This is a genomic window from Enterobacter sp. CP102, assembly GCF_025152625.1.
Classification (GTDB): domain Bacteria; phylum Pseudomonadota; class Gammaproteobacteria; order Enterobacterales; family Enterobacteriaceae; genus Enterobacter; species Enterobacter soli.
Map to the genome: position 1 here is coordinate 860,732 of NZ_CP104014.1, position 57,671 is coordinate 918,402.

The window sequence follows — 57,671 nt, forward strand, 5'->3', positions numbered from 1 at the left end:
TAACAAATCGGTTAAAGATGACATGCTCAAGCAAAACCTTGAAGCATCTGGTGTTCGTGTCGGTGAATCTCTGGACCGCACCACCCTTTCCGATATCGAGAAAGGTCTGGAAGATTTCTACTACAGCGTCGGTAAATACAGTGCCAGCGTGAAAGCGGTGGTGACTCCGCTGCCACGTAACCGTGTAGACCTGAAGCTGGTATTCCAGGAAGGTGTCTCTGCGAAGATCCAACAGATCAACATCGTAGGGAACCATGCTTTCAGTACCGACGAGCTGATCTCAACCTTCCAGCTGCGCGACGAAGTGCCGTGGTGGAACGTTGTTGGCGATCGTAAATACCAAAAACAGAAACTGGCGGGTGACCTTGAAACCCTGCGCAGCTACTACCTGGATCGCGGTTATGCCCGTTTCAACATTGACTCTACCCAGGTCAGTCTGACTCCGGACAAGAAAGGTATCTACATTACGATTAACATTACTGAAGGCGAGCAGTACAAGCTTTCAGGTGTTGAAGTGAGTGGAAACCTGGCGGGGCATTCTGCTGAAATTGAGTCTCTGACTAAAATTCAGCCGGGCGAGCTGTATAGCGGTGCGAAAGTGACCAAAATGGAAGACAGCATTAAGAAGCTGCTCGGCCGTTATGGTTATGCGTACCCGCGTGTACAAACTCAACCTGAAATCAACGACACGGATAAGACCGTTAAGCTGCGCGTAAATGTGGATGCGGGTAACCGTTTCTACGTGCGTAAGATCCGTTTCGAAGGTAACGATACCTCCAAAGATTCCGTCCTGCGCCGCGAAATGCGTCAGATGGAAGGTGCATGGCTGGGTAGCGACCTGGTAGACCAGGGTAAAGAGCGTCTGAACCGTCTGGGTTACTTTGAAACGGTAGATACCGATACCCAACGCGTACCGGGCAGCCCTGATCAGGTTGATGTCGTCTATAAAGTCAAAGAGCGTAACACCGGTAGCTTTAACTTCGGTGTAGGTTACGGTACTGAAAGCGGTGTGAGCTTCCAGGTTGGTGTTCAGCAGGATAACTGGCTGGGTACAGGTTACTCTGTTGGTATCAACGGCACCAAAAACGACTACCAGACCTATTCTGAATTCTCTGTTACCAACCCGTACTTCACCGTTGACGGTGTGAGCCTGGGTGGTCGTATCTTCTATAACGACTTTAAAGCAGATGATGCAGACCTGTCTTCCTATACCAACAAGAGTTACGGTGTAGACGGAACGCTTGGCTTCCCAATCAACGAATACAACACTCTGCGTGCAGGTTTAGGCTACGTGCATAACGACCTGTCCAACATGCAGCCGCAGGTGGCAATGTGGCGTTACCTGGACTCCATTGGGCAGTCAACCAGTAAGACCGGCGACAACAACGGTTTTGCGGCAGATGACTTCACCTTTAACTATGGCTGGACGTATAACCGTCTTGACCGTGGTTACTTCCCGACGGAAGGTTCTCGCGTCAATCTGAACGGTAAAGTTACCGTGCCGGGTTCCGATAACGAGTTCTACAAAGTCACGCTGGATACCGCGTCTTACTTCCCAATCGATGACGATCATAAGTGGGTCGTCCTGGGTCGTACACGTTGGGGTTATGGCGATGGTTTAGGTGGCAAAGAACTGCCATTCTATGAAAACTTCTATGCGGGTGGTTCCAGCACCGTACGTGGCTTCCAGTCCAACAACATTGGTCCGAAAGCGGTTTACTACGGCGGGAACGATACGGATAACTGTAATAAATCCTCGTCAAAAGACGTCTGTAGCTCCAACGATGCGGTGGGTGGTAACGCGATGGCGGTTGCCAGCCTGGAGTTCATCACTCCAACGCCGTTTATCAGTGACAAGTATGCAAACTCCGTACGTACATCCGTATTCTGGGATGCGGGTACAGTGTGGGATACCAACTGGGAAAATACCGCTCAGATGCGTGCAGAGGGCATTCCGGACTACAGCGATCCGAGCAATATTCGCATGTCTGCGGGTATCGCATTACAATGGATGTCACCGCTGGGGCCGTTGGTCTTCTCTTACGCCCAGCCGTTTAAGAAATATGATGGAGATAAGTCGGAGCAATTCCAGTTTAACATTGGTAAAACCTGGTAATAATCCGCAGCAACGGAATGCAATGGCAGTGTAGCGCTGACAACCGGCGATCGGTAAACGGTCGCCTTGCCACGCAAAGAACGGTACCTTTAGGTGCTAATGGGATGGTAAGGAGTTTATTGTGAAAAAGTGGTTATTAGCTGCAGGTCTCGGTTTAGCGATGGTAACTTCTGCTCAGGCAGCAGACAAAGTTGCAATCGTCAATATGGGTAGCTTGTTCCAGCAGGTTGCGCAGAAAACAGGTGTTTCCGCAACTCTGGAAAACGAGTTCAAAGGCCGTGCAAGCGAACTGCAAGGTATGGAAAACGATCTTCAGTCCAAGATGCAGCGTTTGCAGCGTGATGGTTCTACCATGAAAGCCGCCGATCGCAGCAAAATGGAAAAAGACGTCATGGCTCAGCGCCAGACTTTCTCCCAGAAAGCACAGGCTTTCGAGCAGGATCGTCAGCGTCGTTCTAACGAAGAACGCGGTAAACTGGTGACTCGCATTCAGACCGCTGTTAAAGCCGTTGCTGCCGATCAGGGTATCGATCTGGTTGTCGATGCGAATGCCGTTGCTTACAACAGCAGCGATGTTAAAGACATCACCGCTGATGTTCTGAAACAGGTTAAATAAGTAATGCCTTCAATTCGACTGGCTGATTTAGCTCAGCAGTTGGATGCAGAATTACACGGTGATGGCGATCTCGTCATCACCGCTGTTGCGTCCATGCAATCTGCTAAAACTGGCAACATTACCTTCATGGTAAGCCCTAAGTACCGTGAACATCTGGCTCAATGCCAGGCGTCTGCCGTTGTTCTGACGCAGGACGATCTTCCATTTGCCACAGGCGCTGCACTGGTAGTGAAAAATCCGTACCTGACGTATGCACGCATGGCTCAAATTCTTGATACCACGCCGCAGCCGGCACAGAACATTGCTGCCAGTGCAGCGATTGATCCAACGGCGCAGCTGGGTAACAACGTTTCAATTGGCGCAAACGCCGTTATCGAATCTGGGGTTGTGCTCGGCGATAACGTGGTGATTGGCCCGGGTTGTTTCGTTGGGAAAAATACGAAAATTGGCGCCGGTTCCCGTTTATGGGCCAATGTGTCCGTTTACCACGAAGTCGAGATCGGCGAAAATTGCCTCGTTCAGTCCAGTACTGTGATCGGTTCTGACGGATTTGGTTACGCCAACGATCGTGGTAACTGGGTTAAGATCCCGCAGCTTGGTCGCGTGATTATCGGCGATCGTGTTGAGATCGGTGCCTGTACCACCATCGACCGTGGTGCGCTTGACGACACCATTATTGGTAACGGTGTTATCATCGATAACCAGTGTCAGATTGCACATAACGTTGTGATTGGCGACAATACTGCCGTTGCTGGTGGTGTCATCATGGCGGGCAGCCTCAAAATTGGTCGCTACTGTATGATTGGCGGTGCCAGCGTGATCAACGGGCATATGGAAATATGCGACAAAGTCACGGTAACAGGAATGGGCATGGTGATGCGTCCTATCACTGAGCCAGGCGTCTATTCCTCTGGTATTCCGCTACAGCCTAATAAGGTGTGGCGTAAAACAGCAGCTCTGGTGATGAATATTGATGATATGAGCAAGCGACTCAAGGCTCTTGAGCGCAAGATCGATCAACAAGACTAAGCGTTCATCCAATAAACGCTAAATTTCCCGGCCTGTCGGCTTTCTTATAAACCGGCAGGCCGTGTTATTATTGCTATTCAGTACATTTTGACAGGAAGAGTATTTTGACTACTGACACTCATACTCTGCATATTGAAGAGATTTTAGAACTTCTGCCGCACCGCTACCCGTTCTTGCTGGTAGACCGTGTGCTGGATTTTGAAGAAGGTCGTTTTCTGCGCGCAGTGAAAAATGTCTCCGTTAACGAGCCATTCTTCCAGGGGCACTTCCCTGGTAAACCTATCTTCCCGGGTGTGTTGATCCTGGAAGCGATGGCACAGGCTACCGGTATTCTGGCGTTTAAAAGCGTTGGTAAGCTGGAGCCTGGTGAGCTGTATTACTTCGCGGGTATCGATGAAGCGCGCTTTAAGCGTCCAGTCGTGCCTGGTGATCAGATGATCATGGAAGTCACTTTTGAAAAAACGCGTCGCGGCCTGACTCGCTTCAAAGGCGTAGCTCTGGTTGACGGCAAAGTTGTTTGCGAAGCGACGATGATGTGTGCTCGTAGCCGGGAGTCCTGATACGTGATTGATAAATCTGCCTTTATTCATCCTACTGCTATTGTGGAAACCGGTGCCATCATCGGTGCTAACGTTCACATTGGCCCGTTTTGTATTGTTGGACCCCATGTCGAAATTGGTGAGGGTACAGTACTGAAATCTCACGTTGTGGTGAATGGTCATACGACTATTGGCTGCAATAACGAGATCTATCAGTTCGCCTCCGTCGGCGAAGTTAACCAGGATCTGAAATATGCTGGTGAAGCGACCCGTCTGGAAATCGGCGATCGTAACCGTATTCGCGAAAGCGTCACCATTCATCGTGGAACAGTACAGGGTGGTGGATTGACGAAGGTGGGCAGCGACAACCTGTTTATGGTTAATGCGCACATCGCGCATGACTGTACTGTGGGTGACCGCTGTATTCTTGCCAATAACGCAACGCTGGCAGGACACGTATCGGTTGATGATTTCGCAATCATTGGCGGCATGACCGCAGTTCATCAGTTCTGCATCATTGGTGCACACGTGATGGTCGGCGGTTGCTCCGGCGTGGCGCAAGACGTCCCGCCGTATGTGATTGCGCAGGGCAACCATGCAACGCCATTTGGCGTAAACATCGAAGGCCTCAAGCGTCGTGGCTTCAGCCGCGAAGCGATTACAGCCATCCGCAACGCGTACAAACTGCTGTACCGTAGCGGTAAAACGCTGGAAGAGGCGAAGCCGGAAATTGCCGAGCTGGCGAATAAGCACCCTGAAGTGAACGCGTTCATGGAATTCTTTGAGCGTTCAACGCGTGGTCTGATTCGTTAATGGTCGACAGTCGTCCGCTTACGATAGCCCTGGTCGCCGGAGAAACCTCCGGCGATATTCTTGGTGCAGGTCTTATCCGTGCACTCAAGGCGCGTGTACCTAATGCTCGCTTTGTTGGCGTAGCAGGCCCGCTGATGCAGGCCGAAGGCTGTGAAGCCTGGTATGAAATGGAAGAACTGGCGGTGATGGGCATTGTTGAAGTGCTCGGTCGTTTACGTCGTCTTCTGCATATCCGTGCCGATCTCACCCATCGTTTTACCGACCTCAAACCTGATGTGTTTGTCGGTATCGATGCGCCTGATTTCAACATTACCCTTGAAGGGAACCTGAAAAAACAGGGCATCAAAACCATTCACTATGTCAGTCCGTCTGTCTGGGCGTGGCGACAGAAACGTGTTTTCAAAATTGGTAGATCCACCAATCTGGTGCTGGCTTTTCTGCCTTTCGAAAAAGCGTTTTATGACAAATTTAATGTCCCGTGTCGTTTTATCGGTCATACCATGGCGGATGCGATGCCGCTTGAACCAGATAAAAATGCCGCGCGTGACGTTCTGGGCATTCCCCACGATGTGCACTGTCTGGCGTTACTGCCAGGAAGCCGTGGCGCTGAAGTGGAAATGCTCAGTGCCGATTTCCTGAAAACGGCGCAGATCCTTCGCCAGACATACCCCGACCTTGAAGTGGTTGTGCCGCTGGTTAATGCCAAACGCCGTGAGCAATTTGAGCGCATTAAAGCCGAAGTTGCACCCGATCTCCGCGTTCATATGCTTGACGGGAAGGGACGTGAAGCGATGGTTGCCAGCGATGCCGCACTGCTGGCATCTGGCACGGCAGCACTGGAGTGTATGCTGGCGAAATGCCCGATGGTGGTGGGCTATCGCATGAAGCCATTCACCTTCTGGCTGGCGAAACGCCTGGTGAAAACCGACTACGTTTCACTGCCAAACCTGCTTGCCGGGCGTGAGTTGGTGAAAGAGCTTTTGCAGGATGAGTGCCAGCCACAGGCGTTGGCCGATGCGCTATTGCCGCTTCTTGCAGACGGTAAAACCAGCCACCAGATGCATGACACATTCCGGGAATTGCATCAGCAGATCCGCTGTAATGCCGATGAGCAAGCGGCTGACGCGGTGCTGGAGCTAGCAAAATGATGGAATTTATTTACCCACATACGCATCTTGTTGCCGGTGTGGATGAAGTCGGGCGCGGTCCGTTGGTTGGCGCGGTGGTCACCGCAGCGGTGATCCTCGATCCTGCGCGTCCGATTATTGGCCTGAACGATTCGAAAAAACTGTCTGAAAAGCGCCGACTGGCGTTGTTCGACGAGATAAAAGAACATGCGCTGGCCTGGAGTCTGGGGCGCGCAGAGCCGCATGAGATCGATGAACTGAACATCCTGCACGCCACTATGCTGGCGATGCAGCGTGCGGTGGCAGGCCTGAAAATTGCTCCCGAATACGTTCTGATTGACGGTAACCGTTGCCCTGCATTGCCAGTGCCATCTATGGCGGTCGTCAAAGGCGATAGCCGGGTAGCAGAAATCAGTGCGGCATCTATCATTGCCAAAGTGACACGCGATGCCGAAATGGCCGCGCTGGACCTCACTTATCCCCAGTATGGTTTTGCCCAGCACAAGGGATATCCAACCGCTTTCCATCTGGAAAAGCTGGCTGAACATGGCGCAACTGAACATCATCGGCGCAGTTTTGGCCCGGTGAAACGTGCGCTGGGACTGGTGTCCTGAATCAAGACGCAAGCAATTAAGTAACGCGGAATCTGAAGATGGCTGAACCACGTTTCGTACACCTGCGGGTGCATAGCGACTACTCCATGATCGATGGGCTGGCAAAGACCGGGCCGCTGGTGAAAAAGGCGGCCGCTCTGGGTATGCCTGCGCTGGCGATCACCGATTTTACCAACCTGTGTGGCCTGGTGAAGTTCTACGGAACGGCGCATGGCGCTGGGTTAAAACCGATCGTCGGGGCAGATTTTCATGTGCAGAGCGAGCTGTCTGGCGATGAAATGACGCAGATAACCGTGCTGGCCATGAACAACACGGGTTATCAGAACCTCACTCTGCTTATCTCAAAAGCGTATCAGCGCGGATATGGCGCGCTGGGGCCGTGGATCGACCGCGACTGGCTGGCTGAGCTGAACGACGGTTTGCTGCTGATTTCAGGCGGCCGCATGGGGGATGTCGGCCAGAGTCTGCTGCGTGGCAATAGTGCGCTGGTTGATCAGTGCGTTGCATTCTATGAAAAGTATTTCCCGGATCGCTACTATCTGGAGCTGATCCGTACCGGGCGTGCGGACGAAGAGAACTATCTTCATGCGGCTGTTGCGCTTGCCGAAGAGCGTGGCTTGCCCGTTGTAGCGACGAACGATGTGCGTTTTCTTGAGCCGGGTGACTTTGACGCCCACGAAATTCGTGTCGCTATCCACGATGGTTTTACCCTCGACGACCCCAAACGCCCGCGTAGCTACTCGTCGCAGCAGTATATGCGTAACGAAGACGAGATGTGCGAGCTCTTCTCTGACATCCCGGAAGCGCTGGAAAACAGCGTAGAGATTGCCAAACGCTGTAACGTTACCGTGCGTCTGGGTGAGTATTTCCTGCCGCAGTTCCCGACGGGCGACATGACCACGGAAGATTTCCTGGTTGTGAAATCGAAAGAAGGTCTGGAAGAGCGTCTGGAATTCCTGTTCCCGGATGAGGCCGTCCGCAAAGAAAAACGCCCGCCGTATGATGAGCGTCTGGATGTCGAACTCCAGGTTATTAACCAGATGGGTTTCCCGGGTTACTTCCTGATCGTAATGGAGTTTATCCAGTGGTCGAAAGATAACGGCGTGCCGGTAGGCCCGGGACGTGGTTCCGGTGCGGGCTCGCTGGTTGCTTACGCGCTCAAGATTACCGACCTCGATCCGCTGGAATTTGACCTGCTGTTCGAACGTTTCCTTAACCCGGAACGTGTCTCCATGCCTGACTTCGACGTTGACTTCTGTATGGAGAAACGCGACCAGGTTATCGAACACGTAGCGGACATGTACGGCCGTGATGCGGTATCACAGATTATTACTTTCGGTACGATGGCGGCGAAAGCGGTTATCCGCGACGTGGGCCGTGTACTGGGCCATCCGTATGGCTTTGTTGATCGCATCTCGAAACTGGTTCCGCCCGATCCGGGCATGACGCTGGCGAAAGCGTTTGAAGCTGAACCGCAGCTGCCGGAAATCTACGAAGCTGACGAAGAAGTCAAAGCACTGATCGACATGGCGCGCAAGCTGGAAGGGGTTACGCGTAACGCCGGTAAACATGCGGGTGGTGTGGTAATCGCGCCCACCAAAATTACTGATTTTGCGCCACTCTATTGTGACGAAGCCGGCCAGCACCCGGTTACCCAGTTTGATAAGAACGACGTGGAATATGCCGGGCTGGTGAAGTTCGACTTCCTCGGCCTGCGTACGTTGACGATCATCGACTGGGCGCTGAAGATGATCAACCCGCGGCGCGAAAAGCAAGGTCTTGAGCCAATAGACATTGCCGCCATCCCGCTGGATGACAAGAAAAGTTTCGATATGCTGCAACGCTCGGAAACCACAGCGGTTTTCCAGCTTGAATCCCGCGGCATGAAAGATCTGATTAAGCGTCTGCAACCCGACTGCTTCGAAGATATGATCGCGCTGGTGGCCCTGTTCCGCCCGGGCCCACTGCAATCAGGGATGGTAGATAACTTTATCGACCGTAAGCACGGACGCGAAGAGATCTCCTACCCGGATGTCCAGTGGCAGCATGAAAGCCTGAAACCGGTACTGGAGCCAACCTATGGCATCATCCTGTACCAGGAACAGGTAATGCAGATTGCCCAGGTGCTCTCTGGTTATACCCTCGGCGGCGCGGATATGCTGCGTCGTGCAATGGGTAAGAAAAAGCCGGAAGAGATGGCCAAGCAGCGCGGCACCTTCGAGGAAGGGGCAAAAAATAACGGCGTTGACGGCGAACTGGCGATGAAAATCTTCGACCTGGTGGAGAAATTCGCCGGGTACGGATTTAACAAATCTCACTCTGCCGCCTATGCTTTGGTTTCGTACCAGACGCTATGGCTAAAAGCGCACTATCCGGCTGAATTTATGGCGGCAGTAATGACTGCCGATATGGACAACACCGAGAAAGTGGTTGGCCTGGTAGACGAATGCTGGCGCATGGGGCTTAAGATCCTGCCGCCGGACATTAACTCTGGTCTGTACCATTTCCACGTTAACGAACACGGGGAAATTGTGTATGGGATCGGCGCGATCAAAGGCGTGGGTGAAGGTCCGATCGAGGCGATCATCGAAGCGCGTAACAACGGTGGTTATTTCCGTGAGTTATTCGATCTTTGCGCCCGTACCGATACCAAAAAACTGAACCGCCGGGTGCTTGAAAAGCTGATCATGTCTGGGGCGTTCGACAGACTCGGGCCGCACCGCGCCGCGCTGATGAATTCGCTCGGCGATGCGCTGAAAGCTGCCGATCAGCACGCAAAAGCGGAAGCCATTGGCCAGGCAGATATGTTTGGCGTACTGGCAGAAGAGCCAGAGCAGGTTGAGCAGTCGTATTCCAACTGCCAGCCGTGGCCAGAACAAGTAGTACTGGATGGGGAACGTGAAACGTTAGGCTTGTACCTGACAGGTCACCCCATTAACCAGTACATCAAAGAAATTGAGCGCTATGTCGGAGGCAACAGGCTAAAAGACATGCATCCGACAGATCGTGGTAAAATCACCACGGCTGCGGGGCTCGTGATTGCTGCAAGGGTTATGGTCACCAAGCGCGGCAATCGAATCGGCATCTGTACGCTGGATGACCGTTCCGGGCGGCTGGAGGTGATGTTGTTCACCGACGCGCTGGATAAATACCAGCAATTGCTGGAAAAAGACCGCATACTTATCGTCAGCGGACAGGTCAGCTTTGATGACTTCAGCGGGGGGCTTAAAATGACCGCCCGCGAAGTGATGGACATTGACGAAGCCCGGGAAAAATATGCTCGCGGGCTTGCTATCTCGCTGACGGACAGGCAAATTGATGACCAGCTTTTAAACCGACTCCGTCAGTCTCTGGAACCCCACCGCTCGGGGACAATTCCAGTACATCTCTACTATCAGAGGGCGGATGCACGTGCGCGGTTGCGCTTTGGTGCAACGTGGCGTGTCTCTCCGAGCGATCGTTTACTAAACGATCTCCGTGGCCTCATTGGTTCGGAGCAGGTGGAACTGGAGTTTGACTAATACAGGAATACTATGAGTCTGAATTTCCTTGATTTCGAACAGCCGATTGCAGAGCTGGAAGCGAAAATCGATTCTCTGACCGCGGTTAGCCGTCAGGATGAAAAACTGGATATTAACATCGACGAAGAAGTGCATCGTCTGCGCGAAAAAAGCGTAGAACTGACGCGCAAAATCTTTGCCGATCTCGGCGCATGGCAGATTGCCCAGCTGGCGCGTCACCCACAGCGTCCGTACACCCTGGATTATGTCCGCCTGGCGTTTGATGAATTTGACGAACTGGCAGGCGATCGCGCTTATGCCGACGACAAAGCTATCGTTGGCGGTATCGCCCGTCTGGACGGACGCCCGGTGATGATCATTGGTCATCAGAAAGGTCGTGAAACCAAAGAAAAAATCCGTCGTAACTTCGGGATGCCTGCACCAGAAGGCTACCGTAAGGCCCTGCGTCTGATGGAGATGGCTGAGCGTTTTAACATGCCAATCATCACCTTCATCGACACCCCGGGTGCTTACCCAGGCGTTGGCGCGGAAGAGCGCGGTCAGTCTGAAGCCATTGCACGCAACCTGCGTGAAATGTCTCGTCTGAGCGTTCCGGTCATCTGTACCGTTATCGGTGAAGGTGGTTCCGGTGGCGCACTGGCCATTGGCGTGGGCGATAAAGTGAATATGCTGCAATACAGCACCTATTCTGTTATCTCTCCGGAAGGCTGTGCATCTATTCTGTGGAAGAGCGCGGACAAAGCGCCTCTGGCTGCCGAAGCGATGGGCATCATTGCTCCGCGTCTGAAAGAGCTGAAACTTATCGACTCCGTGATCCCAGAGCCTCTGGGTGGTGCGCACCGTAAGCCGGAAGTGATGGCCGCTTCCCTGAAAGCGCAGCTGCTGGCAGACCTGGCAGACCTCGACGTACTGAGTAAAGAAGATCTGCTGAACCGCCGTTATCAGCGTCTGATGACCTACGGTTACGCATAATCTTCACAATTATCTGAAAAGCCGCACAATGTTGCGGCTTTTTTTATACCTGCGGTTTACCCTGGCTATGCTTAGCTAATGTTTTTCAAGGAGGTAAACCATGAACATTATTGCCATCATGGGGCCACATGGCGTCTTTTATAAAGATGAGCCCATCAAGGAGCTGGAGCAGACACTACAGTCCCGTGGATACCAGCTTATCTGGCCGCATAACAGCGCCGATCTGCTGAAGTTCATCGAACATAACCCGCGTATCTGCGGTGTCATCTTTGACTGGGATGAGTACGACCTGGAGCTGTGCAGCGAAATTAACAAGCTGAACGAATATCTTCCGCTGTATGCGTTTATCAATACTCACTCCACGATGGACGTCAGCGCACATGATATGCGTATGGCGCTGTGGTTCTTTGAATACTCACTTGGCGTTGCACAAGATATTGCGACCCGCATTCAGCAATACACCCGTGAATACCTCGATAACATCACGCCGCCGTTCACCCGGGCGCTGTTCACTTATGTGAAGGAAGGCAAATATACGTTCTGTACGCCTGGCCACATGGCAGGAACGGCGTATCAGAAAAGCCCGGTGGGCTGCCTGTTCTATGATTTCTTTGGTGGTAACACGCTTAAGGCTGATGTGTCGATTTCGGTGACTGAACTGGGATCTCTGCTTGACCACACCGGCCCGCATCTTGAGGCCGAAGAGTATATCGCCCGCACTTTTGGGGCGGAGCAGAGCTACATGGTGACCAACGGCACCTCAACGTCGAATAAAATCGTCGGTATGTATGCAGCACCTGCCGGAAGTACGCTGCTGATTGACCGTAACTGCCATAAATCGCTGGCGCATTTGTTGATGATGAGCGATGTCGTCCCGCTCTGGCTGTCGCCCACGCGGAATGCTCTCGGTATTCTGGGCGGGATCCCGCGTCGTGAATTTAGCCATGCGGCCATTGAAAGTAAAGTGTCCTCGGTCACTGGTGCCAACTGGCCCGTCCATGCGGTGATAACCAACTCGACTTACGACGGTCTGCTATACAACACCAACTGGATCAAGCAAACGCTGGATGTGCCCTCGATTCACTTTGATTCCGCCTGGGTGCCTTATACCAACTTCCACCCGATTTACGCGGGCAAAAGCGGAATGAGCGGTGAGCGCGTACCGGGTAAAGTGTTCTTCGAAACGCAGTCGACTCACAAAATGCTGGCAGCGTTTTCCCAGGCTTCGCTTATCCACATCAAGGGTGAGTATGATGAAGAGACATTTAATGAAGCCTTTATGATGCACACCACCACGTCGCCGAGCTATCCGCTGGTCGCTTCTATTGAAACGGCGGCGGCGATGCTGCGTGGCAATCCGGGCAAGCGTTTGATCAATCGTTCGGTGGAACGAGCGCTGCATTTCCGCAAAGAGGTTCAGCGCCTGAAAGAAGAAGCCGACGGCTGGTTCTTTGACATCTGGCAGCCGGAAGAGATTGATGAGGCAGAGTGCTGGCCTGTTTCGCCAGGTGAAAGCTGGCACGGTTTCCGTGATGCCGATGCAGACCACATGTTCCTCGATCCGGTAAAAGTGACGATCCTGACCCCGGGTATGGATGAACAAGGCAATATGAGCGATGAAGGGATCCCCGCTGCGCTGGTGGCGAAATTCCTTGATGAACGCGGCGTTGTGGTAGAGAAAACCGGGCCGTATAACCTGCTGTTCCTGTTCAGTATTGGGATCGACAAAACCCGGGCGATGGGGCTGTTGCGGGGGCTGATGGAGTTTAAACGCGCTTACGATCTGAACCTACGGGTCAAAAACATACTGCCGGATCTCTATGCGGAAGATCCTGATTTTTATCGCAATATGCGTATTCAGGATCTGGCCCAGGGGATCCACAAGCTGATCCTTCAGCACGATCTGCCGCGTCTGATGTTGCAGGCCTTTGACGTTCTGCCGGAAATGAAGCTGACGCCGCATAAGGCCTGGCAGCGTCAGGTCAAAGGCGAGGTGCAAACTGTCGAACTGGAAAACCTGGTCGGGCGAGTATCGGCCAATATGATCCTGCCTTATCCGCCGGGCGTTCCGCTGCTGATGCCGGGTGAGATGATCACCGAAGAGAGCCGGGCGGTACTCGACTTTCTGCTGATGCTCTGTTCGGTTGGGCGGCACTATCCGGGCTTTGAAACGGATATCCATGGCGCGAAGCGTGATGAACAGGGCGTATACTGGGTCAGAGTCCTAAAATAAGTGGGACGACTTGCGTGGTCCGGGTTTTCGGTTGTAACGTTCTGGCTTCAAAAAAAGGAGAAGCTATGCTGGGTTTAAAACAGGTTCATCATATAGCGATCATTGCGACCGATTACGAGAAGAGTAAGTCTTTCTACTGCGATATTCTTGGCTTTACGCTGTTGAGCGAAGTCTATCGCGAGGAGCGTGACTCCTGGAAAGGCGATCTCGCGTTAAACGGGCAGTATGTAATTGAGCTGTTTTCTTTTCCTTTCCCGCCTGCGCGCCCGTCGCGTCCGGAAGCCTGTGGTTTACGCCATCTGGCCTTTAGCGTTGATGACCTTGATAGCGCGGTGAAGCATCTGGAAGCGCATGGCGTGAAGTGTGAAGCCATTCGCATCGATCCCTTTACGGATAAGCGATTTACCTTCTTCAACGATCCGGATGGCCTCCCGCTGGAGCTTTACCAGCAGTAATGTTCGCCATATGTGATAATGCCCGTCTTGTTCGGGCATCTTTTTGCGCAAACCTTTTATGACCTTACCCGTTATTGCACACGCTGTTTCACCGTACCGCCAGCTGCTGGTGGGGTTTAGCGGTGGGCTGGATTCAACCGTTCTGCTTCATCGGCTTAAATGCTGGCGTGATCAAGAGCCTGACGTCCGGATCAGGGCAATACATATCCATCACGGGTTGAGCCCTCATGCGGATGCCTGGGTGAAACACTGCGAGGCGCTGTGTACCGCATGGGCAATCCCGCTGCACGTTGAGCGGGTGATACTTGAGGATGAAGGGCTGGGCATTGAAGCGCAGGCGCGTAAGGCCCGTTACGCTGCCTTTGCCAGTGCCATTCTGCCCGGCGAAGCGCTGGTGACGGCGCAGCATCTGGACGATCAGTGTGAAACCTTTTTGCTCGCGCTTAAGCGTGGAAGCGGCCCGGCGGGATTGTCCGCCATGCCTGAGCGGGCGAATTTTGCTGACACCGAGTTAATTCGCCCATTGCTGGGTGAGACGCGTGTCTCGCTGGAGTCCTGGGCGCGGGAGCATGGCCTGAGCTGGATTGAAGATGAAAGCAATCAGGACGACAGCTATGACCGCAATTTCCTGCGTCTTCGTGTCCTGCCGCAGTTGACTGAGCGCTGGGGGCATTTTGCCGAAGCCACGGCCCGCAGCGCCATGTTGTGCGCTGAACAGGAAAGCCTGCTGGACGAGTTGCTGAGCGATGAGCTGGCCGGGCTGATTTCTGCTGATGGCGCTCTGGCTATCGCACCGATGGAAACACTGAGTGCGGTACGCCGTGCAGCCCTGCTAAGACGCTGGCTGGCATCGCATAACGCCCCAATGCCATCGCGGGCGATGCTGAACCGTCTCTGGGACGAAGTTGCTCAGGCGCGTGACGATGCCGCACCTTGTCTGCATCTGAATGGGTTTGAGGTAAGACGCTATAAAGGGCTGCTCTGGTGGATTAAATCTGCTCCTTCGCTGTCTGATGTAGTGCTCGACTGGTCGCACTCTGGCGATGTACTGGAGTTGCCCTATGGCGCGGGAAAGGTTTCCCTGGCGAATACGGGCCATGTGCGTCCGCCGAAAGCCGATGAGCCCGTTACCGTGCGCTTTAAAGCCCGCGGGATGTTGCATATTGTCGGCAGAAACGGCGGGCGGAAGCTGAAAAAGATATGGCAGGAGTGCAATGTTCCACCCTGGCGTCGCGATGCCACACCTTTGCTTTTCTATGGCGAAACGCTGATTGCGGCTGCGGGTGTCTTTGTAACTGAAGAGGGTTGGGCAGAAGAGGGTGTGTGTTTTGAGTGGAAAGCGTAACGGGCAGCCAGGCTGCCCGTTAGGGGTAATCAGGACTCGCTTACCACGACTGTGCCGATTTCCGGGTGGCTGAAGCTGGCAATTTTGTCCAGGCGAAGCTCACGCGTCGCACCGGCATCTTCCACTATCAGATATTCCACATTCTTTCGTGAAACCAGGTCGCTGGCTTTCGCCTTCAATACTTCGCCATCTTTTAGCTCCAGCGTCAGTATTAAATGATGCTGGCAGGCGAGTTCGAGGTTGTCATAGTCATCACAATTGATGGGTTGATAAGTATCATTCATCGACATAATCGCTCACCAGTAAATTCGCCGCAGCATATGCTGCTTTTTCCCTGACCGATTCTGAAAGGCCCTCATCAGAGGCCACTTCATTAAGCACTTTCAATACACAGCCCAACGCATCCGGGATGTATCCCAGATCCCCGCTGGCGATTTCCGCATACCTTTTGCGAATTAACTCACAATAATTATTCACATCCCCTCCCGCCAGCGCACTGACTTACTGTGAGATATCATTAAGCCTACGAAGATAAACTCGGTTTAGCAAGGTGACTATACCATACTCATTCAAGCAATATCAGCGCCTTGATGGTGATGCATTCATCACCTGGTAACAGCCTTTTCGCGCTATTTTCGCTACAATGTGCGCCTGATTCGAAAGGAGTTCTCTCATGGCGCTGAAAGCGACAATTTATAAAGCTGTGGTCAATGTGGCGGATCTTGACCGCAACCAGTTTCTCGATGCGTCATTGACGCTGGCGCGTCACCCTTCTGAAACCCAGGAACGCATGATGCTGCGCCTGCTGGCGTGGATTAAGTATGCCGACGAGCGTCTGCAATTTACGCGTGGCTTAAGTGCCGAGGACGAGCCAGAAGCCTGGCTGCGCAACGATCACCTGGGTATCGATTTGTGGATTGAACTCGGCCTGCCGGATGAGCGCCGTGTGAAAAAGGCCTGCACCCAGTCCGCTGAAGTGGCGTTATTCGCGTATAATCAGCGTGCTGCAGAGATCTGGTGGCAGCAGAGCAAAAGCAAGTGCGGACAGTTTAAAAATCTCACGGTCTGGTATCTGGATGACGAGCAACTGGCTCAGCTGAGTGAGTTTGCCAGCCGTACAATGGTATTGCAGGCGACGATTCAGGACGGGGCTATCTGGCTTTCTGACTCTCAGAATAATCTGGAAATTCATCTGACGGCGTGGCAACCCTCCGCATGATTGTCTTATCCCGGAATGTCAGTATCCCTGATAACGAGCTGGAGATCACCGCGATCCGCGCTCAGGGGGCGGGTGGGCAGCATGTCAATAAGGCTTCAACAGCCATCCATTTGCGCTTTGACATCCGGGCCTCCAGCCTGCCAGAGTATTATAAAGAAAGTTTGCTTGCCGCCAGCCATCATCTGATTACCAGCGATGGTGTGATTGTGATTAAAGCGCAGGAGTATCGCAGCCAGGAGTTAAACCGGGAAGCGGCGATCTCAAGGCTGGTAGCCGTCATTAAAGAGTTAACCGCAGTACAGAAAAGCCGTCGCCCTACGCGGCCAACCCGCGCTTCAAAAGAGCGCCGGTTGTCGTCTAAGGCGCAAAAATCCACAGTGAAGGCGCTTCGCGGTAAAGTTCGTCGCCCCACAGAGTGACGAAAGGGAACATTATTTTTCATAAGGATTTCATTGTGAAAAAAGCACTATTGTCAGCATTGGCAGTGAGTACGCTCTTTGCACTTTTCGGCTGTAATAACCGTGCGGAAACGCAGGCATTACAGCCAACGCAGTCTGAAGAATTAAAACCGATGCAGCAGAGCTGGCGCGGCGTGCTGCCGTGCGCTGATTGTGAAGGTATCGAAACCTCATTATTCCTGGAAAAAGACGGTACCTGGGTTATGAACCAGCACTATCAGGGGGCGAAAGGTCCTTCTTCCTTCGCTACCTATGGCACCTGGGCACGCACCGCTGAGAAACTGGTCCTGACGGATTCTACAGGCGAGAAAACCTGGTTCCGCCCTAAAGGTGAAGGGATGGAAATGCTCGATCGTGAAGGTAATCCGATTGAGTCACAGTTCAACTACACGCTGGCTCCTGTAAAAGCGGCACTCCCTGCCACGCCAATGGCGATGCGGGGTATGTATTTCTACATGGCTGATGCGGCGGTATTTACTGACTGCGCGACAGGTAAGAAAGTCAGCGTGGCGAACAATGCCCAGCTGGAACGTGATTTCGCCGTAGCGCGTGGCAATGACAGTAAGCCGGTATTACTGACGGTTGATGGGCATTTCACGATGGAGCCAAACCCGGATAGCGGGGAGATGGTGAAAACGCTGGTGGCGGATAAAGACGCGAAATTCCTGGCGGGCAAAGATTGCAGCAGTAAATAAGCTGCGTTATCCCATTAAAAAACCCCGCATGTGCGGGGTTTTTGTTTCTTAACCTTTGATGGCTTTCACCAGGTAATCAAGAATGTCACCGGTCTTGATCATCTGCTTCTCCCCGCTGCGACGGTATTTGTATTCAATATCATCGCTGTCGAGGTTACGGTCGCCGATAACCACAGTGTGTGGAATACCGATCAGTTCCATGTCGGCAAACATCACGCCCGGACGCTCTTTACGATCGTCCATCAGCACTTCGATACCCTGAGCACGCAGCTCTGCGTACAGTTTTTCAGCCAGCTCCTGCACGCGGTAAGACTTGTGCATGTTCATTGGCAGAATCGCGACCTGGAATGGTGCGATGTTGTCAGGCCAGACGATGCCGCGCTCGTCGTAGTTCTGCTCAATCGCCGCCGCGACCACACGTGTCACCCCGATACCATAGCAACCCATGGTCAGAACCTGGTTACGACCATCTTCACCCTGAACGGCTGCGTTCATCGCGCGGGAGTATTTATCGCCCAACTGGAAGATATGGCCCACTTCGATACCGCGTTTGATCATCAGAGTACCCTGGCCATCCGGGCTTGGGTCACCGGCAACCACGTTACGGATGTCGGCCACTTCTGGCGTTGCGACATCGCGATCCCAGTTGATGCCGAAGTAGTGCTTACCATCGATGTTCGCGCCAGCGGAGAAGTCGCTCATTGCCGCAACTGTGCGGTCAACAACTACCGGAACTGGCATATTCACTGGGCCCAGGGAACCAGGGCCTGCGTTTACCACCGCGCGGATTTCTGCTTCAGTTGCGAAAGTCAGCGGGCTGGCAACCTGTGGCAGTTTCTCTGCTTTTACTTCGTTCAGTTCGTGATCGCCACGAACCAGCAGGGCGACCAGCGGGTATGCACTGCCTTCGGTGGATTTCACCAGCAGCGTTTTGACCGTTTTTTCGACAGGCAGATTGAACTGCTCAACCAGCTCAGCAATGGTTTTCGCGTTTGGCGTATCAACCAGTTTCATCTCTTCAGTTGCTGCGGCACGTGGTGCTTTTGGTGCCAGGGCTTCTGCAAACTCGATGTTAGCGGCGTAATCAGAGGAGTCAGAGAAGATGACATCGTCTTCACCGCTCTGTGCCAGTACCTGGAATTCATGAGATGCGCTACCACCGATAGAGCCGGTGTCAGCCTGTACCGCGCGGAAATCCAGACCCATGCGGGAGAAGATTTTGCTGTACGCTTCGTACATCTTGTCGTAAGTCTCTTGCAGTGATTCCTGAGATGTGTGGAAAGAGTACGCATCTTTCATCAGGAATTCGCGGGAGCGCATGACGCCAAAACGTGGGCGCACTTCGTCACGGAATTTGGTCTGGATCTGGAAGAAGTTCAGCGGCAGCTGTTTGTAAGAGCTCAGCTCGTTACGGATAAGATCGGTAATGACTTCTTCATGCGTCGGGCCGAGGACAAACGGACGATCGCCACGATCGGCAATACGCAGTAGTTCAGGACCGTACTGTTCCCAGCGACCACTCTCCTGCCACAGTTCAGAGGGCTGAACTACCGGCATTAACACCTCGATAGCACCGGCGTTGTTCATCTCTTCACGCACGATGTTTTCGACTTTTTTCAGGACGCGCACGCCGGTCGGCAGCCAGGTGTATAACCCAGAGGCCAGCTTGCGGATCATCCCGGCGCGCAGCATCAGCTGGTGGCTGATCACCTCGGCGTCGGCAGGTGTCTCCTTCAGAGTGGAGAGCAGATATTGGCTAGTACGCATGTTGTTACGGTTCCGTTTCGACGAGTAGGACAGGCTGAATGGTCAACCTGACACAAAAAAAGTGGTTTAGTTTACCAGTGTGGCAAAGATGCCAAAAGAGAGGAAAATAAAATTACCTGGGTTCCAGGGCAAAGACTTCAAATCCCGCCTCAGTCACACGCCAGCGAACGTTAAAATCCAGCAGCCAGACGGCATAGGTTTTCCCGGTTTCCTCTCCCTTACGGTAGGCGGGACGTGGATCCTGAGCCAGAACGTCAACGATAAAATCGCGCAGGTGGGGATAGCGCTTTTCCAGCAGCGTTATCTGGGCGGCTAACTCTGGCGTGAAGTGAACGGACATATCAGCCTGAGGCGCCTCCTGGGCATAGCTCGCGCGCGCATTCGGCAGGGCTTCAGCAAAGGGCAGGTAAGGCTTGATGTCGATAACCGGAGTGCCATCCACAAGATCGAGGCTGCCTAACTCCAGTATGACCTGATCTTTCTGCGTCCGAATGCCTTTCAGCTCGACCAGAGACATGCCAATAGGGTTTGGGCGAAAGGTGGAACGGGTTGCGAACACGCCCATTCTGGCATTGCCACCCAGACGCGGAGGGCGAACGGTTGGACGCCAGCCACCTTCCATCGTCTGGTGAAAGACAAAGACAACCCATAAGTGGCTGAATGCCTCGAGCCCGCGTACCGCATCGGCCTGATTATAGGGCGCAATGAAGTGAAGTTCGCCGCCACTGCTTTTGACCAGACCCGGCTGGCGCGGAACGGCGAACTTCTCTTTATAAGGTGAGCGGATAACGCCTATCTGCTCGAACTGAAATGAACTCATTTCGCCGAAATGGTCAGCGCTGTACCCAGACATACCGCCTGACGGTAGCAGCCTGGTGTACCGCTGGTCACTTCACAGCTGTGCAGCAGTACCGCGTTGGCTTTCATTTTTGCGGCGTTAATCTGCAGGCGTTTACGCGCCGTTGGGATGTTTGGTGGAGAGTCCTGATTGGTTGCCTGGCAGGATTCGCCGCTCACATCGCCCAGTTCACGGAAAGGCTTGCCCACGAGATCGTCGGCTTTGGTAATAATGCGTACCGGCGCAGGACGCGGCGCTTTCGGTTTTGCGGGCTCCGCTTTTGGCGGGGTTGCAGTGCTTTGAACAGGCTCAACAGGGGATCTGCTTAGCATAGAACAGCCGCTCAGCATCAGTGCTAAAAGACAGATCGGTAAAGCACGCATAATAGTTCCTCAATGGATAATCAAATCGTCAGATATTGAATCAGTTGCCTGCATAAATGACAAGACGGGCTTTCGCCCGTCCTGATGATATTACACTGAGGTGAGATTACCAGCCTTTAACAGCGCCGCCGTTAAACACCTTGTTGGCTTCCTGGTAAACTTCGTCAGATTGATAAGCCTGAACGAATTTCTTCACGTTTTCCGCGTCCTTGTTGTCTTCGCGAGTCACGATCAGGTTCACGTATGGAGAGTCTTTATCTTCAACAAAGATACCGTCTTTTGCTGGCGTCAGGCCAATCTGGCTTGCGTAGGTGGTGTTGATAACCGCCAGGGCAATCTGTGCATCGTCCAGAGAACGTGGCAGTTGTGGCGCTTCCAGCTCAACAATTTTCAGATTTTTCGGGTTCTCAGTCACATCCAGTACGGTCGGCAGCAGGCCAACACCGTCTTTCAGTTTGATCAGGCCCACTTTCTGCAACAGCAGCAGGGAGCGACCGAGGTTAGTCGGGTCGTTAGGCACAGCGACCTGGGAGCCAGGTTGCAGTTCGTCCAGAGATTTAATCTTCTTGGAGTAACCGGCAATTGGGTAAACGAAAGTGTTACCTGCCGCAACCAGCTTGTAACCACGGTCTTTGATCTGCTGATCCAGGTATGGCTTATGCTGGAAAGCGTTAGCGTCGATATCACCTTTGCTCAGCGCTTCGTTAGGCAGTACGTAGTCGTTGAAGGTGACCAGCTCAACGTCCAGACCGTATTTTTCTTTCGCCACTTTCTGAGCGACTTCAGCAACCTGCTGCTCTGCACCCACAATAACGCCCACTTTAATGTGGTTTGGATCTTTTTCGTCCTGACCGCAACCCACCAGTGCCAGAGAGCCGATCAGCGCGCCTACCGCTGCAAAGGTCTTTAATTTAAACGCCATGTTATATCCTTAACTCGTCGAGTTTGTGTTGTGTGTAACGTTATTTGTGAGTAACAGCCCGGACGATGCGATCGCCAGAGAATTGGATTAAGTAAACCAGAACAACCAGCAATACCAGAACAGTATTCATTACAGTAGCGTTATAGCCAATATAGCCGTACTGATAGCCAATCTGCCCTAAACCACCGGCGCCGACAGCACCGCCCATCGCGGAATAACCGACCAGCGTAATAAGGGTAATGGTTGCTGCGTTCACCAGACCTGGCAGCGCTTCAGGTAGCAGGACTTTGCGAACGATTTGCATCGGGGTCGCACCCATTGCGCGTGATGCTTCAATCAGACCTGTCGGGATCTCCAGCAATGCGTTTTCAACCATACGGGCGATAAACGGCGCTGCCCCTACGGTCAATGGGACGATTGCGGCCTGCAAGCCGATGGAGGTACCCACGATCACGCGAGTGAAAGGAATCATCCATACCAGAAGAATAATGAACGGGATGGAACGGAAGATGTTCACCAGAGCAGAAAGGGTACGATAGAGCTTCGCGTTTTCAATAATTTGCCCCGGGCGGGTTACGTACAGCAGTACGCCGACCGGCAGACCAATGACGAAACCAAAAAAGCCCGATACAAAGGTCATTGCCAGCGTTTCCCATACGCCGCGAACCAGCAGCCACATCATCGGTTCAGACATAACCCAATACCTCTACTTTTACATGGTGTTCTTGCAGCCAGGCGATCGCGCCTTGCGTTTCTTCTTGTGTGCCGTGCATCTCCGTCAGCATGATGCCGAACTTCACACCGCCGGCGTAATCCATCTGCGCGCTAATAATGTTGTTGTTCACGTTAAAGCGACGTGCGGTTTCGGAAAGCAGTGGCGCATCCACAGACTGACCGGTGAATTCCATACGCAGCATTGGAACGCTGTCGGCAGCTGGCTCTGCTTTTAAACGCGCCAGATAATCTTCCGGAATATCCAGATGCAGCGTGGATTGAATAAACTGCTGCGCGAGCGGCGTTTTCGGATGTGAGAACACTTCACTTACGGTGTCTTGCTCAATCAGTTCACCGTTGCTGATCACGGCCACGCAGTCACAGATGCGTTTTACAACGTCCATCTCATGGGTAATAAGAAGGATGGTCAGGCCCAGACGACGATTAATGTCTTTCAGCAGTTCCAGAATAGAACGTGTGGTTGCCGGGTCTAATGCGCTGGTGGCTTCATCGCACAGCAGCACTTTTGGATTACTGGCCAGCGCACGGGCGATTGCCACACGCTGTTTCTGGCCACCGGACAGGTTTGCCGGATAGCTGTCGTGTTTATCAGCCAGACCCACCAGGTCCAGCAGTTCGGTCACGCGACGCTTAACTTCTTCTTTAGGCGTGTTGTCCAGTTCCAGCGGCAAAGCAACGTTGCCGAACACTGTACGGGATGCCAGCAGGTTAAAGTGCTGGAAGATCATGCCAATCTGGCGACGCGCTTTCGTTAATTCTTTCTCTGAGAGAGCGGTAAGTTCTTGTCCGCCAACTTCTACGCTGCCCTGGGTTGGGCGCTCAAGCAGGTTAACACAACGGATCAGCGTACTTTTACCTGCACCCGATGCGCCAATGACGCCATAAATTTGACCAGCAGGAACATGCAGGCTGACATTGTTCAGCGCCTGAATGGTTCGGTTCCCCTGCTGGAACACTTTGGTGATATTGGAAAGTTTAATCATTAGATTATTTTTATCGTATGTAAGTTAGCCGTGGCATTTTGTTCTGCCAGATACGGGTGATGACCGTAAACAAAATGGATGTTAAGGCATCCAGACGTCTAAATCAATCCAACTCTGTGCGATGAGCACTTTATTGCGCTGCGATTCATGAGATACTAACCGGACACGCCTTTTTCAGGAGCAAACCGGTGGCAAAATCAGTACCCGCAATTTTTCTCGATCGTGATGGCACTATTAATGTGGATCACGGTTATGTCCATGAGATTGATGAGTTCGAGTTTATCGAAGGCGTAATAGATGCAATGCGCCAGCTGAAAGAGATGGGCTATGCGCTGGTGGTTGTCACCAACCAGTCTGGTATTGCTCGCGGTAAATTCACCGAGGCGCAGTTTGAAACCCTGACGGAATGGATGGACTGGTCGTTAGCAGATCGTGGTGTCGATCTCGACGGTATCTATTATTGTCCGCATCACCCTCAGGGAACAGTAGAAGAGTATCGTCAGACCTGTGACTGCCGTAAGCCTCATCCGGGGATGTTTATCTCTGCACAGGAATTTCTGCACATTGATATGGCTGCTTCTTATATGGTGGGCGATAAACTGGAAGATATGCAGGCCGCAACCGCAGCTGGCGTCGGCACCAGAATATTAGTTCGTACCGGCAAGCCAGTGACGCCAGAAGCGGAGAATGCAGCGGATTGGGTGATTAATAGCCTGGCAGAGCTGCCAAAAGAGATTAAAAAGCACCAAAAATAGGCGTTTTGGCTAAAAGGTGAGCGGTTGAAATAAAATTGTATTTTTCCGCTTGTCATTCCTCGGAAGCTCCCTATAATGCGCCTCCATCGACACGGCGGATGTGAATCACTTCACAAACAACCCGGTCGGTTGAAGAGAAAAAATCCTGAAATAACGGGTTGACTCTGAAAGAGGAAAGCGTAATATACGCCACCTCGCAACGGTGAGCTGAAAGCCACGTTGCAACTGCTCTTTAACAATTTATCAGACAATCTGTGTGGGCACTCAAAGTGACATGGATTCTTAACGTCCCCGGACGATAAATGAATACCAAGTCTCAACGAGTGAACACGTAATTCATTACGAAGTTTAATTCATTGAGCATCAAACTTTTAAATTGAAGAGTTTGATCATGGCTCAGATTGAACGCTGGCGGCAGGCCTAACACATGCAAGTCGAGCGGTAACACAGGGAGCTTGCTCCTGGGTGACGAGCGGCGGACGGGTGAGTAATGTCTGGGAAACTGCCTGATGGAGGGGGATAACTACTGGAAACGGTAGCTAATACCGCATAACGTCGCAAGACCAAAGAGGGGGACCTTCGGGCCTCTTGCCATCAGATGTGCCCAGATGGGATTAGCTAGTAGGTGGGGTAATGGCTCACCTAGGCGACGATCCCTAGCTGGTCTGAGAGGATGACCAGCCACACTGGAACTGAGACACGGTCCAGACTCCTACGGGAGGCAGCAGTGGGGAATATTGCACAATGGGCGCAAGCCTGATGCAGCCATGCCGCGTGTATGAAGAAGGCCTTCGGGTTGTAAAGTACTTTCAGCGAGGAGGAAGGCATTAAGGTTAATAACCTTGGTGATTGACGTTACTCGCAGAAGAAGCACCGGCTAACTCCGTGCCAGCAGCCGCGGTAATACGGAGGGTGCAAGCGTTAATCGGAATTACTGGGCGTAAAGCGCACGCAGGCGGTCTGTCAAGTCGGATGTGAAATCCCCGGGCTCAACCTGGGAACTGCATTCGAAACTGGCAGGCTAGAGTCTTGTAGAGGGGGGTAGAATTCCAGGTGTAGCGGTGAAATGCGTAGAGATCTGGAGGAATACCGGTGGCGAAGGCGGCCCCCTGGACAAAGACTGACGCTCAGGTGCGAAAGCGTGGGGAGCAAACAGGATTAGATACCCTGGTAGTCCACGCCGTAAACGATGTCGATTTGGAGGTTGTTCCCTTGAGGAGTGGCTTCCGGAGCTAACGCGTTAAATCGACCGCCTGGGGAGTACGGCCGCAAGGTTAAAACTCAAATGAATTGACGGGGGCCCGCACAAGCGGTGGAGCATGTGGTTTAATTCGATGCAACGCGAAGAACCTTACCTACTCTTGACATCCAGAGAACTTTCCAGAGATGGATTGGTGCCTTCGGGAACTCTGAGACAGGTGCTGCATGGCTGTCGTCAGCTCGTGTTGTGAAATGTTGGGTTAAGTCCCGCAACGAGCGCAACCCTTATCCTTTGTTGCCAGCGGTCCGGCCGGGAACTCAAAGGAGACTGCCAGTGATAAACTGGAGGAAGGTGGGGATGACGTCAAGTCATCATGGCCCTTACGAGTAGGGCTACACACGTGCTACAATGGCATATACAAAGAGAAGCGACCTCGCGAGAGCAAGCGGACCTCATAAAGTATGTCGTAGTCCGGATTGGAGTCTGCAACTCGACTCCATGAAGTCGGAATCGCTAGTAATCGTAGATCAGAATGCTACGGTGAATACGTTCCCGGGCCTTGTACACACCGCCCGTCACACCATGGGAGTGGGTTGCAAAAGAAGTAGGTAGCTTAACCTTCGGGAGGGCGCTTACCACTTTGTGATTCATGACTGGGGTGAAGTCGTAACAAGGTAACCGTAGGGGAACCTGCGGTTGGATCACCTCCTTACCTTAAAGAACCTGCCTTTGTAGTGCTCACACAGATTGTCTGATGAAAAATAGCAGTAAAAAATCTCTGCAGGCTTGTAGCTCAGGTGGTTAGAGCGCACCCCTGATAAGGGTGAGGTCGGTGGTTCAAGTCCACTCAGGCCTACCAAATGCTTCCTGATACTGCGTTGAGGAACAACTCGCATACTTCAGTATGCTTCGTTATTCCACGCCTTGTCTCAGAAAGCATTACCGGTACAGAGATTAGTGTATACGATGGGGTTATAGCTCAGCTGGGAGAGCGCCTGCCTTGCACGCAGGAGGTCTGCGGTTCGATCCCGCATAGCTCCACCATCTTTACTGCGAAAACAAGAAAACTTCAGAGTGTACCTGAAAAGGTTCACTGCGAAGTTTTGCTCTTTAAAAATCTGGATCAAGCTGAAAATTGAAACGACACATCTTAATGGTGTGTTCGAGTCTCTCAAATTTTCGCAAGTCGGTGATGAATCGAAAGAAACATCTTCGGGTTGTGAGGTTAAGCGACTAAGCGTACACGGTGGATGCCCTGGCAGTCAGAGGCGATGAAGGACGTGCTAATCTGCGAAAAGCGCCGGCGAGGTGATATGAACCTTTGACCCGGCGATGTCCGAATGGGGAAACCCAGTGTGTTCCGACACACTATCGTTAACTGAATACATAGGTTAACGAGGCGAACCGGGGGAACTGAAACATCTAAGTACCCCGAGGAAAAGAAATCAACCGAGATTCCCCCAGTAGCGGCGAGCGAACGGGGAGCAGCCCAGAGTCTGAATCAGCTTGTGTGTTAGTGGAACGGTCTGGAAAGTCCGGCGATACAGGGTGATAGCCCCGTACACGAAAGCACACTTGCTGTGAACTCGAAGAGTAGGGCGGGACACGTGGTATCCTGTCTGAATATGGGGGGACCATCCTCCAAGGCTAAATACTCCTGACTGACCGATAGTGAACCAGTACCGTGAGGGAAAGGCGAAAAGAACCCCGGCGAGGGGAGTGAAAAAGAACCTGAAACCGTGTACGTACAAGCAGTGGGAGCACCTTCGTGGTGTGACTGCGTACCTTTTGTATAATGGGTCAGCGACTTATATTCTGTAGCAAGGTTAACCGTATAGGGGAGCCGAAGGGAAACCGAGTCTTAACTGGGCGTTAAGTTGCAGGGTATAGACCCGAAACCCGGTGATCTAGCCATGGGCAGGTTGAAGGTTGGGTAACACTAACTGGAGGACCGAACCGACTAATGTTGAAAAATTAGCGGATGACTTGTGGCTGGGGGTGAAAGGCCAATCAAACCGGGAGATAGCTGGTTCTCCCCGAAAGCTATTTAGGTAGCGCCTCGTGAACTCATCTTCGGGGGTAGAGCACTGTTTCGGCTAGGGGGCCATCCCGGCTTACCAACCCGATGCAAACTACGAATACCGAAGAATGTTATCACGGGAGACACACGGCGGGTGCTAACGTCCGTCGTGAAGAGGGAAACAACCCAGACCGCCAGCTAAGGTCCCAAAGTCATGGTTAAGTGGGAAACGATGTGGGAAGGCACAGACAGCCAGGATGTTGGCTTAGAAGCAGCCATCATTTAAAGAAAGCGTAATAGCTCACTGGTCGAGTCGGCCTGCGCGGAAGATGTAACGGGGCTAAACCATGCACCGAAGCTGCGGCAGCGACACTATGTGTTGTTGGGTAGGGGAGCGTTCTGTAAGCCGTTGAAGGTGGCCTGTGAGGGTTGCTGGAGGTATCAGAAGTGCGAATGCTGACATAAGTAACGATAATGCGGGTGAAAAGCCCGCACGCCGGAAGACCAAGGGTTCCTGTCCAACGTTAATCGGGGCAGGGTGAGTCGACCCCTAAGGCGAGGCCGAAAGGCGTAGTCGATGGGAAACAGGTTAATATTCCTGTACTTGGTGTTACTGCGAAGGGGGGACGGAGAAGGCTATGTTAGCCGGGCGACGGTTGTCCCGGTTTAAGCATGTAGGCGGAGAGTTTAGGTAAATCCGGACTCTTTTTAACGCTGAGGTGTGATGACGAGGCACTACGGTGCTGAAGTAACAAATGCCCTGCTTCCAGGAAAAGCCTCTAAGCATCAGGTAACATCAAATCGTACCCCAAACCGACACAGGTGGTCAGGTAGAGAATACCAAGGCGCTTGAGAGAACTCGGGTGAAGGAACTAGGCAAAATGGTGCCGTAACTTCGGGAGAAGGCACGCTGATATGTAGGTGAAGCCCCTGCGGGTGGAGCTGAAATCAGTCGAAGATACCAGCTGGCTGCAACTGTTTATTAAAAACACAGCACTGTGCAAACACGAAAGTGGACGTATACGGTGTGACGCCTGCCCGGTGCCGGAAGGTTAATTGATGGGGTTAGCGGCAACGCGAAGCTCTTGATCGAAGCCCCGGTAAACGGCGGCCGTAACTATAACGGTCCTAAGGTAGCGAAATTCCTTGTCGGGTAAGTTCCGACCTGCACGAATGGCGTAATGATGGCCAGGCTGTCTCCACCCGAGACTCAGTGAAATTGAACTCGCTGTGAAGATGCAGTGTACCCGCGGCAAGACGGAAAGACCCCGTGAACCTTTACTATAGCTTGACACTGAACACTGGTCCTTGATGTGTAGGATAGGTGGGAGGCTTTGAAGTGTGGACGCCAGTCTGCATGGAGCCATCCTTGAAATACCACCCTTTAATGGCTGGTGTTCTAACGTAGACCCGTAATCCGGGTTGCGGACAGTGTCTGGTGGGTAGTTTGACTGGGGCGGTCTCCTCCCAAAGAGTAACGGAGGAGCACGAAGGTTAGCTAATCCTGGTCGGACATCAGGAGGTTAGTGCAATGGCATAAGCTAGCTTGACTGCGAGAGTGACGGCTCGAGCAGGTGCGAAAGCAGGTCATAGTGATCCGGTGGTTCTGAATGGAAGGGCCATCGCTCAACGGATAAAAGGTACTCCGGGGATAACAGGCTGATACCGCCCAAGAGTTCATATCGACGGCGGTGTTTGGCACCTCGATGTCGGCTCATCACATCCTGGGGCTGAAGTAGGTCCCAAGGGTACGGCTGTTCGCCGTTTAAAGTGGTACGCGAGCTGGGTTTAGAACGTCGTGAGACAGTTCGGTCCCTATCTGCCGTGGGCGCTGGAGAATTGAGGGGGGCTGCTCCTAGTACGAGAGGACCGGAGTGGACGCATCACTGGTGTTCGGGTTGTCATGCCAATGGCATTGCCCGGTAGCTAAATGCGGAAAAGATAAGTGCTGAAAGCATCTAAGCACGAAACTTGCCCCGAGATGAGTTCTCCCTGACCCTTTAAGGGTCCTGAAGGAACGTTGAAGACGACGACGTTGATAGGTCGGGTGTGTAAGCGTAGCGATACGTTGAGCTAACCGATACTAATGAACCGTGAGGCTTAACCTTACAACGCCGAAGCTGTTTCGGCGGACGAGAGACAGAAGATTTTCAGCTTTGATACAGATTTAACAGAATTTGCCTGGCGGCTTTAGCGCGGTGGTCCCACCTGACCCCATGCCGAACTCAGAAGTGAAACGCCGTAGCGCCGATGGTAGTGTGGGGTCTCCCCATGTGAGAGTAGGGAACTGCCAGGCATCAAATTAAGTAGTAAGCCGGTGCATAAATCCGGTGGTTACAGAAGTCTTCGGTGGAGCGGTAGTTCAGTCGGTTAGAATACCTGCCTGTCACGCAGGGGGTCGCGGGTTCGAGTCCCGTCCGTTCCGCCACTTATTGAAAGCCCTGAGCTAACGCTCAGGGCTTTTTTCTTATCTGTCGTATGATTATTGCTGAATTAGCAAAAATCCTCTGCGTTTTACGCTCTTTTTCTGAATAACGGCAACAGCGATAATCTTCCTCAGTTAACGAACACTATATGATTAACGAGGAATTACATGACTATCCCTGCATTTGGTCTGGGCACTTTCCGCCTGAAAGACGACGTTGTTATCGCATCTGTAAAAACTGCTCTTGAACTTGGCTATCGCACCGTTGATACGGCACAGATTTATGAAAATGAAGCTGCCGTTGGCCAGGCGATTGAAGAGAGTGGCGTAGCCCGCAATGAACTTTTCATCACCACTAAAATCTGGATTGAGAACCTCAGCAAAGACAAGCTGATCCCAAGCCTGAAAGAGAGCCTGAAGAAACTGCGTACCGACTACGTCGATCTGACGCTGATCCACTGGCCTTCACCAAACGATGCCGTTTCCGTGGAAGAGTTCATGCAGGCGCTGCTGGAAGCAAAAGAGCAGGGCTTAACCCGTGAAATTGGTATCTCTAACTTCACTATCCCGTTGATGGAAAAAGCCATTGCGGCCGTGGGTGCAGAAAACATTGCAACCAACCAGGTTGAACTGTCTCCGTATCTGCAAAACCGTCAAGTGGTTGACTGGGCTAAACAGCACGGTATCCATATCACCTCTTACATGACGCTGGCCTACGGTAAAGCGCTGAAAGATGATGTGATTATCCGCATTGCGCAGAAACACAATGCCACGGCTGCACAGGTGATTCTGGCCTGGGCAATGGGTGAGGGTTATGCCGTTATCCCATCTTCAACCAAACGTGAAAACCTGGCGAGCAACCTGTTAGCACTGGATCTCCAGCTGGATGATGAAGACAAAAAAGCGATCGCTGCTCTGGATTGCAACGATCGCCTGGTAAGCCCGGAAGGTTTAGCACCAGACTGGGACTAATATGACCCACCCTCTGTGCCCTAAACCCTCACACAGCTCCTTCGGGAGCTGTTTTCGCATGTTCGCTCAGGAAGTCGATAAATGCGCGGATGCGCGTACTCACCGCTCTGTCACTGTAATATACCGCACTAAACGGCATCTCTACCGGCAGACGTTTATCAGCCATCAACTCTATCAGCTCCCCACGGGCGATCTCTTTATCGATCATGTAATCGGATAAACAGGCAATCCCGTTTCCTTCAAGACAAAGTTGCTTCAGTGTTTCTCCACTGTTGGACGATAAGCCGCAATCTATCTGATGAAGCTGTCCGTCACTACAGGCGACAGGCCAGGTATTCAGCGATACGGGTTCGGTAAAGCCCAGGCACAGGTGCTGCTTCAGATCCTCGACCGTTTCAGGCTGGCCATACTGTGCAAGGTATTCTGGCGAAGCAATAATTTTTCGGTAGCTCCTGAATAAAGGGCGGGCACGCAAGCTGGAATCGGTAAGTGTGCCAACGCGGATCGCAACATCTACCTTTCGCTCTATCAGATTAATGAATGTCTCAGATGACACCAGCGACAAAGTCATTTCCGGGTAGCGCTCACGGAAAGGTTTAATGAGTGGCATCAGATAATGAAGCACCACGGGTGTTGCTGCATCAATACGCAACAGCCCGCGTGGTGTGCTGCGCGACTCCATGATTTCTGTCTCTGCTGCGGCCATTTCCTGCAAAACGGACTGCACGCGGCGGAAGTAACGCTCGCCTTCTTCTGTCAGGCTTAACTGCCTTGTGGTCCGGTTGAGCAGGCTGACACCAAGCTTCATCTCCAGCTTTTTCACCGAGCGGCTAATGGCGGAGTTAGCCTGTCCGAGTTGCTCCGCTGCCCGGCTAAAACTGCCGCTTTCTACCACGGCGACAAATATCGCCAGCTCTTCTGATGTTGCCTTCATTATTGCATCACCTGCAAAATTCTATTGAGATTTTGACCATTTTTGTTATTTAAGCACTGGCGCATACTTCTTGTCATCTTAATCCTGATGATACGGAGTATTTTTTATGCCACTGGCGCTACTTGCCCTGACGATCAGTGCCTTCGCAATTGGCACGACCGAATTTGTTATCGTAGGTCTGGTTCCTACGATTGCGAACCAACTTGCCATCTCTCTGCCTTCGGCCGGGCTGCTGGTTTCTATCTACGCACTGGGTGTGGCCGTTGGTGCCCCGGTGCTTACGGCGCTGACCGGACGTTTTCCGCGTAAGCAGTTATTGATGGCGTTAATGGTCCTGTTCACCGCCGGGAATATTCTGGCCTGGCAGGCACCTGACTACACCACGCTGGTCATTGCCCGTTTGCTGACAGGCCTTGCTCACGGTGTGTTTTTCTCGATTGGTTCAACCATTGCAACCAGTCTGGTGCCCAAAGAGAAAGCGGCATCTGCCATTGCGATTATGTTTGGCGGATTAACCGTTGCGCTGGTCACCGGCGTGCCTCTGGGGACGTTCATCGGCCAACATTTTGGCTGGCGTGAAACGTTCCTGGCCGTCTCATTGTTGGGGGTGATTGCTCTGGTAGCCAGTCTGCTTCTGGTCCCTTCAAATATTCCTGGCCGTGCAAGTACCAGCCTGAGCGATCAACTTAAAGTACTGACGCATCCTCGCCTGCTGATCATCTATGCGATCACAGCTTTGGGGTACGGTGGTGTCTTTACCGCATTTACTTTCCTTGCGCCGATGATGCAGGATTTGGCGGGCTTCTCACCGAGCGCGGTAAGCTGGATCTTGTTGGGTTACGGCGTGTCGGTGGCCATTGGCAATATCTGGGGTGGCAAGCTTGCCGATAAACACGGTGCAGTTCCGGCACTGAAATTTATCTTCGCGGCCCTGGTTGTACTGCTGCTGGTCTTCCAGTTCACCGCTTCTGTGCAGTATGCAGCGCTGGCCACGGTACTGGTGATGGGGATCTTTGCATTTGGCAACGTGCCTGGGCTTCAGGTCTATGTCGTCCAGAAGGCAGAGCTTTACACACCCAATGCCGTTGATGTTGCATCGGGCCTGAACATTGCTGCGTTCAATATTGGTATCGCACTCGGCTCCATCATCGGGGGGCAGACTGTTGAACACTTTGGCCTGACCCAGACACCGTGGATTGGCGCAGTGATTGTGCTTGTCGCTTTCCTGCTGATTGGCCTGAGCGGCCGCCTTGATAAACCTGCCCGGGCGGCTCTTGGATAAATATCAGTAAGTGCTCGCTTACAAAACAAGAAAAGGTTTCTCAGTAATTGCGTTGAAACTGTGACCTAAAATCCCTATAACATTAGAACCAGTCCGTTTTCCGGGCTGGTTCATGTTATAGAGGCCGTTTCCGAAAGTGCGAAAAAATACCTATGCCATGCGTTATGTTGCCGGATTACCTGCGGAGAGAATACTGCCTCCGGGGTCGTTCGCGAGCATCAGCCAGGCATTGCCCGCCGGTACACCATTAAGTAGCGATGAAAAAATACGCGTGCTGGTGTGGAATATCTTTAAGCAACAACGTGCTGAGTGGTTATCCGTCCTCAAAAATTTTGGTAAGGACGCTCATCTCGTTCTCCTGCAGGAAGCGCAAACGACGCCTGAGCTGGTCAGGTTTGCGACCACTAACTATCTTGCAGCCGATCAGGTACCTGCATTCGTGCTGCCGCAACACCCTTCTGGTGTCATGACACTTTCCGCGGCGCATCCTGTTTATTGTTGCCCACTTCGTGAGCGAGAACCTATTCTGCGGCTGGCAAAATCCGCGCTGGTTACCGTCTACCCCTTACCGGATAGCCGCTTGCTGATGGTCGTCAATATTCACGCTGTCAATTTCAGCCTGGGTGTGGATGTCTACAGCAAGCAGTTACTTCCGATTGGCGATCAGATTGCCCATCACAGCGGGCCTATCATTATGGCCGGGGATTTTAATGCCTGGAGCCGCCCGCGGATGAACGCCCTGTATCGCTTTGCGCGTGAGATGTCACTGCGCGAAGTGCGTTTTAACGATGACCAGCGCAAGAAAGCCTTTGGTCGTCCTCTCGATTTTGTCTTTTATCGCGGTTTGAGTGTTCACGATGCCTCTGTACTGGTGACACGCGCATCCGATCACAATCCTCTACTAGTTGAATTCAGTCCCGGCAAACCTGATAAATAATGGTGTGTCAGGTCTGCCGTGGGGCAGGCCTATGTGCAGGTGCTGCCCTTTATTTTTTATCAACCAAAGGACAGTAAGATGACAACACACTCCCATCATGACAACGTAGAAAAACAGTTTGGCTCCCAGGCAAGTGCTTATCTGAGCAGCGCCGTCCATGCGTCTGGTCGCGACCTGACGCGTCTGAGCGAGCGGCTGGCGGCATTCCCGCAGGCGCACGCACTGGATTTAGGGTGCGGAGCAGGGCACGCAAGCTTTGCTGCCGCAGAGCAGGTCGCTCAGGTGACAGCATATGATTTATCCAGCCAGATGCTCGAGGTTGTGGCTGAGGCCGCCAAAGCTAAAGGGCTGACAAACCTCATTACCCGTCAGGGGTACGCGGAATCCTTGCCGTTTGCCGATGCGACTTTTGAGGTTGTCATCAGTCGTTACTCCGCGCACCACTGGCACGATGTCGGGCAAGCGTTGCGGGAAGTTAAACGTGTGCTGAAGCCGGGTGGGATTTTCATCATCATGGATGTCATGTCGCCTGGCCATCCGGTACGGGATGTCTGGTTGCAAACGGTTGAAGCACTGCGCGACACATCGCATGTCCGCAATTATTCCAGTGGGGAGTGGTTGCAGATGACCGCAGAGGCTGGGTTAATTTCACGCTCATTGATAACCGACCGTTTGCCGCTTGAATTCAGCTCCTGGATTGCGCGGATGCGGACGCCAGAAGCATTAAGCCAGGCGATTCGTCTTTATCAGGAGAGCGCGTCTGCGGACGTGAAGGCGTACTTTGAGTTGCAGGAGGATGGATCGTTTACCAGCGATACCATCATGGCTGAAGTCCAAAAAGCGGGATAAATAAAAAAAGGCACCGGGGGGAATCGGTGCCTTTTTTATGTTCAGACCGTCTGATCAGGAGTCTGGCGTTGCGCTATTTTTTACAAACAGCGTCAGCTGATCGCCGGGTTGCAGATTGTCAGTATCGTTATTCCAGCGCATAACATCCTGGATGTTCACGCCGTGACGTTTTGCGATACTGGAAAGCGAATCACCCTTACGCACGCGATAGGTAATGCTATCGCTGTTTCTGGCAAGACGCTGCGCGCTGCTACCTGCGCCAACCGTCAGATTCTGACCCACTTTCAGACCAGAGCTACGCAGATTGTTCCACTGCTGTAGGTCTTTTGCGCTCACGCCAAGACGTGATGCAATACCTGAAAGCGTATCACCTGAACGAACCTTATAGCTGCGGCTGCTCACTGATGAGGTATCTGCAACAAGCGTAGACTGAACCGCTGCAATCTCACCAGAGGCTAACGACTCACGTAACTGCTCCGCGTGTTTTTGCGGAACCATCACATACTGAGGGCCACTGGCACCCAGCGTTGAGCCTTTAACGCCTGCATTAAAGGTTTTCAGTTTACTTACCGACATACCCGTCATATCGGCAACCTGTTGAATATCAACCGGGCTGCTGAGGCGAACACGCGCCAGTGCACGACTTTCGTCTGGTGTTGGCAGTTGTACACCGTAACGCTTGCTGTTCTTGAGAATATCGCTCAATGCCAGCATTTTCGGTACGTAAATTTTGGTTTCCTGTGGCAGTGAGAGCGACCAGAAATCGGTGGGTTTTCCACGCGCTTTATTCGCTTTCATTGCCTTCAGTACACGACCTTCACCACTATTGTACGCTGCGACTGTTAACAACCAGTCACCGTCGAACATCTTGTTCAGACGTTGCATCATGTCGAGAGCAGCAGTCGTGGAAGCGACTACATCACGACGCGCATCGTAGCTGCGGGTCTGTTTTAAACCATAATTGCGCCCTGTGCTCGGTATGATCTGCCAAATGCCTGCGGCATTGGCGCCAGACGTCGCGTGTGGGTCAAAAGCGCTCTCCACTATGGGTAGGAGTACCAGCTCCATAGGCATGTTACGTTTCTTAACTTGCCCGGCTATCCAGTACATATACGGCTCTGCCCGTAAAGTTACATCGTGGAGATAGCTCTTATTTCTCAAATACTTCTGTTTCTGTTCGCGAATCCGGGTGTTTTCCGGAATTCCCATCTTTAGCTCGTCGCCAATAGAGGCCCACAAGTCTTGATCCTGCGCGAATGATGTCCCATCGTCCATCCATCGCGCCTGACTTGTAAACTTCCCTGCTTCCCCTTGACCAGCTGCAGAAAGGCTCTGTGCGTGCTGTTGTACGTTGCTGCCGTTTTGCGACTGGCAACCTACAAGCAGGACAGAGGCGAGTAATATCGCTTTTGCCTTCATGTGTGTGTCAATAGTTGCTTAAAAGACGAGCGATGATAACGGCGAAATTTTCAAAAGGCAACCCAGAATTATCGGAAGTTATCTTTCTTTGACCTTAACCATGCAAAACAATCTTCTGGTTGTTGCAAATTTGTTTCTTGGTTAATTTTGTTAATTAAATCAATATCATCAGTTCTTAAAAATATATTTATTTCACGCTCATTTTTCAGAATTACGGGGAGTGTTTTTTGGTTTTTTGCACGTAACTCCTTCACTTTCTGGTAATAATCCTGAATAGCGCGATCGTCGGGTAAGATGCTGGCAGAAAACTTCATATTTCCTAATGTATACTCATGTGCGCAACATATGAGCGTATCGTCCGGTAGTGCGGCAATCTTCTGTAAAGATTGATACATTTGCGCTGGTGTACCTTCAAACAACCTTCCGCAGCCGCCAGAAAAGAGTGTGTCGCCGCAAAATAGATAAGGTTTGCTGTAGAAACAAATATGTCCTGAAGTGTGACCCGGTGTGGCAAAAACGGAAAAATCCCACCCGAGAATGAGGACATTTTCGCCTTCTTTGACTACGTGGGTGGTTCCCTTATCTTGTGTTTCTGCCGGTCCGTATACCACAAGATGCGGAAATTTTGCCCGTAATGCCGGAACACCGCCGACGTGATCGTTATGATGATGCGTCAGGAGAATGGCTTCCGGCTGCCAGCCATTTTCAGCAATGGCAGTTAAAACCGGCTCAGATTCACCGGGATCGACAATCACGCAACGGCGATCGTCATCAACTAAAACCCAGATGTAATTGTCCTGGAAGGCTGGAATACTGATAAGATTCATAAATTACCTCTTTTTACGTGGCGGGCGTTTTGATGAAACCGGCAAGGATACCTCAGACTGTCGCAGCACCGGAACGTTGGGCGGAATTGCCCTGGGGTGAATACTATCGCGAGGCGTTAGAACAACAGCTTAAACCCTGGCTTGCGAAAATGTATGGTTTTCACCTGCTTAAGATTGGCAATCTCAGTGCAGAAATCAACACCGAAGGCTGTGCTATCTCACATCAGGTTAATATCTCACTTGGCGGATCGCCTGTGCAGGTTAAAGCCGATCCGTTGCATTTACCTTTTGCGGAAAAATCCGTCGATGCTTGTCTGCTGGCGCATACCTTGCCCTGGTGCAGTGACCCGCATCGTTTGCTGCGTGAAGCCGACCGGGTACTGATCGATGACGGCTGGCTGATCCTCAGTGGTTTCAATCCACTCAGCCTGATGGGGTTACGTAAACTGGTGCCAGTGCTGCGCCGCACGCCGCCTTATAACAGCCGAATGTTTACGCAGATGCGCCAGCTGGACTGGCTTTCACTGCTGAACTTTGAAGTGCTCTGCTACGGTGGCTTTCAGGTTTTACCCTGGGCCAGGCAGGGCGGGGTGTTACTGAGCACTCATCTGCCAGCACTGGGCTGTATGCAGTTTATCGTGGCGCGTAAGCGGACGATTCCCCTCACGCTTAACCCAATGAAACAAAGTAAATCCAAAACCCAGATCCGTCAGACCGTTGGCGCAACGCGTCAGTACCGCAAACCCTGATCAGGATTCAGGCTGATACCCGACATCTTCCTGGGTTGGGTTTGACGCCGCCGCGCGGGCCAGCTCGTCACAGCGTTCGTTTTCCGGGTGTCCGGCATGGCCTTTTACCCATTCCCATTTAATTTCATGCTGCCCTAACGCGGCGTCCAGGCGCTTCCAGAGATCGACATTTTTAACCGGTTTTTTATCTGCCGTTTTCCAGCCGCGTTTTTTCCAGTTGAAGATCCACTGGGTAATACCCTGGCGCACGTACTGGCTGTCGGTGCTCAGCACCACGTCACAGTGCTCTTTTAACGCTTCCAGCGCCACGATGGCCGCCATCAGCTCCATGCGGTTGTTGGTGGTCAGGCGATAGCCTTCACTAAAGGTTTTTTCATGCTGACGGTAGCGCATGATGGCGCCGTAACCGCCAGGTCCTGGGTTACCGAGACAAGATCCATCGGTGAAAATTTCTACCTGTTTACGCATCTCTGGTAGACTTCCTGTATTTGAAACGTTCAGTTAAACGATAAGTCTGACATAAATGACCGACATGAGCACTGCAATTACTCGCCAGATTGTTCTTGATACCGAAACCACCGGTATGAACCAAATCGGCGCACACTACGAAGGGCACAAGATTATCGAAATCGGTGCTGTAGAAGTAGTGAACCGACGCCTTACGGGGAACAACTTCCACGTTTATCTGAAGCCGGACCGGCTGGTGGACCCGGAAGCGTTCGGCGTTCACGGTATAGCCGATGAGTTCTTGCTGGATAAGCCGACCTTTGCAGATGTTGCAGACGAATTTCTGGAATACATCAGAGGCGCTGAGCTGGTCATTCACAACGCATCGTTTGATATCGGCTTTATGGACTATGAGTTCAGCAAGCTCAATCGCGATATTCCGAAGACCAATACCTTCTGTAAGGTGACCGATAGCCTGGCGCTGGCAAGGAAGATGTTTCCCGGCAAGCGAAACAGCCTTGATGCGCTCTGTTCACGTTACGAAATAGACAACACCAAGCGTACGCTGCACGGCGCATTGCTCGATGCCCAGATTCTGGCGGATGTCTATCTGACCATGACCGGTGGCCAGACGTCGATGGCATTCAGTATAGAAAATGAAGGCCAACAAACTCTGGGTGACGCGGGTATTCAGCGGGTTGTGCGTCAGGCCAGTCGATTGCGGGTTGTTTTAGCCAGCGATGAAGAGCTGCTTAACCACGAATCCCGTCTTGATTTAGTGCAGAAGAAAGGCGGAAGTTGTATGTGGCGTGCATAGACAGTGCCTGAATGCCTGTAAAATCACCGCCTGGGCGATTTTTGCAGCAAACGATTCAAAACTTGAGAAAAAGCGTTGACGAGTTCAGAGGCAATCCGTAATATCCGCTTCGTTCCCTAAGCGGGAACAGTGGAGCGGTAGTTCAGTCGGTTAGAATACCTGCCTGTCACGCAGGGGGTCGCGGGTTCGAGTCCCGTCCGTTCCGCCACTATTCGAGGCCATGCTATTAATTAGCATGGCCTTTTTGTTTTTCTTCGAGTTACCACGCAGCCAGCATCAATGTAATATGTCCTGCTCCCCTTCTGAAAATAGCGTATTGACAGATACTCATCTTCATATACGGAAGATGCGTGTAGCATGATCATTGGGAACAGCGAATTATCATAGTGATACGCAGGTTCTCTTTTTGATAATCATCGGCGACATCGCCCGCGCTTTATTCTTTCCTTTGCCACTGTTTTTAGATATGCCTCACATAACTAAGTCCCAAATAACCCTTTTTTTACAGGTGGCATAGCTGTTGCTTTATTCAGTTATCTTTCTTTGTGAGTGGAGACTGAATAATATGGATACAATGCTGGTTGGCAGTGAAGTGCCCCGCGTAGATGGGCTCGCCAAGGTGACGGGTAGAGCGGTCTATGGCGATGACATTGTAATGAATAATATGCTGTATGGCGTATGCTGCTACGTTGATATCCCTGCCGGGCGTATCGATGCTCTCGATCTGACGGAAGCGGAAAACGTTCCCGGCGTGGTACGAATTGCTACCTGGAACGATATACCCGGCCAGCGCAAACTGGGGGCGATCGTTCCCGATCACCCCCCCATCATCGACAATGAAATAGCCTACCGCGGTGACGTAGTTGCGGTTGTGGCGGCGGAATCTTACGAGGCTGCCTGCATTGCGGTCGATAAAATTAAAATAACCTACACACCATGGGAACCGATTACCTCTCCGGAAGAGGCGATGAAGCCGGGTGCGCGCCTTATTCACAGCGAACTTGATAGCAATATCATTAACCGCCACCACACGGCGAAGGGCGATATAGACGCCGGTTTTGCCGCCTCCACGCATATTTTCGAACGTGAGTATGAGGTGGGCTTCCAGGAGCACGGATACATTGAGCCTGAATCCATTACTGCCTACCTGGATAACAATGAGCAGATCATGACCATTGAGGGGTCGATTCAGAACGCTCACCGCACTCGGGCGGTGATTGCCAAATACCTCGACCTGCCCCAGGCAAAAGTGAACATTAAGCGTTCAGTGCTTGGTGGCTCCTTTGGCGGTAAAGATGACATCATCGATAACGTCTCCTGCCGTGCGGCGCTGCTGGTGCACCTTACCGGCCGTCCGGTAAAGATTTCCTATAACCGTGAACAGTCCATGCGTGAGAGCTACAAGCGCCACCCATATAAGATGAAATATCGCATTGGTGTGGACGACGATGCACGTATTCAGGCGATCAAAATCGACATTATCGCCGATGGCGGTAGCTACTGTGGGCAGACGGTATTTGTCACCTGGCGTAGTTCCGTACAGGCAGCTGGGCCCTACAACATCCCTAATGTGCGCGTCGATCTGGTGGGCGTCTATACCAACAATAACTACACCTCGGCTTATCGCGGCTACGGCGCGCCGCAGGTCATATTCGCCAACGAGTCGCTGATGGATGACGTGGCTGGTGAACTGGGACTCTCACCTGTAGAGTTCCGCCTGCGTAACATTCTTAAGCAGGGCGATACCAGCATGGCCGGTCAGGTCTTCAGCGAGCACACCGTCTCCGCGCAGGAAGTGCTGGAGAAGACGCTACTTAAGGCAGAATACGCAGCTAAGCGGGAGCGCTATCAACAGCTTAATGCTAAAGGGGGGCCAATCCGCTACGGTATTGGCTTCGCACTGAGCCATCGCGGCTGTTCTCTCGGCGCCGAGGGGCTGGATGCTTCCTCCGCGCTTATTCAGGTGAATGCCGACGCCAGCGTCAACATCTCTACCTCGGTTTCCGAGAACGGGCAGGGACTGCAAACCACCATGTCGCTGCTGGCTGCTGAAGCCTTTGGTATTGCGCTCGATCGTGTGATGTTCAGCGAACCGGCCACCGCCATGATCGCCGACGGCGGCTCAACGGTGGCCTCTCGTGGCACCTTGATGGGCGGGCAGGCAATTCTTAGCGCGGCGAACAAAATTAAAAATCGCATGGCGGATGCTATCAAGGATGCGTTAAAAGCGCAGAGCATCGACGATATTGCCTGGCAAAATGGCAAGGTGTTCAACCGTCACAACCCCGAGCTGAGCCTCAGCTTCCAGCAGGTGTGCGATATGACCCGGGCTACCGGGGCAAATCTTTCTGCCTATGGCTGGCACGTCGCGCCAAATATTCACTGGGATGAAGAGAAAGGATGCGGCAGCCCGTATTTCACCTGGGTGTACGGTTGCCAGTTGGCCGATGTGGCGGTGGATATGCGTACCGGTAAAATCACCGTGAATAACGTCGTCGCCACCCACGACGTGGGGAAAGTCATCAACCCGGTCGGTTTTAGCGGCCAGGTCTACGGCGGCGTGTTACAGGGGATGATTGGCTACGGCATGCTGGAGGACTTCAATACCGAGCACGGGGTGGTGAAATCGGAAAACTTTGACACCTACCTGCTGCCAACCATCAAAGATATGCCGAACATCGATATTATCGCGGTTGAAAACTACGACAAAGCAGGGCCAATGGGGGCGAAAGTCATCGGTGAACCGGTACTGGAGCTGGGCGCTGCGGCGCTCAACAATGCGGTGAGTTTTGCCATCGGGCGGTCTAACCGGACTCTGCCGCTGACTCTGGAACAGGTTCGTCTCGGTTACAACCTCAAGAAGCCGGAGCGCCAGAGCGAACAGATGCTGGAGTCTGGCGATAAAAAACAGGTCCATCGCCTCAACACGCTTTCGCTGAGCATCCCGCAAACCCTGCAACAAGCCTTGACGCTGATGGCGGAGAAGGGCGCGATGCCCATTGCCGGCGGCACCGATGTACTGGTACAGGCGCGGATGCGGCCCAGCGAAGTACCGCTGGTCAACATTGCCGGACTATCAGAGCTGAAAGAGATCGTTGACGTTGAGGAGGGAACTTCTATTGGCTCCGGCGTCTGCTTTACCGACCTGGTCAAGCATCCGTTGATTCAGCAACGCTATCCACTACTGGTTACCGCCTGTAAAACCGTCGGCTCCCTACAGCTTCGTAACCGGGCCACTATCGGTGGCAACATCGTTAACGCCGCGCCGTGTGCGGACTCTATGCCGCCGCTGATTATTTATGATGCGGAAGTAGAGCTGCGCAGTGTTCGCGGGACGCGACGGATGCCGGTCAGCGAATTCGTCGTGGGCGGCTATTGTACGATTCTTGAGCCTGATGAGCTGGTCATCCGCTTTATCCTGCCGGCGCCGACACAACAACCGCTGATTAATCGCTATCTGCAGCTTGGCCGTCGCAATGCGTTGAACATTACCCGTCAGAGCTTAACTGGCCAGTTTAGAGTTGAGAATGGCGTGGTTCGCCTGTGCCGTCTTGTTGATGGCGCGCTAATGGCTAAACCGCAGCGGTTGCCTGAGGTTGAGCAGGCGATCGTTGGTAAGACCTTAGACGCAGCAACCATTGAATATGCGGCCGGGGTACTTCACGACAAAGTAGAAAAAACCATCGGGGGACGCTGGTCCGCACCTTATAAAATCCCCGTATTTATCGATATGTTCCGGCAGATGTTGCAGGAAGTCATGACAGAGCAGAAGAAATAAGGAACCATCAACATGAACCATATTGAGCTAAAAGTGAATGGCATCCGTATTGCCCGCGATGTGAAAGACAATGTCCGCCTGATCGATTTTCTGCGTGAGGAACTGAAGTTAACGGGGACCAAAGAGGGCTGTTCAGTGGGCGAGTGTGGAGCTTGCACCGTGATTATGGACGGAAAATCGGTCTGCTCCTGCCTGCTGCTGGCAGCCCAATGCAACGGGGCCGAGGTTACCACCGTCGAAGCGCTGCATCATGATCCGATAGGTAAAAAATTGCAGAACGCCTTCATTCGTCACGGTGGCGTTCAGTGCGGTTTCTGCACCCCCGGCGTATTGATGAGCGCGAAGGCGCTGCTGGATGCTAACCCATCCCCCAGCGACGATGAGCTGGAAGAGGCGCTGGAGGGAAATATCTGCCGCTGCACGGGATATCAGCCAATCATTACCTCGATTAAAGCGGTGCTGAAATCCTGAGTCCCGCAAACGCCACCGCACCTGCCGACGGTGGCGCTTTATCGGACTCAGTGGGAGTATGACTATGAGCAACAAAATGCGTAAAGAGTGCATTATGCTGGCCGCCGGACTCTCCAGCCGCATGGGGAAATGGAAAATGATGATGCCGTGGGGCGAGGGGACTATTCTCGATAGTGCGCTTGCCAGTGCCCTGACGTTCTGCGACCGCGTAGTGCTGGTAACGGGATTTCGCGGTGATGAACTGGCCGCCTGCTATCGGGATCATCCGGGCGTTGAGGTCGTCTTTAACCCGCAATACCAAAACGGCATGTTCTCTTCTATTCAGTGCGGAGTGGGGCATATCCACGCTTCGCGCTTCTTTCTGGCGCTGGGCGATATGCCGGAAGTTACGGAGGGCGTGTACCGCAGACTGTGGGCCAGCGCCGATACCGACACCGACACCTGTATTATTCCGGCCTACGAACGGGGTAAAGGTCATCCGGTTCTTCTGCCCGAGCGGGCGATTTCTCTGATTCGTCGTGCGCCGGAAGGCGCTACTCTGCGGGATGTTATCGGTCAGATGGCGGTGCGCGTTATTCCCGTGGCGAGTCAGGGAATTCACTGGGACGTTGACACGCCGCAGCAGTATCTTGAGGTCGCCCGCCGGTGCCGTAAGGCTCTGATTGCTGCCGGATAACGACGTCAGAGCCAGTCAGTAGATAACATATCGCCCCGGGAAATAGCCCCGCCGGGGCGATGTTTTACCCTGCGGCGCTTTCGCGCAAGAGGGTTTTCAGCTGGTGGTATTCATTAATCACGTACCGTTCAGCGGCGCGCTGATCGGCAATGCGCTCAACGTTAACGGCGCAGTACTTATACTCCGGAGTTTTGGTTATTGGGCTGAGATTCTCGGTGACCAGTTCGTTGCAGGCGCCTATCCACCACTGATAGGTCATATAGACTGCGCCGCAATTCGGTCTGTCGCTGACCTTCGCCCGGGTGATCACCTTACCTTTGCGTGAGTTGACCCAGACCAGTTCCTCATCGCCAATGCCGAGACGTTTTGCGTCGGTGGTATTCATTTGGATGTAGCCCGGTTCGTCCGCCAGTTTGGCCAGCGCCGCACAGTTGCCGGTCATTGAACGACAGGAGTAGTGGCCCACTTCACGTACGGTGGAAAGCACCAGCGGATACTCATCGCTGAGCTTGTCGACAGGCTCTTGCCAGTCGCAGGTGAAGAACTGCGCCAGTCCGTTCGGGGTGGAGAAACGTTCCGCGAACAGATACGAGGTGCCCTGATCTGCTTCTGATTCGTTGCGGCAGGGCCACTGGATATACCCCAGCTCACCCATTTTTTCATAGGTGGCTCCGTAGAAGTCCGGGCACAGATGACGCAACTCGTCCCAGATTTCCTGGGTGTTGTTGTAGTGCATCGGATACCCCATGCGGGTGGCGATTTCGCTGATAATCTGCCAGTCGGTTTTCAGATCCCACTTCGGCTCTACCGCTTTAAAGAAGCGCTGGAAGCCACGGTCTGCCGCCGTATAGACACCTTCATGCTCGCCCCATGACGTTGACGGTAAAATCACATCCGCCGCCGCCGCGGTTTTGGTCATAAAAATATCCTGAACGATAACCAGTTCCATCTCTTCGAACGCCTTACGTACGGCTGAAAGCTCGGCATCGGTCTGGAGCGGATCTTCGCCCATGATGTACGCCGCCCGCACTTCACCCTGCGCCGCACGGTGCGGTAGCTCGCTGATGCGGTAGCCGGGGTTCTCTGGCAGGCTTTCCACGCCCCAGGCCTTCGCGAACTTCGCGCGGTTCTCCGGGAATCTCACATACTGATAGCCTGGATAGGTGTCCGGTAATGCCCCCATATCGCAGGCTCCCTGAACGTTATTCTGGCCGCGTACCGGGTTCACGCCGACATGCGGTTTCCCCAGGTTGCCGGTCAGGATCGCCAGACTGGTGAGGGAGCGCACCGTTTCCACCCCTTGCCAGAACTGGGTCACCCCCATCCCCCAAAGAATGGTGGCGTTTCCGGCGGTCGCATACATCCGTGCGCACTGGCGAATTTGCCTGGCGCTGATGCCGGTTATGGCTTCCACGGACTCCGGGGTATAGCGTTCGACAATGCTCCGGTAGGTTTCGAAGCCTTCCGAACGACCAGCGATGAAGGATTTATCATAGATATCCTCTGCGATGATCACGTGTCCAATAGCATTCAGCAGCGCAATATTGGAGCCGTTTCTCAGGGCAAGATGCATATCAGCAATACGCGCAGTTTCAATTTTGCGCGGATCGCAGACGATGATTTTCGCTCCGCTGCGTTTGGCATTAAGAATATGATTCGCCACGATAGGGTGAGAATCCGCTGGGTTATAGCCAAATATAAACACCAGATCGGTGTTTTCTATCTCGTTGATCGCATTACTCATTGCGCCGTTGCCGACCGACTGGTGCAGACCTGCAACCGATGGGCCGTGTCAGACGCGAGCGCAGCAGTCGACGTTATTGGTACCAATAACGGCGCGCGCGAATTTTTGCATTACATAGTTAGTTTCATTACCGGTCCCGCGTGATGAGCCGGTGGTCTGAATCGCATCCGGGCCATACTTGGCTTTGATGGCGCTCAGGCGCGTGGCGACGTAATCCAGCGCTTCGCTCCAGGAAACGGACTCCAGCTTGCCGCCACGCTGGCGGCGGATCATTGGCGTTTTCAGGCGCGGGGTCAGGATCTGAGTATCATTAATAAAATCCCAGCCGTAGTAGCCTTTCAGACACAGCGTGCCCTGATTGTTTTTACCCATTGCGGCATCGGCGCGGGTAATTTTTCCTTCTTCTACAATGAGTTGCATCTTGCAGCCGGAGGCGCAATAGGGGCAGACGGTTGTTACTCTCTTCATAGCACTATTCCTGATGAAATCAGACTAGAACAACAGGGCAAAACTGAAACGGCCGTTTAGACCCAGCATAATCCCCTGCTGCACGACGGGTATCGCCAGCAGTAGCAGGGTTATCATTGCGAACAGGAGTCGTGTGAGCATTAATGTCCCTCCTGGGCTTCTTCTGGTTGCTTGCTATTTTGAACTTTGCGCAGCAGCAGCCACATTCTGACGGTTCTGACGGCCATGTTGCGTGCTGCCGAACTTGGCGGTGCCGGATCGGGGGTTGGTGTTTCGAGATTCACGCGGAAAGGAACGCTGCCGTTGAGGGTGAGGTTAGCGACGATAGCGGTCAGGGTACCAATGGTAATCCCGCTGTGCAGGAAAAGCTGGACCACTGGCGGGAACTGGGTGAACAGATTAGGCACCAGCACCGGCATCATGCCGAGGGCGAGTGTTAACGCCACCACCATACCGTTATTGTTGTTGCGGTAGTTGACCTGTCCCAGCGTTCGAATGCCGGATACGGCGACCATGCCGAACATCACAATACCTGCGCCGCCGAGGATCGGTTTTGGTATCAGCACCACCAGCGCTGCCATCCTTGAAAACACCCCCATCAGAATCAGAATGATACCGGAGACCGAAACGACAAAGCGGCTGCGTACCCCGGTCAAACCGATCAGACCAACGTTCTGAGCGAACGCGGCGTAGGGAAACAGATTGAAGAAGCCGCAAATCGTTGTCGCGATTCCGCAGGTGTTGAGGCCGTTGCGCAGCATCTTCGCGTCAACCGCTTTCCCGACAATATCCCCGGTTGCCATCATTGAGGACATGGTTTCCACCATAACGACTACCATAACCATCGACAGCAGGGCGATGGGGAGAATATGAAACTCAGGTTTGGCAAAGGGCATCAGGGTGGGCAGATGGAGCCAGGGCGTGACGTGAACCAGACCGAAATCGAGAGGTTTAAAGCAGCCCCAGAGTACTGTGCCGACGATAAGACCAATAAGCACTGACGTGTTTTTCACCACGCCGGAAGCAAAGGTGTAAATATTGAGAATAATCACCAGCGTAATCGCCGCCATCAGCAGCGAGAAGGGGGCTCCGAAGCCGCTCATTTCGCTGCTACCCCCGCCAATCCACCCACCGGCAACCGGCATAATTGACATGCCAATAAGCGTGACGATGCTACCCATTACCACTTTGGGAAAGAACCGGATCAGCTTGCTAATCCATGGGGCGCAACAGAGGATAAAAATACCGGAAACGATCACCGCCCCGGAAATGCCACCGATCCCGTACTCCTTACCGATCAGAACCATTGGAATCAACGCCGCAAAGGTACAGCCCTGGATAAGCGGCAACCGGCAGCCGAGCCATTTACCAATCCCCAGCGACTGCACGATGGTGGCTGTGCCGCAAATGAACAGGTCGGCACTAATGAGTAAAATAATGTGTTCCGGCGGGAGCCCTACCGCATTACCCACTACGAGCGGAACCGCGACGGCACCCGCGTACATCACCAGTACGTGCTGTAGGCCATAAAGAATCATTTGCGTAACGGGTAAGATCTCATCAACCGGTGCGGTCGAATTCCTGTTACTTGAGGCGGAATTGACGATATCTTTCATGAAGTTATTATCTCCTGTACGACTTCACTCCATATCAGCGTGAATAGAGTCGAAGTTACGATTCGAAGGCCGTTGCCTCCCTGAACTGATGCTTTCACCAGCGTGTTGCGCGCACAATGAGTGATATGCGTAAGATGTGCCAAAAATAAGTCTCTGGAGAATTGTTGGTTAATTATGTGAAAGAACTCACGAGAAAACGGGGGGATATCGACACGCTGACAAAGTATGGAGATAGAAAATGACATCAATAAATACGCGATATCACATTGAGATAGTGAGCGTCTCATTTTGGTATAATAATCGGCATGTTTAATTATCAACATGATTAAAACATCAAATGATGTGACTATTTGATACAAGACGATTTTTGATATTTTCGTGCAATTAAGTCTGCGTTGGGCCATTTTTTGAGTTGGCTCGCAAAAATGACTGCTATATTAATTTTTTTTTAAAAATCGCCTGATTATTGCATTGCTGCCCGATATGTCCTGAAATAAAAAAGGGAAGCAAATGAATAAATTTATTGTTGCCGATTCTGCCAACTGTATTGGCTGCCACGCCTGTGAAGTGGCCTGCGTCACCTCTCATCGCCAGGACAGTTGGCCTCAGCTGCGCAGAGACTTTCTTCCACGCATTCATGTGTACTTCAGCCGCAACGTCAGCAATGCGACAACCTGTCGACACTGTAACGACGCTCCCTGCGTCAGAGCTTGTCCGACTCAGGCACTGAGCTTTGCTAATGACAGCGTTGAGTTGAAAGAGGCGCGGTGTATTGGCTGCAAAAATTGCGTTCTCGCCTGTCCTTTTGGGGCGATTGAGATGGTGGCAAACGATGATGGGATGCCGCAACTGGCGCAGAAATGCGATCTTTGCAGCCAGCACTCTTCCGGCCAGCAGGCGTGCGTAGCCAGCTGTCCAACTCAGGCTCTGCGCCTGATGGATGAGTCGAGTATTAACCAACTGCGTACTGCGCGGCAGACTTGCTCCGCGCTGGAAAGGCCGCTAGACGGTGTTCGTGGGGCAAGACGTAACGCGATGCTGAGTAAACCACCGCGCGTCGGAGCGAAAAAAATTGCCGCCGATGCCCGCCAGCAGCATTTCGGTGAAATCTATCAGCCGCTAAGTGAGCGTGACGCTGAATATGAGAGTGAACGCTGCCTCTATTGCGCGCAGAAAGCCTGGTGCAACTGGACCTGTCCGCTGCATAACTCTATTCCTGATTTCATTCGCCTGGTGAATGAAGGCAAGATTATCGAGGCGGCTGAATTGTGCCATCAAAGCAGCTCCCTGCCGGAGATTTGCGGCCGGGTTTGTCCACAGGATCGTCTGTGCGAAGGGGCCTGCACCCTTAAGAACGAGGGCGGCCCGGTCGCCATTGGTAACCTTGAGCGTTATATCACCGATACCGCGCTGGCGATGGGCTGGCGGCCGACAGTCAGCGAAGTTGCGCCGCGCCAGGAACGGGTTGCGGTTATCGGCGCCGGGCCGGCCGGTCTTGGCTGCGCCGATATTCTCGTCCGCGCGGGCGTACATGTTGACGTTTTCGATCGCCATCCTGAGATCGGCGGCCTGCTGACGTTCGGCATTCCGCCGTTCAAACTGGATAAAAATGTGCTTGAGAGGCGGCGCGAGATTTTTAGCGCCATGGGCATCAACTTTCATCTCAATCAGGAAGTGGGTCGCGATGTGGCTTTTGATGATCTGCTGAAAAACTACGATGCCGTATTCCTCGGCGTCGGCACCTACGGTCTGATGGCCGCAGGTCTGGAGGGGGAGACGGCCCCTGGCGTCATTCAGGCTCTGCCGTTCCTGATAGCCAGTACCCGCGAGGTGATGGGACTGGAGGAGAGTACCGAGTATCCTTTAACCGACATCAAGGGCAAGCGCGTGGTGGTGCTCGGCGGAGGGGATACGGCGATGGACTGCTTGCGCACTGCTGTTCGCCGGGGGGCGGAGAGCGTGACCTGTGCCTACCGTCGCGATGAGCTGAGTATGCCCGGTTCGAAAAAAGAGGTGGTGAATGCGCGGGAAGAGGGGGTGAAATTTGAGTTCAACGTTCAGCCTCAGCGCATTCAGCTCAACCGTAAGGGACAGGTCAGCGCGGTGGAGATGATCCGCACGAAAATGGGCGAGCCGGGTCCGGATGGCCGCCGTCGGCCACAGCCAATTCCGGACTCAGGGTTTGAGCTGAAGGCCGATATCCTGATTATGGCGTTTGGCTTCCAGGCTCATGACATGCCCTGGCTGCGGGGCCACGGCATTAAGCTGGATCGCTGGGGACAGATTATGACCGGCGGTAAAGGTCGCGGAACGACGCAAACCAGCCACGATAAAATCTATGCCGGTGGCGATGCTGTTACCGGGGCGGACCTGGTCGTTACCGCCATGGTCACCGGGCGGCAGGCGGCCAGCGAAATGCTGGCTCAATTCAGGGCCAGGGAGGCGGTATGACGAGTTTTATTGTTGCCAGTCCGCACTCCTGCATTGGTTGCAGAACGTGTGAGGTGGCATGTGCTCTGGAGCATGTAACGCCGGGCGCGGAGTTTAATCCCCGCCTGAAGGTGATGCGTCTTGACGATATTAGCGTGCCGGTAATGTGTCATCAGTGTGAGAATGCTCCCTGCGTACGGGCTTGCCCGACCGGGGCGCTCAGCATGGGGGCACAGAGAGTTGACGCTGACGGTGAACGTTGTATCGGCTGCCAGAGCTGCGTCGTCACCTGTCCGTTTGGCGCGATCGCCATCCAGGTGAGTGCCGGTCTGACGCCGACAATAGTTAAATGCGACCTCTGCGACACCAGAGAAAACGGTCCCGCCTGCGTTGATGTCTGCCCGACGGCGGCGCTGAGTAAAATGACCGAAGAGCAGATCAGTGAGCTGCAAAAGCAGCGCAATATCGCCACCGCCGCGCTGCTGTCGCTGTAAACGTTGCGCCCGGTGGCGGCTAACGCCTTACCGGGCCTACGGGAAGTTTATAACAGGATGATATTGCCGGTTTTTTAGGTCGGATAAGGCATCAGCCGCCAACCGGCAAGAATACGGCACTTTATCTAAACCAGGTCCTGGTTTGCCATCAGTCTCACCCGGCTTGTCAGGCCGGGTTTTTGTTTTACTATTTTTATGCCCGCTATGCGTGGAGTGCATCCATTCGCGCCCACATTTTTTTCGCCACTTTCTGCGCCGCTTTGAATATCGGCTCGCAGTCGAAGCTGAACTGGCGATCCTCATAAATCATCACGCCGTTCACCATAACGCTGCGCACGCTACTGGCGCCCAGGCCAAAGGCGATATGTCCGGCGATATTTTCCGCGATAAGCGGTGTCGGCGGCATGTAGTCGCAGATTGTGAGATCCGCTTTATATCCCGCCTCAAGGCGGCCGAAGCGGGCGTTGAAGCTACGATTCAGCAGTTCATTGCCGTTGCTTAGCGCTTTCGCGAAGCTATCCGGCCACAGTGGACCGCCGGCATCGCGGTGTTTAAAGAAGGCAAATTTCATCTCTTCAAACATGTCGGAGCCGATGCCGTCTGTACCCAGCGCCAGGTTGCGGATCTGCGGCAGACGGTGGTTGTAGCCAACGTGGTTGTTCATATTGGAGCGAGCGTTATGCACCAGGAAACCGTCCTGCTCGTTGAGTAACGCAACGTCGTCATCGGAGATGTACAGACCATGGGCAATCAACGTTTTACTGTTGATAAGGCCAAATTCCGCCAGCCGCACCAGAAGATCCTTACCGTACAGGTGGTGGCTGTGAGAAACATCGTAGCGGTCTTCTGCTGCATGGATATGCAGGCCGCGTTCGGTTGCTTTCAGCGCCTCGCTCAGCATCGCCAGGCCTTCATCAGGCACGGTGAATGGCGCATGGGCGCCGATATGGGCCTCCACCAGATAAGGTTGTTCTCCCATCTCGCGCGCGGCGTCGATCTCTCTGGTAAAGCGAATATTCTCCTCAACGCCGTCGCGCAGTTCGCGGCTGCCGAAGTTGCGGTCGGTGGTTTCAAAGCAGGTCATCCCGCGCAGACCTGTTTTGAGAAAGGCGTTGCGTAACTGGCTCAGAGAGCCTGCGATATAGTGGGGCGACGCATGATGGTCGATAACCGTTGTGCAGCCGCTGCGTACGGCTTCCATGGCGCAGATAAGCCCGCTGTAGTAGAGCGACTCTTCGTCCAGCGCCCGGTCAAGACGCCACCACAGGTTTTTCAGCGTTGAGATAAAGTCCGGGCTGGGAGCAATATTGGCCTGAATACCGCGGGACAGGCCGGAATAGAAGTGATTATGAGAACAGACCATGCCGGGCATCACCAGCTGCCCGTGCATCTCTTTCGCCAGCGCCTGAGGATAGCGCTGACTCAGGCCAGGACCAACATCAAGAATAGTATCGTTCTCAATAGCAATATCGACGTTCTCCCACACTTTCGCCGGATAGATCTGCGCGGCGGTGGCATTTTTCAGGATCAGAATACTCATATTTCAACGCCTCCCAGGAGATAGTTTTGGTGCTGATGAATATGGCTTATGATGCGGCACATGGCGTCCAGCCCGGCTGGAACCTCTTTAAACTGGCCGCGATCGTTAATTTCCAGCTGCCACGTCTTATCGTCCTGACGCACCTTGACGCTGACGCCTTCGACAAAGAATCCGGGATTAGTGCTGTTGACAAAATCCTGCTCCAGGCTGAACACGGTAATTTTGTCTTTGTACGGTTTTCCCTGCCATGGACAGAATTGGGCGCAATTGCCGCATTCGTTGCAATAAGCGTCCAGATGCAGCGTCTGGAAGCGATTCTGGAAGCCCGGTACGGCGACGGAAATATTGGCGCGGTTCGGGCAGACATCTACGCACTTGCTGCAAATGTAGTTGCACTCCAGGCAACGGCTGGCTTCTTGCTCAACAAAGGCGTCACGCTGGTTTTTATCCACCAGCGTGACGGCGATGGTGCCTTTACGCTGATAAACCTGCGCCGGATCGACATTGCTCCAGACTTTGTTTCCGTAGCGGCTGGCGATATTTTCCCTGGCCAGAATCACGTCCGTTGCCCGTCGCGCGTTGCCGATTGCTGACACAATAGAAGAGGGGCTGCGCTGAACATCGCCAATCAGGAATACGTTCGGTTTGCTGGTTTCGCCATCGGCGTTAACCACCGGCCAGCCCTGCGGGTCGAGCGGAATCCCCATTGCCGACAGGGCCTCGCCATCCTGTTGCTCACCGATGGCGGTAATCAGCGAATCGACTTTCAGGGTGCGAACTTCATCGGTCTCCAGCGGGCGGCGGCGGCCTTTCTCATCAGGCTCGCCCAGTTTCATAACCCGCACTGTGAGCGTCCCGTCGGTGTTAAACTGCTCAGGATTGCATAGCCATTCGAAGTTGACGCCGTCGAGCAGGGCTTCATCGTACTCTTCACGCCATGCAGGCATCTCCTGCTGAGAACGGCGATAGATGACGGTTGCGCTCTGTACGCCCGGTACGCGCAGCGCCGCGCGGGCACAGTCCATGGCGGTATTACCCGCGCCGACGATGGCCACGCGCTGGCCCATATTCAACTGGACACCACGGTTGAAATCGCGCAAGAACTGGTGCGACTTATGCACGTTCTGGTTATCGCCGCGCAGCGTCACGCCGCTGTTTTTATCTGTGCCGGTACCGACCAGCACGTAACGGAACCCTTCCGCCTGAAGTTTTTCTACGGTCAGATGCGGGTCGCAGCCGTATTCAATCTTCACGCCGTGGGCGACGACAAAGTCAATATCGTGCTGGATAAGCTCGCCGGGAATACGGAACTGCGGAATGATATTCTGCACCACACCTCCCGCATTGGCCTCGCGTTCAAAAACCGTCACCGGATGACCCGCACGGGCGAGGAAGTATCCGGCGGCGAGACCGGCAGGGCCTGCGCCTATGACCGCTACCGGATGCATCGAGCCGGAGCCAGCAGGTTTGTGCCAGCGTCTTTGGTACTCATCCCAGCCTTTCTCCAGCGCCACCTTTTTCAGTTCACGAATGCTGAGCGCGGTATCGTAATCCAGACGCGTGCAGTTGTACTGGCACTGGTGATCGCATATATGGCCGGTAATAGCGGGTAACGCGTTACGCTGATAGATAAGCTCCAGCGCGTCGGCGTAGCGATGCTCGCCCAGCAGACGAATATATTCCGGAATATCCTGCTTGATGGCGCAGGCTGTGACGCAGGGAGCGACGTAACAATCAAGCAGCGGCAACGGCTCGCCGGTATCAATGCGCTCTTCCGGCTTCCACTGCTTCTGGGTGTAATCCATGCTCACCGCTTTTTCCGCCAGTGCGTTGAGGCGTTCGACGTCGATTTGCGTCATAGTCCAGCCATCGGCTTTCTCCAGTTCGCGCATACACTCGCTCAGACGCAGGTATCCTCCCGGCTTCAGCAGGTCGGTTGCCATGGTGATAGGGCGAATGCCGGTTTCGAAAATATCGCGAATGTTAAGTTGGCTTGCGCCGCCGGAGTACGAGATAGGCAGCTTGCCATCAAACGCGCGCGAGAGCAGGGCGGCCACGTTAATGGATAACGGGAACAGCGCGCGGCCGGACATATACATCTCATCCCCAGGCAGCGCCCCTTTGTTGTTGACGGTGCCGAGGGTGTTGGTTAGCTTGACGCCAAAGCCGAGGCTGCGTTCTTTTGCCAGCGTCATCAGGCGCGTCAGCATCTCCAGCGCCCGGTCGATCTTGAGGTCATGATCAAACGATTCTTCACTAAGGCCGATATAGCCGAAACCGCAGGTGTCGAGGATCTCACGAACGCGTAGATAGCCGAGAAGCGTCGGGTTGAGCTTCACAAAGGTATTGAGGTTTTTCTCGGTCAGCATATAGCGGCAGATAGCTTCGATCTCATCCGGCGGGCAGCCGTGCATCGTCGAGAGGGTCACGCCCTCAACCAGCCTGGCCGGGATGCGCTGAGCGAGGTTATCCAGTCCGGCTTTGCGCGCACTTTTTGGCAGGCTGTCGATAAATGTTTGATTTTGCAGCCAGCGGTTCAGTGTATCGCGATACCGGGCGAACGTAGGATGGGCGGAGGCGTCCATCATATTGTCGATAAATTCCTGCATTGGCGGCTGCTTAATACCGTCAAGGTTGTAACCGACGCTCATATTGAAAATAAACGACTTACTCTCTTTATTCGTCGTCAGTGGAAAGACTTGCTCCAGCAAATGCAAGGTAAACCAGGCCTTCAGGTACTCATCCCAGGCTTTTTTCAGGGTAAACTCAGTGGACCATTCGGTGTTAAAGCACTCATCTTCGGCATCAATACAGGGTTTTTCCAGCTCCAGGCGATCGAGAATTTGCACGGTTTTCAGTTCAATAAACCGTCCACCAGTGAGCCAGGCGGTAATAATGTTCTGCGCCAGCTGGGTATGCGGCCCGGCCGCCGGGCCGAGAGGCGTTGCGCAGCTTTCGCCGAACACGCCAATTGAGCGCTGCGCCTGCGGTGCGTAAAATTGTTGTTCAGGGATGCCAAAAATTGTCCGCTGACTCTGATACTCATCGAAAATGCGCGTTAAAAGTTCTTCAAACGGCACGGGGCGCATTATATCTCCCATAACCCTCTCCTTAGATATAATTGTGAGATCGACATTGCCGGTGGTAATAATTCCGACGGGTAACAGGAGATGAGCAACAATCACACCAGTTATTTAAACTGTGGCGGCGGAATAGTTAATTTGTGAACCAGGTCGAAACTCAATGATGGAGAGGGAATGATTTCTTTGCAGGGAAATGAGAACTCAAATCAATTCGCTTTTTGATCTGGCGATAATTCTCAAAATCATATCTTAAATATCACAATGATAATTTACCCTGGGTGCCTGACAGCCGTTTTCGCGGTAGGTTTTTTTTTGCCGCCGCGAGAAACAAAATAATCAGGGCGGTATCTCAATTACAGCACTGTTCTGGCGATTAAAGTGAACTGATTCATAACTTGCGATGAAAAATTGAGGTTGAGTATAAATATTGCATGGTTTGAACAGGCCGCTGCGACGGTATTTCAACGGAAAGTTAACTCTCAAACTGAGAACCCGTTAAACATCGCAGATAATCAAAAGAGAACCGTAAAAGAAATTACCTTTGAGGTTGGTATGAATATTTTCGCAGAAGCAGCACGACTTGAAGAACAGAACCGTCCTTTTGCCCTGGCGCAGATTATCGACAGTCGGGGATCGACCCCTCGCCACTCCGCGCAGATGCTTATCCGCGAGGACGGATCAATTGTGGGTACCATAGGTGGAGGAATGGTTGAGCGCAAAGTCATTGATGCGGCGCTTGAAGCTTTGCGTGAGCAGGTATCACGAATGTTTCATGGGCGTATGGCGCGTACCGGTAGCGATGCCGTCGGATCTGACTGTGGCGGTGCGATGTCAGTTTACATAGGTGTTTATGGCCTGCGTCCGCGCCTGTTGTTAATTGGCGCCGGGCACGTTAACCGCGCGGTGGCCCACGCTGCGGCGCTGGTGGATTTTGATATCTGCGTAGGCGATATCTACTCTGAGAGCCTCTCTTCCGACGCTTTTCCCGCGTCGGCGCGGCTGGTGCACGCCCCCAGCTTTACGGGAGTGATCGATGCGATGGCGGTCCGGCCGCAGGATTTTGTTCTCATCGCCACCAACAACCAGGACAGAGAAGCGCTGGACAGGATAATAACTCAGCCGGTCACCTGGTTGGGGCTACTGGCCAGCCGTCGCAAGGTGCAGACCTTTTTACGCCAGATGCGGGAGAACGGCGTGCCAGAGTCTGATATTCATCGTCTGCGGGCACCGATTGGTTACGATATCGGCGCGGAGACGCCCAATGAGATTGCTATCAGCGTGTTGGCGGAGATCCTACAGGTGAAAAACGGCGCGCCAGGTGGACTCATGGATCAGGTAAAGAGTACATGCCAACAGGATTACCTGGGTGAGGTGGTTGGAATCTGAAGCTTTTGGCCTGTGAAAGGTTGCCGGGACGTGCCCGGCAACGCATCGCTTAAGACCTACTGGCTAATGATGGTGCCTGTCTTTCCTTCAATACCTTCTCTGGCTTTGCTCAGTTTTGTGATGAGCGCCTTGCGCCCTGGACGGGAGCGGGCGAAGGCAGTGGCGGCTTCCACTTTTGGTAGCATTGAACCTTTTGCAAAGTGGCCTTCTTCGATAAAGCGTTCAGCATCGCGCAGGGAGAGGTTATCCAGCCACTGCTCGTCAGGTTTGCCAAAGTTGATCGCTACCTTTTCCACGGCGGTGAGAATGATCAGCAGATCGGCATCGATCATCTCCGCCAGCTTCGCACTGGCCCAATCCTTGTCGATAACCGCACTGGCGCCGCGCAGATGGTTACCCTCGCGAATCACCGGAATACCGCCGCCGCCGACTGTGATCACCACGTGGCAGTTATCCATCAGCGCTTTTACCGTTTGTTTCTCAATAATATCGATCGGTTTAGGCGACGCGACGACGCGACGGTAGCCGCGACCGGCGTCCTCTTTCACGGTGTAGCCGTTTTGGGCCAGCTTCTCAGCCTCTTCTTTGCTGAAGAATGAGCCGATTGGTTTGGTCGGATTACGAAAGGCTTCATCGTTAGCGTCCACTTCCACCTGGGTGATTAGTGTGGCTACCGGGATATCCAGCTGGCGCGACAGTAGCTCTTCACGAATCGCGTTCTGCAAATCGTAGCCAATGTAGCCCTGACTCAAAGCCACACAGACTGACATCGGCAGCATCGGCGTGTGGGCCTCGGTTTTCGCGGCGGCTTCGAAGGCCAGATTAATCATGCCCACCTGCGGGCCGTTACCGTGAGTTACTACCACTTGATGGCCAAGAGCGATAAGGTCGACAATCGTCCGGGCGGTGTGTTTAACCGCTTGCATCTGTCCGGCGAGATCGTCGCCCAGCGCATTCCCGCCGAGAGCGAG

The 57,671-nt window shown here is 53.1% G+C and carries 44 protein-coding genes, 4 tRNA genes, 3 rRNA genes and 1 pseudogene (2 of these 52 running past the window's edge); 35 read left to right on the top strand and 17 right to left on the bottom strand.

Translation table 11 applies throughout. The features are described 5' to 3' along the window. The 12 genes from bamA to tilS all read left to right on the top strand — a co-directional run. On the top strand, window positions 1-2,116 hold the 3' portion of the coding sequence (gene bamA, locus N1249_RS04030; protein WP_259834778.1) for an outer membrane protein assembly factor BamA. It extends 302 nt beyond the left edge of the window; the window shows 2,116 of its 2,418 coding nt (coding positions 303-2,418); its start codon lies beyond the left edge, outside the window; its stop codon occupies window positions 2,114-2,116. 121 nt (window positions 2,117-2,237) lie between these two features. Next, on the top strand, window positions 2,238-2,732 hold the full coding sequence (gene skp, locus N1249_RS04035) for a molecular chaperone Skp (protein WP_259834780.1): 495 nt from the start codon (window positions 2,238-2,240) through the stop codon (window positions 2,730-2,732). Window positions 2,733-2,735: 3 nt separating this feature from the next. Beyond that, a complete protein-coding gene (lpxD, locus tag N1249_RS04040) occupies window positions 2,736-3,761 on the top strand; it encodes a UDP-3-O-(3-hydroxymyristoyl)glucosamine N-acyltransferase (RefSeq protein WP_014068977.1) in 1,026 nt (341 codons plus the stop codon). 104 nt (window positions 3,762-3,865) lie between these two features. Continuing rightward, complete coding sequence (fabZ, locus tag N1249_RS04045) at window positions 3,866-4,321, top strand: 3-hydroxyacyl-ACP dehydratase FabZ (protein WP_010426706.1); 456 nt, start codon at window positions 3,866-3,868, stop codon at window positions 4,319-4,321. Window positions 4,322-4,324: 3 nt separating this feature from the next. Beyond that, a complete protein-coding gene (gene lpxA, locus N1249_RS04050; RefSeq protein WP_259834782.1) occupies window positions 4,325-5,113 on the top strand; it encodes an acyl-ACP--UDP-N-acetylglucosamine O-acyltransferase in 789 nt (262 codons plus the stop codon). Beyond that, window positions 5,113-6,261: a lipid-A-disaccharide synthase gene (gene lpxB / locus N1249_RS04055; protein ID WP_259834785.1), complete on the top strand. Its 1,149-nt coding sequence runs from the start codon at window positions 5,113-5,115 to the stop codon at window positions 6,259-6,261. The genes lpxA and lpxB overlap by 1 nt, the downstream gene beginning before the upstream one ends. Continuing rightward, window positions 6,258-6,854: a ribonuclease HII gene (gene rnhB, locus N1249_RS04060; protein ID WP_014068980.1), complete on the top strand. Its 597-nt coding sequence runs from the start codon at window positions 6,258-6,260 to the stop codon at window positions 6,852-6,854. Before lpxB ends, rnhB begins: the two co-directional genes overlap by 4 nt. Window positions 6,855-6,892: 38 nt before the next feature. After that, a complete protein-coding gene (gene dnaE / locus N1249_RS04065; protein WP_259834788.1) occupies window positions 6,893-10,375 on the top strand; it encodes a DNA polymerase III subunit alpha in 3,483 nt (1,160 codons plus the stop codon). 12 nt (window positions 10,376-10,387) lie between these two features. After that, window positions 10,388-11,347, top strand: coding sequence for an acetyl-CoA carboxylase carboxyl transferase subunit alpha (gene accA, locus N1249_RS04070; protein WP_182059649.1), 960 nt, complete (start codon window positions 10,388-10,390; stop codon window positions 11,345-11,347). Window positions 11,348-11,447: 100 nt separating this feature from the next. Further along, complete coding sequence (locus N1249_RS04075; protein ID WP_259834792.1) at window positions 11,448-13,580, top strand: lysine decarboxylase LdcC; 2,133 nt, start codon at window positions 11,448-11,450, stop codon at window positions 13,578-13,580. 65 nt (window positions 13,581-13,645) lie between these two features. Further along, window positions 13,646-14,035: a VOC family protein gene (locus N1249_RS04080; protein ID WP_166717922.1), complete on the top strand. Its 390-nt coding sequence runs from the start codon at window positions 13,646-13,648 to the stop codon at window positions 14,033-14,035. 58 nt (window positions 14,036-14,093) lie between these two features. After that, entirely contained in the window at window positions 14,094-15,380 is a 1,287-nt protein-coding gene (gene tilS, locus N1249_RS04085) for a tRNA lysidine(34) synthetase TilS (RefSeq protein WP_259834796.1), read from the top strand. A 29-nt stretch (window positions 15,381-15,409) separates the two neighbouring features. Here tilS and rof read toward each other — a convergent pair whose 3' ends face one another. After that, entirely contained in the window at window positions 15,410-15,670 is a 261-nt protein-coding gene (gene rof / locus N1249_RS04090) for a Rho-binding antiterminator (RefSeq protein WP_010426685.1), read from the bottom strand. After that, entirely contained in the window at window positions 15,657-15,857 is a 201-nt protein-coding gene (locus tag N1249_RS04095) for a YaeP family protein (protein ID WP_253379248.1), read from the bottom strand. Before N1249_RS04095 ends, rof begins: the two co-directional genes overlap by 14 nt. 196 nt (window positions 15,858-16,053) lie before the next feature. Between N1249_RS04095 and N1249_RS04100 the strand changes: the two genes are divergently transcribed. Genes N1249_RS04100 through nlpE form a run of 3 tightly spaced genes read left to right on the top strand, consistent with a single transcriptional unit; the run spans window position 16,054 to window position 17,752 of the window. Then, complete coding sequence (locus N1249_RS04100; protein ID WP_217187543.1) at window positions 16,054-16,599, top strand: YaeQ family protein; 546 nt, start codon at window positions 16,054-16,056, stop codon at window positions 16,597-16,599. Then, the gene (gene arfB, locus N1249_RS04105; protein ID WP_014068987.1) at window positions 16,596-17,018 is read left to right on the top strand and encodes an alternative ribosome rescue aminoacyl-tRNA hydrolase ArfB; all 423 of its coding nucleotides are present in this window, start codon (window positions 16,596-16,598) and stop codon (window positions 17,016-17,018) included. The genes N1249_RS04100 and arfB overlap by 4 nt, the downstream gene beginning before the upstream one ends. A gap of 35 nt (window positions 17,019-17,053) precedes the next feature. Further along, on the top strand, window positions 17,054-17,752 hold the full coding sequence (gene nlpE / locus N1249_RS04110) for an envelope stress response activation lipoprotein NlpE (RefSeq protein WP_259834803.1): 699 nt from the start codon (window positions 17,054-17,056) through the stop codon (window positions 17,750-17,752). A 48-nt stretch (window positions 17,753-17,800) separates the two neighbouring features. On the opposite strand, the gene proS is transcribed toward nlpE, so the two are convergent. From proS to metN, 6 genes are all read right to left on the bottom strand, one after another. After that, window positions 17,801-19,519 (bottom strand): proline--tRNA ligase, encoded by a 1,719-nt coding sequence (gene proS, locus N1249_RS04115; protein WP_259834806.1) that lies wholly within the window; start codon window positions 19,517-19,519, stop codon window positions 17,801-17,803. 112 nt (window positions 19,520-19,631) lie between these two features. Next, on the bottom strand, window positions 19,632-20,339 hold the full coding sequence (tsaA, locus tag N1249_RS04120) for a tRNA (N6-threonylcarbamoyladenosine(37)-N6)-methyltransferase TrmO (RefSeq protein ID WP_259837984.1): 708 nt from the start codon (window positions 20,337-20,339) through the stop codon (window positions 19,632-19,634). After that, window positions 20,336-20,740, bottom strand: coding sequence for an Rcs stress response system protein RcsF (rcsF, locus tag N1249_RS04125; protein ID WP_014068991.1), 405 nt, complete (start codon window positions 20,738-20,740; stop codon window positions 20,336-20,338). Before rcsF ends, tsaA begins: the two co-directional genes overlap by 4 nt. Before the next feature lie 106 nt (window positions 20,741-20,846). Further along, a complete protein-coding gene (gene metQ, locus N1249_RS04130) occupies window positions 20,847-21,662 on the bottom strand; it encodes a methionine ABC transporter substrate-binding lipoprotein MetQ (protein ID WP_014068992.1) in 816 nt (271 codons plus the stop codon). Window positions 21,663-21,702: 40 nt separating this feature from the next. Continuing rightward, window positions 21,703-22,356 carry a methionine ABC transporter permease MetI gene (locus N1249_RS04135; RefSeq protein WP_003856130.1) on the bottom strand — a complete coding sequence of 218 codons (654 nt, stop codon included), beginning with the start codon at window positions 22,354-22,356 and terminating at the stop codon, window positions 21,703-21,705. Next, window positions 22,349-23,380, bottom strand: a complete 1,032-nt coding sequence (metN, locus tag N1249_RS04140) for a methionine ABC transporter ATP-binding protein MetN (protein ID WP_259834809.1) — start codon at window positions 23,378-23,380, stop codon at window positions 22,349-22,351. The genes N1249_RS04135 and metN overlap by 8 nt, the downstream gene beginning before the upstream one ends. 188 nt (window positions 23,381-23,568) lie before the next feature. Here metN and gmhB point away from each other — a divergent pair, with 188 nt between their 5' ends. The 8 genes from gmhB (at window position 23,569) to dkgB (ending at window position 30,753) form a co-directional block, all read left to right on the top strand. Further along, window positions 23,569-24,135, top strand: a complete 567-nt coding sequence (gmhB, locus tag N1249_RS04145) for a D-glycero-beta-D-manno-heptose 1,7-bisphosphate 7-phosphatase (RefSeq protein ID WP_166717929.1) — start codon at window positions 23,569-23,571, stop codon at window positions 24,133-24,135. Between the two features lie 373 nt (window positions 24,136-24,508). Further along, window positions 24,509-26,048: ribosomal RNA gene (locus tag N1249_RS04150) — 16S ribosomal RNA — on the top strand. 70 nt (window positions 26,049-26,118) lie between these two features. Beyond that, window positions 26,119-26,195 (top strand) — tRNA-Ile (locus tag N1249_RS04155). Between the two features lie 109 nt (window positions 26,196-26,304). Beyond that, window positions 26,305-26,380: transfer RNA gene (locus N1249_RS04160), tRNA-Ala, on the top strand. Between the two features lie 179 nt (window positions 26,381-26,559). Further along, a 23S ribosomal RNA gene (locus N1249_RS04165) occupies window positions 26,560-29,464 on the top strand. Window positions 29,465-29,536: 72 nt separating this feature from the next. Beyond that, a 5S ribosomal RNA gene (rrf, locus tag N1249_RS04170) occupies window positions 29,537-29,652 on the top strand. The 16S, 23S and 5S rRNA genes sit together here with 3 tRNA genes alongside, the layout of an rRNA operon. Before the next feature lie 55 nt (window positions 29,653-29,707). Then, window positions 29,708-29,784, top strand: a tRNA-Asp gene (locus N1249_RS04175). 165 nt (window positions 29,785-29,949) lie between these two features. Then, window positions 29,950-30,753: a 2,5-didehydrogluconate reductase DkgB gene (dkgB, locus tag N1249_RS04180; RefSeq protein WP_259834811.1), complete on the top strand. Its 804-nt coding sequence runs from the start codon at window positions 29,950-29,952 to the stop codon at window positions 30,751-30,753. A 28-nt stretch (window positions 30,754-30,781) separates the two neighbouring features. Here the strand turns inward: dkgB and yafC are convergent, their stop codons facing one another. Then, a complete protein-coding gene (yafC, locus tag N1249_RS04185) occupies window positions 30,782-31,687 on the bottom strand; it encodes a DNA-binding transcriptional regulator YafC (RefSeq protein WP_259834814.1) in 906 nt (301 codons plus the stop codon). Between the two features lie 106 nt (window positions 31,688-31,793). On the opposite strand from yafC, the gene N1249_RS04190 reads away from it, so the two are divergent. The 3 genes from N1249_RS04190 (at window position 31,794) to N1249_RS04200 (ending at window position 34,755) form a co-directional block, all read left to right on the top strand. Then, the gene (locus tag N1249_RS04190; protein ID WP_259834816.1) at window positions 31,794-32,969 is read left to right on the top strand and encodes an MFS transporter; all 1,176 of its coding nucleotides are present in this window, start codon (window positions 31,794-31,796) and stop codon (window positions 32,967-32,969) included. Between the two features lie 136 nt (window positions 32,970-33,105). Then, the gene (locus N1249_RS04195) at window positions 33,106-33,906 is read left to right on the top strand and encodes an endonuclease/exonuclease/phosphatase family protein (RefSeq protein ID WP_014068998.1); all 801 of its coding nucleotides are present in this window, start codon (window positions 33,106-33,108) and stop codon (window positions 33,904-33,906) included. A 78-nt stretch (window positions 33,907-33,984) separates the two neighbouring features. Beyond that, complete coding sequence (locus N1249_RS04200; protein WP_259834817.1) at window positions 33,985-34,755, top strand: class I SAM-dependent methyltransferase; 771 nt, start codon at window positions 33,985-33,987, stop codon at window positions 34,753-34,755. A 54-nt stretch (window positions 34,756-34,809) separates the two neighbouring features. Here N1249_RS04200 and mltD read toward each other — a convergent pair whose 3' ends face one another. Then, window positions 34,810-36,174 carry a murein transglycosylase D gene (gene mltD, locus N1249_RS04205; protein WP_259834818.1) on the bottom strand — a complete coding sequence of 455 codons (1,365 nt, stop codon included), beginning with the start codon at window positions 36,172-36,174 and terminating at the stop codon, window positions 34,810-34,812. A gap of 68 nt (window positions 36,175-36,242) precedes the next feature. Continuing rightward, complete coding sequence (gloB, locus tag N1249_RS04210; RefSeq protein ID WP_259834819.1) at window positions 36,243-37,001, bottom strand: hydroxyacylglutathione hydrolase; 759 nt, start codon at window positions 36,999-37,001, stop codon at window positions 36,243-36,245. A 32-nt stretch (window positions 37,002-37,033) separates the two neighbouring features. On the opposite strand from gloB, the gene N1249_RS04215 reads away from it, so the two are divergent. After that, window positions 37,034-37,750, top strand: a complete 717-nt coding sequence (locus tag N1249_RS04215; RefSeq protein WP_259834820.1) for a class I SAM-dependent methyltransferase — start codon at window positions 37,034-37,036, stop codon at window positions 37,748-37,750. On the opposite strand, the gene rnhA is transcribed toward N1249_RS04215, so the two are convergent. Next, a complete protein-coding gene (rnhA, locus tag N1249_RS04220; protein WP_014069003.1) occupies window positions 37,751-38,218 on the bottom strand; it encodes a ribonuclease HI in 468 nt (155 codons plus the stop codon). It lies immediately after the preceding gene. Between the two features lie 64 nt (window positions 38,219-38,282). Here rnhA and dnaQ point away from each other — a divergent pair, with 64 nt between their 5' ends. The 5 genes from dnaQ (at window position 38,283) to N1249_RS04245 (ending at window position 43,939) form a co-directional block, all read left to right on the top strand. Next, complete coding sequence (gene dnaQ / locus N1249_RS04225) at window positions 38,283-39,014, top strand: DNA polymerase III subunit epsilon (RefSeq protein WP_259834821.1); 732 nt, start codon at window positions 38,283-38,285, stop codon at window positions 39,012-39,014. A gap of 131 nt (window positions 39,015-39,145) precedes the next feature. After that, window positions 39,146-39,222, top strand: a tRNA-Asp gene (locus N1249_RS04230). Window positions 39,223-39,579: 357 nt separating this feature from the next. Beyond that, complete coding sequence (locus N1249_RS04235; RefSeq protein ID WP_259834823.1) at window positions 39,580-42,792, top strand: molybdopterin cofactor-binding domain-containing protein; 3,213 nt, start codon at window positions 39,580-39,582, stop codon at window positions 42,790-42,792. 12 nt (window positions 42,793-42,804) lie between these two features. Continuing rightward, window positions 42,805-43,263, top strand: coding sequence for a (2Fe-2S)-binding protein (locus N1249_RS04240; RefSeq protein WP_259834826.1), 459 nt, complete (start codon window positions 42,805-42,807; stop codon window positions 43,261-43,263). A 64-nt stretch (window positions 43,264-43,327) separates the two neighbouring features. Then, a complete protein-coding gene (locus N1249_RS04245; protein WP_259834828.1) occupies window positions 43,328-43,939 on the top strand; it encodes an NTP transferase domain-containing protein in 612 nt (203 codons plus the stop codon). A gap of 64 nt (window positions 43,940-44,003) precedes the next feature. Here N1249_RS04245 and fdhF read toward each other — a convergent pair whose 3' ends face one another. Both fdhF and N1249_RS04255 read right to left on the bottom strand, forming a co-directional pair. Beyond that, window positions 44,004-46,151 (bottom strand): formate dehydrogenase subunit alpha, encoded by a 2,148-nt coding sequence (fdhF, locus tag N1249_RS04250; protein WP_259834830.1) that lies wholly within the window; start codon window positions 46,149-46,151, stop codon window positions 44,004-44,006. Between the two features lie 140 nt (window positions 46,152-46,291). Next, window positions 46,292-47,767 (bottom strand): nucleobase:cation symporter-2 family protein, encoded by a 1,476-nt coding sequence (locus tag N1249_RS04255; protein WP_259834832.1) that lies wholly within the window; start codon window positions 47,765-47,767, stop codon window positions 46,292-46,294. A 510-nt stretch (window positions 47,768-48,277) separates the two neighbouring features. Between N1249_RS04255 and ygfT the strand changes: the two genes are divergently transcribed. Continuing rightward, window positions 48,278-50,218, top strand: a complete 1,941-nt coding sequence (gene ygfT / locus N1249_RS04260) for a formate-dependent uric acid utilization protein YgfT (protein ID WP_259834836.1) — start codon at window positions 48,278-48,280, stop codon at window positions 50,216-50,218. Next, window positions 50,215-50,691 carry a 4Fe-4S dicluster domain-containing protein gene (locus N1249_RS04265; RefSeq protein WP_259834838.1) on the top strand — a complete coding sequence of 159 codons (477 nt, stop codon included), beginning with the start codon at window positions 50,215-50,217 and terminating at the stop codon, window positions 50,689-50,691. Before ygfT ends, N1249_RS04265 begins: the two co-directional genes overlap by 4 nt. Window positions 50,692-50,893: 202 nt before the next feature. Here the strand turns inward: N1249_RS04265 and ssnA are convergent, their stop codons facing one another. Next, window positions 50,894-52,225 (bottom strand): putative aminohydrolase SsnA, encoded by a 1,332-nt coding sequence (gene ssnA, locus N1249_RS04270; RefSeq protein ID WP_259837986.1) that lies wholly within the window; start codon window positions 52,223-52,225, stop codon window positions 50,894-50,896. Window positions 52,226-52,227: 2 nt separating this feature from the next. Further along, on the bottom strand, window positions 52,228-55,332 hold the full coding sequence (gene ygfK, locus N1249_RS04275; protein WP_259834839.1) for a putative selenate reductase subunit YgfK: 3,105 nt from the start codon (window positions 55,330-55,332) through the stop codon (window positions 52,228-52,230). A gap of 534 nt (window positions 55,333-55,866) precedes the next feature. On the opposite strand from ygfK, the pseudogene N1249_RS04280 reads away from it, so the two are divergent. Further along, a pseudogene (locus N1249_RS04280) lies at window positions 55,867-56,643 on the top strand (XdhC family protein); the annotation flags it as partial. Between the two features lie 113 nt (window positions 56,644-56,756). On the opposite strand, the gene arcC reads toward N1249_RS04280, so the two are convergent. Further along, window positions 56,757-57,671, bottom strand: the 3' portion of a protein-coding gene (gene arcC / locus N1249_RS04285; protein WP_259834843.1) for a carbamate kinase. It continues 18 nt past the right edge of the window; the window shows 915 of its 933 coding nt (coding positions 19-933); its start codon lies off the right edge, out of view — the gene reads right to left on this strand; it ends in the stop codon at window positions 56,757-56,759.

Excerpts from the sequence above, each read along its gene's own strand:
- lpxD (WP_014068977.1), top strand. The coding sequence starts at position 2,736 with ATGCCTTCAATTCGACTGGCTGATTTAGCTCAGCAGTTGGATGCAGAA.
- lpxB (WP_259834785.1), top strand. The coding sequence starts at position 5,113 with ATGGTCGACAGTCGTCCGCTTACGATAGCCCTGGTCGCCGGAGAAACC.
- rnhB (WP_014068980.1), top strand. The coding sequence starts at position 6,258 with ATGATGGAATTTATTTACCCACATACGCATCTTGTTGCCGGTGTGGAT.
- dnaE (WP_259834788.1), top strand. The coding sequence starts at position 6,893 with ATGGCTGAACCACGTTTCGTACACCTGCGGGTGCATAGCGACTACTCC.
- accA (WP_182059649.1), top strand. The coding sequence starts at position 10,388 with ATGAGTCTGAATTTCCTTGATTTCGAACAGCCGATTGCAGAGCTGGAA.
- N1249_RS04075 (WP_259834792.1), top strand. The coding sequence starts at position 11,448 with ATGAACATTATTGCCATCATGGGGCCACATGGCGTCTTTTATAAAGAT.
- N1249_RS04080 (WP_166717922.1), top strand. The coding sequence starts at position 13,646 with ATGCTGGGTTTAAAACAGGTTCATCATATAGCGATCATTGCGACCGAT.
- tilS (WP_259834796.1), top strand. The coding sequence starts at position 14,094 with ATGACCTTACCCGTTATTGCACACGCTGTTTCACCGTACCGCCAGCTG.
- rof (WP_010426685.1), bottom strand. The coding sequence starts at position 15,670 with ATGTCGATGAATGATACTTATCAACCCATCAATTGTGATGACTATGAC.
- N1249_RS04100 (WP_217187543.1), top strand. The coding sequence starts at position 16,054 with ATGGCGCTGAAAGCGACAATTTATAAAGCTGTGGTCAATGTGGCGGAT.
- arfB (WP_014068987.1), top strand. The coding sequence starts at position 16,596 with ATGATTGTCTTATCCCGGAATGTCAGTATCCCTGATAACGAGCTGGAG.
- proS (WP_259834806.1), bottom strand. The coding sequence starts at position 19,519 with ATGCGTACTAGCCAATATCTGCTCTCCACTCTGAAGGAGACACCTGCC.
- tsaA (WP_259837984.1), bottom strand. The coding sequence starts at position 20,339 with ATGAGTTCATTTCAGTTCGAGCAGATAGGCGTTATCCGCTCACCTTAT.
- rcsF (WP_014068991.1), bottom strand. The coding sequence starts at position 20,740 with ATGCGTGCTTTACCGATCTGTCTTTTAGCACTGATGCTGAGCGGCTGT.
- metQ (WP_014068992.1), bottom strand. The coding sequence starts at position 21,662 with ATGGCGTTTAAATTAAAGACCTTTGCAGCGGTAGGCGCGCTGATCGGC.
- N1249_RS04135 (WP_003856130.1), bottom strand. The coding sequence starts at position 22,356 with ATGTCTGAACCGATGATGTGGCTGCTGGTTCGCGGCGTATGGGAAACG.
- metN (WP_259834809.1), bottom strand. The coding sequence starts at position 23,380 with ATGATTAAACTTTCCAATATCACCAAAGTGTTCCAGCAGGGGAACCGA.
- dkgB (WP_259834811.1), top strand. The coding sequence starts at position 29,950 with ATGACTATCCCTGCATTTGGTCTGGGCACTTTCCGCCTGAAAGACGAC.
- yafC (WP_259834814.1), bottom strand. The coding sequence starts at position 31,687 with ATGAAGGCAACATCAGAAGAGCTGGCGATATTTGTCGCCGTGGTAGAA.
- N1249_RS04190 (WP_259834816.1), top strand. The coding sequence starts at position 31,794 with ATGCCACTGGCGCTACTTGCCCTGACGATCAGTGCCTTCGCAATTGGC.
- N1249_RS04200 (WP_259834817.1), top strand. The coding sequence starts at position 33,985 with ATGACAACACACTCCCATCATGACAACGTAGAAAAACAGTTTGGCTCC.
- mltD (WP_259834818.1), bottom strand. The coding sequence starts at position 36,174 with ATGAAGGCAAAAGCGATATTACTCGCCTCTGTCCTGCTTGTAGGTTGC.
- gloB (WP_259834819.1), bottom strand. The coding sequence starts at position 37,001 with ATGAATCTTATCAGTATTCCAGCCTTCCAGGACAATTACATCTGGGTT.
- N1249_RS04215 (WP_259834820.1), top strand. The coding sequence starts at position 37,034 with ATGAAACCGGCAAGGATACCTCAGACTGTCGCAGCACCGGAACGTTGG.
- rnhA (WP_014069003.1), bottom strand. The coding sequence starts at position 38,218 with ATGCGTAAACAGGTAGAAATTTTCACCGATGGATCTTGTCTCGGTAAC.
- dnaQ (WP_259834821.1), top strand. The coding sequence starts at position 38,283 with ATGAGCACTGCAATTACTCGCCAGATTGTTCTTGATACCGAAACCACC.
- N1249_RS04235 (WP_259834823.1), top strand. The coding sequence starts at position 39,580 with ATGGATACAATGCTGGTTGGCAGTGAAGTGCCCCGCGTAGATGGGCTC.
- N1249_RS04240 (WP_259834826.1), top strand. The coding sequence starts at position 42,805 with ATGAACCATATTGAGCTAAAAGTGAATGGCATCCGTATTGCCCGCGAT.
- N1249_RS04245 (WP_259834828.1), top strand. The coding sequence starts at position 43,328 with ATGAGCAACAAAATGCGTAAAGAGTGCATTATGCTGGCCGCCGGACTC.
- N1249_RS04255 (WP_259834832.1), bottom strand. The coding sequence starts at position 47,767 with ATGAAAGATATCGTCAATTCCGCCTCAAGTAACAGGAATTCGACCGCA.
- ygfT (WP_259834836.1), top strand. The coding sequence starts at position 48,278 with ATGAATAAATTTATTGTTGCCGATTCTGCCAACTGTATTGGCTGCCAC.
- N1249_RS04265 (WP_259834838.1), top strand. The coding sequence starts at position 50,215 with ATGACGAGTTTTATTGTTGCCAGTCCGCACTCCTGCATTGGTTGCAGA.
- ygfK (WP_259834839.1), bottom strand. The coding sequence starts at position 55,332 with ATGGGAGATATAATGCGCCCCGTGCCGTTTGAAGAACTTTTAACGCGC.